50 protein-coding genes and 1 tRNA gene (1 of these 51 running past the window's edge) are annotated in these 57,671 nt (G+C 61.4%); 39 read left to right on the top strand and 12 right to left on the bottom strand.

What is annotated here, in order from left to right:
• On the bottom strand, window positions 1-492 hold the beginning of the coding sequence (locus tag DU490_RS01365) for a heavy metal sensor histidine kinase (RefSeq protein ID WP_114572550.1). It extends 894 nt beyond the left edge of the window; only the first 492 of its 1,386 coding nucleotides appear in the window; the start codon lies at window positions 490-492; the stop codon falls past the left edge of the window.
• Window positions 489-1,169, bottom strand: a complete 681-nt coding sequence (locus DU490_RS01360) for a heavy metal response regulator transcription factor (RefSeq protein ID WP_114572549.1) — start codon at window positions 1,167-1,169, stop codon at window positions 489-491. Before DU490_RS01360 ends, DU490_RS01365 begins: the two co-directional genes overlap by 4 nt.
• A gap of 150 nt (window positions 1,170-1,319) precedes the next feature.
• On the opposite strand from DU490_RS01360, the gene DU490_RS01355 reads away from it, so the two are divergent.
• From DU490_RS01355 to DU490_RS01340, 4 genes are read left to right on the top strand one after another with little or no spacing between them, the layout of a single operon-like run.
• Window positions 1,320-2,594, top strand: a complete 1,275-nt coding sequence (locus DU490_RS01355) for a TolC family protein (RefSeq protein ID WP_147270435.1) — start codon at window positions 1,320-1,322, stop codon at window positions 2,592-2,594.
• Entirely contained in the window at window positions 2,591-4,054 is a 1,464-nt protein-coding gene (locus DU490_RS01350; RefSeq protein ID WP_114572547.1) for an efflux RND transporter periplasmic adaptor subunit, read from the top strand. The genes DU490_RS01355 and DU490_RS01350 overlap by 4 nt, the downstream gene beginning before the upstream one ends.
• An 11-nt stretch (window positions 4,055-4,065) precedes the next feature.
• On the top strand, window positions 4,066-7,212 hold the full coding sequence (locus tag DU490_RS01345; RefSeq protein WP_114572546.1) for an efflux RND transporter permease subunit: 3,147 nt from the start codon (window positions 4,066-4,068) through the stop codon (window positions 7,210-7,212).
• A gap of 1 nt (window position 7,213) precedes the next feature.
• A complete protein-coding gene (locus DU490_RS01340) occupies window positions 7,214-7,579 on the top strand; it encodes a copper-binding protein (protein WP_114572545.1) in 366 nt (121 codons plus the stop codon).
• Window positions 7,580-7,754: 175 nt separating this feature from the next.
• Here the strand turns inward: DU490_RS01340 and DU490_RS01335 are convergent, their stop codons facing one another.
• Window positions 7,755-8,636 (bottom strand): YicC/YloC family endoribonuclease, encoded by an 882-nt coding sequence (locus DU490_RS01335; RefSeq protein WP_114572544.1) that lies wholly within the window; start codon window positions 8,634-8,636, stop codon window positions 7,755-7,757.
• A gap of 144 nt (window positions 8,637-8,780) precedes the next feature.
• Between DU490_RS01335 and rph the strand changes: the two genes are divergently transcribed.
• Entirely contained in the window at window positions 8,781-9,518 is a 738-nt protein-coding gene (gene rph, locus DU490_RS01330; protein WP_114572543.1) for a ribonuclease PH, read from the top strand.
• A gap of 282 nt (window positions 9,519-9,800) precedes the next feature.
• Here the strand turns inward: rph and DU490_RS01325 are convergent, their stop codons facing one another.
• Window positions 9,801-10,568 carry an exodeoxyribonuclease III gene (locus DU490_RS01325; protein ID WP_114572542.1) on the bottom strand — a complete coding sequence of 256 codons (768 nt, stop codon included), beginning with the start codon at window positions 10,566-10,568 and terminating at the stop codon, window positions 9,801-9,803.
• A gap of 144 nt (window positions 10,569-10,712) precedes the next feature.
• Between DU490_RS01325 and pyrE the strand changes: the two genes are divergently transcribed.
• The 4 genes from pyrE (at window position 10,713) to rep (ending at window position 14,632) form a co-directional block, all read left to right on the top strand.
• Window positions 10,713-11,384 carry an orotate phosphoribosyltransferase gene (pyrE, locus tag DU490_RS01320; protein ID WP_114572663.1) on the top strand — a complete coding sequence of 224 codons (672 nt, stop codon included), beginning with the start codon at window positions 10,713-10,715 and terminating at the stop codon, window positions 11,382-11,384.
• Between the two features lie 56 nt (window positions 11,385-11,440).
• Window positions 11,441-12,010 (top strand): YfaZ family outer membrane protein, encoded by a 570-nt coding sequence (locus DU490_RS01315; RefSeq protein WP_114572541.1) that lies wholly within the window; start codon window positions 11,441-11,443, stop codon window positions 12,008-12,010.
• A 69-nt stretch (window positions 12,011-12,079) separates the two neighbouring features.
• Window positions 12,080-12,562 (top strand): tRNA (uridine(34)/cytosine(34)/5-carboxymethylaminomethyluridine(34)-2'-O)-methyltransferase TrmL, encoded by a 483-nt coding sequence (trmL, locus tag DU490_RS01310; RefSeq protein WP_114572662.1) that lies wholly within the window; start codon window positions 12,080-12,082, stop codon window positions 12,560-12,562.
• Between the two features lie 3 nt (window positions 12,563-12,565).
• A complete protein-coding gene (gene rep / locus DU490_RS01305) occupies window positions 12,566-14,632 on the top strand; it encodes a DNA helicase Rep (RefSeq protein ID WP_114572540.1) in 2,067 nt (688 codons plus the stop codon).
• A gap of 74 nt (window positions 14,633-14,706) precedes the next feature.
• On the opposite strand, the gene DU490_RS01300 is transcribed toward rep, so the two are convergent.
• Window positions 14,707-15,555 (bottom strand): cytochrome c5 family protein, encoded by an 849-nt coding sequence (locus DU490_RS01300; RefSeq protein WP_114572539.1) that lies wholly within the window; start codon window positions 15,553-15,555, stop codon window positions 14,707-14,709.
• A gap of 293 nt (window positions 15,556-15,848) precedes the next feature.
• Between DU490_RS01300 and lhgO the strand changes: the two genes are divergently transcribed.
• The 4 genes from lhgO to DU490_RS01275 all read left to right on the top strand — a co-directional run bounded on the left by lhgO (window position 15,849) and on the right by DU490_RS01275 (window position 21,092).
• Entirely contained in the window at window positions 15,849-17,048 is a 1,200-nt protein-coding gene (lhgO, locus tag DU490_RS01295) for an L-2-hydroxyglutarate oxidase (RefSeq protein WP_114572538.1), read from the top strand.
• A 287-nt stretch (window positions 17,049-17,335) separates the two neighbouring features.
• A tRNA-Arg gene (locus DU490_RS01290) sits at window positions 17,336-17,412 on the top strand.
• A gap of 1,277 nt (window positions 17,413-18,689) precedes the next feature.
• Window positions 18,690-19,457 (top strand): Crp/Fnr family transcriptional regulator, encoded by a 768-nt coding sequence (locus DU490_RS01280; protein ID WP_114572536.1) that lies wholly within the window; start codon window positions 18,690-18,692, stop codon window positions 19,455-19,457.
• A gap of 426 nt (window positions 19,458-19,883) precedes the next feature.
• Complete coding sequence (locus DU490_RS01275; protein WP_114572535.1) at window positions 19,884-21,092, top strand: M24 family metallopeptidase; 1,209 nt, start codon at window positions 19,884-19,886, stop codon at window positions 21,090-21,092.
• Here DU490_RS01275 and DU490_RS01270 read toward each other — a convergent pair.
• Entirely contained in the window at window positions 21,085-21,987 is a 903-nt protein-coding gene (locus DU490_RS01270) for a LysR family transcriptional regulator (RefSeq protein ID WP_114572534.1), read from the bottom strand. The two genes, DU490_RS01275 and DU490_RS01270, sit on opposite strands and share 8 nt — an antisense overlap.
• A gap of 269 nt (window positions 21,988-22,256) precedes the next feature.
• On the opposite strand from DU490_RS01270, the gene DU490_RS01265 reads away from it, so the two are divergent.
• From DU490_RS01265 to purU, 8 genes are all read left to right on the top strand, one after another.
• Entirely contained in the window at window positions 22,257-23,705 is a 1,449-nt protein-coding gene (locus DU490_RS01265; RefSeq protein ID WP_114572533.1) for a sodium:solute symporter, read from the top strand.
• 227 nt (window positions 23,706-23,932) lie between these two features.
• Window positions 23,933-25,027: a GlxA family transcriptional regulator gene (locus DU490_RS01260; protein WP_258801099.1), complete on the top strand. Its 1,095-nt coding sequence runs from the start codon at window positions 23,933-23,935 to the stop codon at window positions 25,025-25,027.
• 288 nt (window positions 25,028-25,315) lie between these two features.
• Window positions 25,316-26,617, top strand: coding sequence for a serine hydroxymethyltransferase (glyA, locus tag DU490_RS01255; protein ID WP_114572532.1), 1,302 nt, complete (start codon window positions 25,316-25,318; stop codon window positions 26,615-26,617).
• A gap of 51 nt (window positions 26,618-26,668) precedes the next feature.
• Complete coding sequence (locus tag DU490_RS01250) at window positions 26,669-27,919, top strand: sarcosine oxidase subunit beta family protein (RefSeq protein ID WP_114572531.1); 1,251 nt, start codon at window positions 26,669-26,671, stop codon at window positions 27,917-27,919.
• 180 nt (window positions 27,920-28,099) lie between these two features.
• The gene (locus DU490_RS01245) at window positions 28,100-28,459 is read left to right on the top strand and encodes a sarcosine oxidase subunit delta (protein WP_114572530.1); all 360 of its coding nucleotides are present in this window, start codon (window positions 28,100-28,102) and stop codon (window positions 28,457-28,459) included.
• Entirely contained in the window at window positions 28,456-31,530 is a 3,075-nt protein-coding gene (locus tag DU490_RS01240; RefSeq protein ID WP_114572529.1) for a sarcosine oxidase subunit alpha family protein, read from the top strand. Before DU490_RS01245 ends, DU490_RS01240 begins: the two co-directional genes overlap by 4 nt.
• A complete protein-coding gene (locus DU490_RS01235) occupies window positions 31,523-32,191 on the top strand; it encodes a sarcosine oxidase subunit gamma (protein ID WP_114572528.1) in 669 nt (222 codons plus the stop codon). The genes DU490_RS01240 and DU490_RS01235 overlap by 8 nt, the downstream gene beginning before the upstream one ends.
• A 46-nt stretch (window positions 32,192-32,237) precedes the next feature.
• On the top strand, window positions 32,238-33,104 hold the full coding sequence (purU, locus tag DU490_RS01230) for a formyltetrahydrofolate deformylase (RefSeq protein WP_114572527.1): 867 nt from the start codon (window positions 32,238-32,240) through the stop codon (window positions 33,102-33,104).
• A 105-nt stretch (window positions 33,105-33,209) separates the two neighbouring features.
• Here the strand turns inward: purU and DU490_RS01225 are convergent, their stop codons facing one another.
• On the bottom strand, window positions 33,210-35,774 hold the full coding sequence (locus tag DU490_RS01225) for a heavy metal translocating P-type ATPase (protein WP_258801097.1): 2,565 nt from the start codon (window positions 35,772-35,774) through the stop codon (window positions 33,210-33,212).
• Window positions 35,775-35,915: 141 nt separating this feature from the next.
• Between DU490_RS01225 and cueR the strand changes: the two genes are divergently transcribed.
• The 3 genes from cueR (at window position 35,916) to DU490_RS01210 (ending at window position 39,466) form a co-directional block, all read left to right on the top strand.
• Window positions 35,916-36,356, top strand: a complete 441-nt coding sequence (cueR, locus tag DU490_RS01220) for a Cu(I)-responsive transcriptional regulator (RefSeq protein ID WP_114572526.1) — start codon at window positions 35,916-35,918, stop codon at window positions 36,354-36,356.
• Window positions 36,357-36,535: 179 nt separating this feature from the next.
• Window positions 36,536-37,204, top strand: coding sequence for a L,D-transpeptidase (locus tag DU490_RS01215; protein ID WP_114572525.1), 669 nt, complete (start codon window positions 36,536-36,538; stop codon window positions 37,202-37,204).
• Between the two features lie 45 nt (window positions 37,205-37,249).
• On the top strand, window positions 37,250-39,466 hold the full coding sequence (locus DU490_RS01210; protein WP_114572524.1) for a S8 family serine peptidase: 2,217 nt from the start codon (window positions 37,250-37,252) through the stop codon (window positions 39,464-39,466).
• A 13-nt stretch (window positions 39,467-39,479) separates the two neighbouring features.
• On the opposite strand, the gene DU490_RS01205 is transcribed toward DU490_RS01210, so the two are convergent.
• Window positions 39,480-39,797 (bottom strand): hypothetical protein, encoded by a 318-nt coding sequence (locus DU490_RS01205; RefSeq protein ID WP_114572523.1) that lies wholly within the window; start codon window positions 39,795-39,797, stop codon window positions 39,480-39,482.
• A gap of 671 nt (window positions 39,798-40,468) precedes the next feature.
• Between DU490_RS01205 and DU490_RS01200 the strand changes: the two genes are divergently transcribed.
• From DU490_RS01200 to DU490_RS01160, 9 genes are all read left to right on the top strand, one after another.
• Window positions 40,469-41,635 carry a ChaN family lipoprotein gene (locus tag DU490_RS01200; protein WP_258801096.1) on the top strand — a complete coding sequence of 389 codons (1,167 nt, stop codon included), beginning with the start codon at window positions 40,469-40,471 and terminating at the stop codon, window positions 41,633-41,635.
• A gap of 4 nt (window positions 41,636-41,639) precedes the next feature.
• A complete protein-coding gene (locus tag DU490_RS01195) occupies window positions 41,640-42,044 on the top strand; it encodes a hypothetical protein (protein WP_114572521.1) in 405 nt (134 codons plus the stop codon).
• A gap of 126 nt (window positions 42,045-42,170) precedes the next feature.
• Window positions 42,171-42,575, top strand: a complete 405-nt coding sequence (locus DU490_RS01190; RefSeq protein ID WP_114572520.1) for a ribonucleotide reductase subunit alpha — start codon at window positions 42,171-42,173, stop codon at window positions 42,573-42,575.
• Window positions 42,576-42,700: 125 nt separating this feature from the next.
• Window positions 42,701-43,264 (top strand): alkyl hydroperoxide reductase subunit C, encoded by a 564-nt coding sequence (gene ahpC / locus DU490_RS01185; RefSeq protein WP_114572519.1) that lies wholly within the window; start codon window positions 42,701-42,703, stop codon window positions 43,262-43,264.
• A 312-nt stretch (window positions 43,265-43,576) separates the two neighbouring features.
• Complete coding sequence (gene ahpF, locus DU490_RS01180) at window positions 43,577-45,133, top strand: alkyl hydroperoxide reductase subunit F (protein ID WP_114572518.1); 1,557 nt, start codon at window positions 43,577-43,579, stop codon at window positions 45,131-45,133.
• Between the two features lie 298 nt (window positions 45,134-45,431).
• Window positions 45,432-46,460, top strand: a complete 1,029-nt coding sequence (locus tag DU490_RS01175; RefSeq protein ID WP_114572517.1) for an amino acid ABC transporter substrate-binding protein — start codon at window positions 45,432-45,434, stop codon at window positions 46,458-46,460.
• Between the two features lie 107 nt (window positions 46,461-46,567).
• Complete coding sequence (locus tag DU490_RS01170; RefSeq protein WP_114572516.1) at window positions 46,568-47,758, top strand: amino acid ABC transporter permease; 1,191 nt, start codon at window positions 46,568-46,570, stop codon at window positions 47,756-47,758.
• A 9-nt stretch (window positions 47,759-47,767) separates the two neighbouring features.
• Window positions 47,768-48,868 (top strand): amino acid ABC transporter permease, encoded by a 1,101-nt coding sequence (locus DU490_RS01165; protein ID WP_114572515.1) that lies wholly within the window; start codon window positions 47,768-47,770, stop codon window positions 48,866-48,868.
• A gap of 51 nt (window positions 48,869-48,919) precedes the next feature.
• Entirely contained in the window at window positions 48,920-49,648 is a 729-nt protein-coding gene (locus DU490_RS01160; RefSeq protein ID WP_114572659.1) for an amino acid ABC transporter ATP-binding protein, read from the top strand.
• Between the two features lie 94 nt (window positions 49,649-49,742).
• On the opposite strand, the gene DU490_RS01155 is transcribed toward DU490_RS01160, so the two are convergent.
• Window positions 49,743-50,174, bottom strand: coding sequence for a hypothetical protein (locus DU490_RS01155; protein WP_114572658.1), 432 nt, complete (start codon window positions 50,172-50,174; stop codon window positions 49,743-49,745).
• A gap of 131 nt (window positions 50,175-50,305) precedes the next feature.
• Window positions 50,306-50,896, bottom strand: coding sequence for a histidine phosphatase family protein (locus DU490_RS01150; RefSeq protein WP_114572514.1), 591 nt, complete (start codon window positions 50,894-50,896; stop codon window positions 50,306-50,308).
• 162 nt (window positions 50,897-51,058) lie between these two features.
• On the opposite strand from DU490_RS01150, the gene phnD reads away from it, so the two are divergent.
• The 5 genes from phnD (at window position 51,059) to DU490_RS01125 (ending at window position 55,112) form a co-directional block, all read left to right on the top strand.
• Window positions 51,059-52,060, top strand: coding sequence for a phosphate/phosphite/phosphonate ABC transporter substrate-binding protein (phnD, locus tag DU490_RS01145; protein WP_114572513.1), 1,002 nt, complete (start codon window positions 51,059-51,061; stop codon window positions 52,058-52,060).
• An 89-nt stretch (window positions 52,061-52,149) separates the two neighbouring features.
• The gene (phnC, locus tag DU490_RS01140) at window positions 52,150-52,968 is read left to right on the top strand and encodes a phosphonate ABC transporter ATP-binding protein (RefSeq protein WP_114572512.1); all 819 of its coding nucleotides are present in this window, start codon (window positions 52,150-52,152) and stop codon (window positions 52,966-52,968) included.
• A complete protein-coding gene (gene phnE / locus DU490_RS01135; protein WP_114572511.1) occupies window positions 52,955-53,773 on the top strand; it encodes a phosphonate ABC transporter, permease protein PhnE in 819 nt (272 codons plus the stop codon). Before phnC ends, phnE (DU490_RS01135) begins: the two co-directional genes overlap by 14 nt.
• Window positions 53,767-54,576, top strand: coding sequence for a phosphonate ABC transporter, permease protein PhnE (gene phnE, locus DU490_RS01130; protein WP_114572510.1), 810 nt, complete (start codon window positions 53,767-53,769; stop codon window positions 54,574-54,576). Before phnE (DU490_RS01135) ends, phnE (DU490_RS01130) begins: the two co-directional genes overlap by 7 nt.
• Before the next feature lie 107 nt (window positions 54,577-54,683).
• Window positions 54,684-55,112 (top strand): host attachment protein, encoded by a 429-nt coding sequence (locus DU490_RS01125; RefSeq protein ID WP_114572509.1) that lies wholly within the window; start codon window positions 54,684-54,686, stop codon window positions 55,110-55,112.
• 230 nt (window positions 55,113-55,342) lie between these two features.
• Here DU490_RS01125 and DU490_RS01120 read toward each other — a convergent pair whose 3' ends face one another.
• Complete coding sequence (locus tag DU490_RS01120; protein ID WP_114572508.1) at window positions 55,343-56,269, bottom strand: LysR family transcriptional regulator; 927 nt, start codon at window positions 56,267-56,269, stop codon at window positions 55,343-55,345.
• A 146-nt stretch (window positions 56,270-56,415) separates the two neighbouring features.
• On the opposite strand from DU490_RS01120, the gene DU490_RS01115 reads away from it, so the two are divergent.
• Window positions 56,416-57,192, top strand: coding sequence for a ferredoxin--NADP reductase (locus DU490_RS01115; protein WP_114572507.1), 777 nt, complete (start codon window positions 56,416-56,418; stop codon window positions 57,190-57,192).
• A gap of 351 nt (window positions 57,193-57,543) precedes the next feature.
• On the opposite strand, the gene DU490_RS01110 is transcribed toward DU490_RS01115, so the two are convergent.
• On the bottom strand, window positions 57,544-57,671 hold a 128-nt coding region (locus tag DU490_RS01110; protein WP_309485726.1), incomplete at its 5' end, for a P-II family nitrogen regulator.

Here is a 57,671-nt window from a genome sequence, read left to right as displayed (position 1 = left end):
ATGGCGGCGGATGACGCTGAGAAAATGAGCGTGGTGGCTGATATCAAGGCCAATCAATACGTTAAGATACAGCGGCTTGGGCAGAGGGAGCACCTTCTGCGCCTCGCGACCGATGAAGATGCGCCCTTCATGCTGCCAGCGGGGCTGGGGAGTGGCCACGTCGCCCTGTTTAACGGGTGCGAGCCGCTCGGCCTGAAAATCGTATAGCACCTGATCGTTTTCGTCACGGATAGAGAGGGCCAGGGTGTCATGACTGGTCAATATTGCGTCGAGCTGCATTAACAGAGCGTCGAAGGCCGCGGAGGTGTGCGCTTGCCCCAGTAGGTTGTCGATCATGGCCATCTTGGCACCCAACTCTTGGCTATCGATTTCATCGAAGTGGGTGCTTACCAGGCGTCCCAATACGAGCCCAAGCACCAGCAGCAGGCCAGCGGCAAGCAGGGCAAAACACAGGGCCAGACGGATGGTGAGGGAGAGAGGCTGCTGTCTCATTTGCCGGCCCGGGGCTCCAACACGTAGCCCATGCCTCGTACGGTGCGAATGAGCTTGAGGGGAAAGGGACCATCCACCTTGGCGCGAAGGCGCCTGACTGCAACATCGATCACGTTGGTATCGCTGTCGAAGTTCATGTCCCAGACCTGCGAGGCGATCAAGGAGCGGGGTAGAACCTCCCCTTGCCGCCGAATCAGCAATTCGAGCAGTGCGAACTCCTTGGCGGTCAGGTCAATGCGTTCACCAGCTCGGAAAACACGGCGCTTGAGCAGATCGAGCTCCAGGTCGGCGGCCCGGAACACCTCGGGCTCGCGTGCCTTCCCCCGTCTCAACAAGGAACGGATCCGAGCCAGCAGCTCGGAAAAGGCAAAAGGTTTCACCAGGTAGTCGTCTGCTCCAAGCTCCAGCCCCTGCACGCGATCGTCGATCTCGTCTCTAGCGGTAAGGAAAAGCACAGGCAGGTCCTGCCCGGATCGCCTGATCATCTTCAGAATGTTCCAGCCATCCATTCCCGGCAGCATGACATCGAGGACCAGTAGGTCGTAATCCTCATTTTGGGCCAGATGCAGGCCTTCCAATCCATCACGGACAAGATCGACGATAAAGCCGGCTTCCCGAAGGCCTTGGGACAGGTAGTCGCCTGTCTTGGGCTCATCTTCAACGATCAGTATCTTCACGACGCCTCCGTTCGCTTGCCTCGCATGAAGATGACAAATTTGTCATTTTGGGGTCACCTTTCTGACTGCTTCCCTTGGTTAATATGAGCGCTTGCGGGTTAAACAGGAGGAGGATGGCCGTGAGTCAGTCTATCACTTCTGCTATTGGTCATGGCATTCAGCTGGTTCGGAGGGAAGTCGATGGGCTCTCTATTAGCACGAAAGTTGGCTGTGCTGTCACTGAGTACAGGAATCTTGTTTTCATTCTCGGTGCTGGCGAAGCCCATCCTATCACTCAATGAAGCTGAGCATCTTGCAGGTATCGAAGACCCCACGACGCTGCGCTATCAAGAGCTGGCACAAGCACGCCGGGAGGCCGCCATTTCGGCAAGTCAGCTCCCTGACCCCATGCTGATTGTCGAAGTCATGGATGTTGCCCGCGATGGTTTTACGGTCGAAGACGACAGCATGACTCAGTTACGTCTGGGTATTCGTCAGACCTTCCCCAGGGGTGATAGTCGCCGCTTGGCAAGCGAGCGGGAATCGGCCATGGCACAGGCGGAAGAGGCGCGTAGCAGCAATGCAGAGCGCGCTGCCATGCGCGCCGTTCGCCGCGCTTATTTATCTCTTTATAACCAGCGCGCCGTACTTGAGGTGCTTAAGCAAAGCCAGCCATTGTTCGAGGATCTGCGTGAAATCACCGAGCGTGAATTCGCTTCCGGTGTCGCCGACCAGCAGGATCTCTTGCGTGCCGAGCTTGAACTTGACCGACTGCATGATCGCTTGCTGAGCACGCAGGCTCAGGAATCAGCGGCGTTGGCTCAGCTTTCTCGGTGGGTCGGCCTGGAAGCCGTGGCAAGACCCCTGCCGTCGAACTTTCCGGAGCTTGCCGAACCGACGGGCACGTTACTAGCCCACCCCCTGTTGGCGGCGGAGCAGGCGATTGTCGATGCCGGAGCCCATGGTATCGAGCTGTCGCGGCAGGGCTACAAGCCGCAATGGTCAGTCGAGCTCACCTATGGCACACCGACGGAAAGAGGCATGGGCATGCCTGACCGTATGTCGGCCATGGTCATGGTCGATCTGCCGCTCTTCACTCGCCAGCGCCAGGATCGTGACCTGTCGGCCAGCGTACACCAGCGCGAGGCGGCTCAATATGCGTGGCATGAGCAGGTACGGGACATGCAGCGTCAACTCGAAGAAACGCAGGCCAGGTGGCGACAGCTGACCGAGCGTGAACGCGGTTTCGTGGAGCGACTCATTCCCCAGGCCAAGGCGAATGCCGAGGCGGCCGAGCATGGCTACAGAAACCGAACGGTCGATTTTACTGCCTACGTACGCGCTCGACTCATTGAGTTGGACACGCAGATCGATGCGATAGGCATCGCCACGGAACGACGTCTTGAGCAGGTGGATCTGCTCTACCTGTTGGGAGAGGACGCATGAGAGTGCTGGTAGCAATTGCCATTCTGGGAGTGGGGGCCGCATTGGGCGGCGCTGCGGTGAATTACTGGCCGGATTCACATGCCCATGTTGCTGCGGCAGCTGAAACGGCGAGTGGCGAGCGAGACATTCTTTACTACCGGCATCCTCACAACCCCTCCGTCACGTCTCCCGAGCCACGCAAGGATGAGATGGGCATGGATTTCATCCCGATCTATGCGGGCGGTGGTGATGCTGCGGCTCCCGGCACGGTGAGCATCAGCCCGGTGGTGCAGCAGAACATGAACGTGCGCATCGGCTCGGTGGTGCGTGGCGATCTGGCCCGCCTGGTCGAAACGGTGGGCTTCGTCGATTACGACGAGTCGAGCCTGAGCCACGTACACCTGCGCACCCAAGGATGGATCGAAGACCTCACGGTTCGAACCACCGGTGAGCGGGTCGAGGAGGGGCAGCTGCTGTTCCGCCTCTACTCACCTGAACTCGTCAACGCGCAGGAAGAGCTGCTGCATATCGTGCGGCGTGGCGGCAGTGCCGCGCCGGCACGAGAGCGTCTGAGGGCGCTGGGTGTCAGTGCTGCCGAGATCGCCGAGGTCGAGAGGGCCGGCGAGCCGCGCCGGCTGGTGTCGATACGGGCACGGCAGGGCGGTGTCGTGGAGTCGCTGAATGTCCGTGAAGGCATGTATGTCACGCCGGGCACCGAGGTCATGACCATTGCCGATCTGTCACGGGTATGGGTGATGGCCGATCTGTTCGAGCATCAGGTCGATGCCGTGACACGAGACGATGCCGCTCACGTGAAATTGCCTTTCCGCCCCGGCGAACGTCTGGAGGGAAAGGTCGATTATATCTACCCGAGCTTGAACAGCCCGACCCGTACCGTGCGAGTGCGGTTGGCCTTCGACAATCCCGGCGAACGGCTGAAGCCGGGTATGTACGCGGATGTTCATCTGGCGTCGCGGCCTTTGCAAGGCGTGCTGCATCTGCCCGCCGAGGCGGTGATCCGCACCGGCAGACAGGATCGCGTGATCCTGGCGCTGGGAGAGGGGCGCTTCCAGGCTCGCGAGGTGCAGGTGGGTAGCCGCGCCAATGGTGACCTGGAAATCATCGATGGTCTGCAGGAAGGGGAGCGAGTCGTCCTCTCTGGTCACTTCCTGCTCGACTCCGAGGCGTCAGCCAGTGCCGAGCTTGGCCGCATGCTCGAGGCCGCGGAAGAGGAAGTGGGCGATGAGGTCTGGGCGGAGGGGCGTCTTCTCTCTATCGACCTAAAGGCACGAATGGTGAATGTCGATCATGAGCCAATACCCGTGTTGGGGTGGCCCGCCATGGTCATGGACTTCGCCGTGGCTGACGACCTTGAGCTTGATGGCTTGCGCGAAGACATGGCGATGCGCTTCCGCATGCACGAGCGTGAAGAGTTCGTGTACGAAATCACCGCTATCGAGCCGGCGGCTCACGACCACTGAGGAGAGGTTGCATGATCGAAAGGATCATTTCGTGGTCGTTGCACAATCGCCTGCTGGTGCTCTTGGTGACCGCCATCTTCGTCGTCTGGGGGCTGTTCACGGGCCGACAGATGCCACTGGACGCTATACCCGACCTCTCCGACGTTCAAGTGATCGTCCATACCAGTTTTCCTGGCCAGGCGCCTCAGGTCGTCGAAGATCAGGTCACCTACCCCTTGTCGACGGCCATGCTGGCGGTGCCCAAGGCGAGGGACGTGCGGGGTTTCTCCATGTTCGGGGATTCCTACGTCTACGTGCTGTTCGAGGACGGCACCGACCCCTACTGGGCCCGCTCCCGGGTATTGGAATATTTGAGCCAGGTGGCGCCGCGCATGCCGGAAGGCGCCCAACCTGCGCTGGGGCCCGATGCCACGGGGGTGGGCTGGGTCTACCAATATGCGCTGGTAGACCGCAGCGGGGAGCTCGACCTGGCGGACCTGCGCTCGCTGCAGGATTGGTTCCTCAAGTATGAGCTGCAGTCGGTGACAGGGGTTTCCGAGGTCGCAACCGTGGGCGGCATGGTCAAGCAGTACCAGGTGGTGCTGGACCCGAACCGTGCGCGTGCCTATGGCCTGACCCTGTCGGGCATTCGCATGGCCATTTCCGATGCAAACCGTGAGGCAGGTGGTTCCGTGATCGAGATGGGCGAAGCGGAATACATGGTTCGCTCGCGAGGTTATCTCACCGGCATTGAAGACCTGCGACTGGTGCCCGTTGGCCTGGGTGACGATGGCACCCCAGTGTTGCTAGAGGATGTCGCCGAGATTCGCATCGGACCCGCTGCCCGCCGCGGCATCGCGGAGCTGGATGGAGAGGGCGAGGTGGTGGGTGCCCTGGTGGTCATGCGTCATGGCGAGAATGCCCTTGCCACCATTGATCGCGTCAAGGCGCGCCTCGACGAGTTGCGCCCGAGCCTGCCCGAAGGGGTGGAGATCGTGGAAACCTATGATCGCTCGGTGCTGATCCAGGAGTCTGTCGACAACCTAACGATCAAGTTGTTGCAGGAATTCTTGATCATCGCGCTGGTTTGCGTGGTGTTCCTGCTCCACCTGCGCTCGGCGCTGGTCGCCATAATCGCCTTGCCCATTGGGATCCTGGCGGCGCTGATGATCATGCAGGCCAAGGGCATCAACGCCAATATCATGTCGCTCGGCGGCATCGCCGTGACGATCGGTGCCATGGTGGATGCTGCCATCGTCATGGTGGAGAACCTGCACAAGCGGCTGGAGAAAGCACCGCCGGGAGAAGATCGCTGGCATACCGTGGCCGAGGCGGCCAAGGAAACCGGACGGCCGATCTTCTTTGCGCTGATGATCATCGTGGTCAGCTTCCTGCCCCTGTTTACCCTGCAGGGCCAGGAAGGGCGCATGTTTTCACCGCTCGCCTTTACCGGCACCTACGCCATGGCGGCGGCGGCAGGTCTGGGCATCACCCTGGTACCTGTGCTGATGGGCTACCTGGTGCGTGGACGCATACGACCCGAGTCGGCTCACCCGCTCAGCCGCATGCTGATTGCCATCTATCGGCCGGGACTGAGCGCCTTGCTGCGCTATCCCTGGATCACCATTGCAGCTGCCGTGCTGCTCGCTGCCAGCGTGGCCTATCCGGCGAGCAAGCTTGGCAGCGAATTCATGCCCCAACTGGACGAAGGCGATCTCATGTACATGCCGTCGCTGGAGCCGGGGGTCTCCATCGGCAAGGTGCGTGAATTCATGCAGCAGACCAATCGCCTGATCATGTCCGTGCCGGAAGTGGAACGTGTCTTTGGCAAGGCAGGACGCGCCGATACTGCCACCGACCCGGCGCCCATCGGCATGCTGGAGACCGTCATTCGCTTCAAGCCCCGTGATCAGTGGCGTGAAGGCATGACCAAGACCGATATCATCCGCGAGCTCGATGAGGCGGTCAGCTTTCCTGGTGTGGCCAACGTCTGGGTGCCGCCGATCAAGACACGTATCGACATGCTGTCGACGGGTATCCGTTCGCCCGTTGGCATCAAGGTGGCTGGCTCCGACCTGGGGGAAATCGAGCGCATCGGGCGCGAGATCGAGCGAGTCCTGCAGGATGTGCCGGGCACGGCGTCAGCCTATGCCGACCGTACCGCTGCCGGTCGCTATATTGAAGTGGATATCGACCGGCGTGCCGCGGCACGGCATGGCGTCAACGTCAGCGATTTGCAGGCCGTGATCCAGACGGCTGTGGGGGGAATGAATGTCAGTGAAACGGTAGAAGGCCTCGAGCGCTACCCGATCAACCTGCGTTACCCCCAGGACTGGCGCGACTCTCTCGAGCGGCTGCGGGATCTGCCGGTGATCACTGCCGCCGGCGCCTACCTCCCCTTGCAGGCACTGGCGCAGGTGAATATCACCGATGGCCCAGCAATGATCCGTACGGAGAATGCGCGCCTCAACGGCTGGGTGGTGGTCGATATTCGCGGGAGGGATATCGGTTCTTACGTGGCCGAAGCGCGTGAGCGAGTCATGGAGGAGGTTGCATTGCCCGCCGGCTATTCCGTCACCTGGTCGGGTCAGTACGAATACATGGAGCGGGCCAAGGAGCGGCTGCAGTGGGTCGTGCCGGTGACTATCGTGCTTATCTTCCTGCTGCTCTACCTGTGCTTCCGCAACGGCCCGGAGACGCTGATGTTGATGGGCTCACTGCCGTTCGCCGCGGTCGGTGGCGTCTGGCTGCTTCACTGGCTGGCCTATGACGTTTCGGTGGCAGTGGCGGCAGGCTTCATCCTGCTGATTGGCCTGGCGGCTGAGTTTGCCGTGGTCATGCTGATGTATGTCAAAAGCGCGGTGGAGCAGCGTCAGCCCCGCACCCAGGGCGAGCTGCGTGAGGCAATCATCGAAGGCGCCGTAATGCGCGTAAGGCCCAAGGCCATGACCTCACTCACGGTGGTGCTGGGGCTGAGCCCGCTGCTGATGGATTCAGGTCCAGGATCGGAAGCGATGCAGCGCATCGCCACCCCAATGGTCGGTGGCATGATCACTGCCCCGCTGGTCTCGTTACTGCTCATTCCGGTTCTGTACTGGCTCTGGCAGCGTCGGCAACTTCCCGCGACAGTCTCGTCGGAGGCTGTACTGAGTAACACCAACCTCGAAGGAAACCAGTAAAATGAAACATATCGTACTTCAGATGGCCGTAGTGGCGAGCTTCCTCATCACCGGGCCGGCCCTGGCGAATAGCGATCATGGACATGGTAAGCATGCGAACCATGGTGCCACGGACACGCATCAAGAGATGCGCACAGCGGAAGGCGTCGGTACCGTGCAGTCGATAGCAGAGGATGGCAGCAGTGTGGTGTTGGCACACGAGCCAATTGCTGAATTGCGTTGGCCGGCGATGACCATGCAAATAGCCCTGGCCGATCCGGTGCTTGCCGACGGGCTTGAGGTGGACAGTGAAGTGAGCTTTGTACTTCGCCAGATCGGTGCCACCGACTATGAGATCAGCGCCATCGCGCCGGCAAATACCCCCTAAACCTGCCCCTCCTCAACGTCGTGGGTTACGTTGAGGAGGGGCACGGTCACCTAACACAGAGCCACTATTGAGGGAGGCGGGTCGGGTGACTCTGATACGAGGCTGCGTCCCTGTGGTGCATGGCCTCGAGCATTGAACTCAGTGGCTTATAGACTTTCATGGGCGGATGTGAGCTTTACTCGATATTCTGGATCTGTTCGCGCATCTGTTCGATCAGCACTTTCAACTCCACCGCGCAGCGGGTGGTGTTGGCGACCACGGACTTCGACGACAGGGTGTTGGCTTCGCGGTTGAGCTCCTGCATCAGGAAGTCCAGTCGGCGCCCCATGGGGCCCTTCTGCCCCAGTTGGCGCTCCACTTCGCTGACGTGTGTCGCCAGGCGGTCGAGTTCCTCATCGACGTCGGCCTTCTGGGCCAGCAGGACCAGCTCGGCCTCGAGGCGCTGGGGGTCGAGTTCCGCCTTGACCGAATCGAGGCGCTCCAGCAGCTGGGTACGCTGGCGCTCCAGTATCGTCGGCATCAGCCGGCGCACCTCGGCTACCTGCTCGCCCACGCCGACCAGTCGCTCGCGGATCAGGGCGGCGAGTTTCTCGCCCTCCCGGGCTCGTGACTCGATCAGTTCGTCGAGAGCCGCCTGAAATAGCGCGCTCGCCTCGGCCTTTATCGCGTCCAGGTCCATGCCCTGGGATTCGAGCACGCCGGGGTGGTCGAGCAGCGCCAGGGCATCCGGCATCGGCGCCTGGGGCAGGGCTTCACGCACTTCGCCGAGGGCGTCGGCAAGGGCGCTGAGGCGTGAGCGATTGACCGCCAGGGCTTCACTCACGCTGGTTGGATCGAAGCGCAGGTTGCACTCAACCTTGCCGCGGGCCAGCCGGGTGCGCAGCATTTCGCGGAAGGCGGGCTCCAGATCGCGCAGCGCCTCGGGCAGCCGGAAATGGGGCTCCAGGTAACGCTGATTCACCGAGCGCAGCTCCAGCTGCAGGCTGCCCCACTCGTCTTCTCGGCTCTGACGGGCAAAAGCGGTCATGCTGTGAACTCTGTTGCTGCTGTCAGCCATAGCGACTCCCCGATACAGCGAGCTGCGGCCTTTCGGCCACAGCGGGTGAAATGTCTGGCAAGGAGTGTACCCGATTCGGCGCGCTGACCGTGTAGAATGGCCGCTTTTCCGATGTCACTATCAACCCAAATATTGAGAGGTAACATGGCTTCTGACCCCAAGCGCTCCAGTGGACGACGGCCCGACCAGCCTCGCGAGATCCGGCTCACCCGTGACTACACGCGCCATGCCGAGGGTTCCGTGCTGGTGGAGTTCGGCGACACCAAGGTGCTGTGCAACGCCAGCGTGGAGGCCGGCGTACCGCGCTGGCTGCGCGGCAAGAGCCAGGGTTGGGTGACCGCGGAATACGGCATGCTGCCGCGTGCCACCCATACCCGCAGCGGGCGTGAGGCGGCGCGGGGCAAGCAGGGGGGGCGGACGCTGGAGATCCAGCGCCTGATCGGACGCTCGCTGCGCGCCTCGGTGAACCTCAAGAAGCTGGGCGAATTCACCATCACCGTGGACTGCGATGTCATTCAGGCCGACGGCGGTACCCGCACCGCCTCGATCACCGGTGGCTGTGTGGCGCTGATCGATGCGATCCGTTTCCTGCAGCGCGAGAAGAAGATCAAGGGCGACCCCTTCGAGCAGCTGGTCAGCTCGGTGTCGGTGGGTATCGTCAAGGGCGTGCCGGTGGTCGATCTGGACTACCCCGAAGATAGTGGCGCCGATACCGACATGAACGTGGTAATGGCCCAGAAAGGCGGGTTGATCGAAGTGCAGGGCACCGCCGAGGCGGGCACCTTCTCCCGCGCCGAGCTCGACGCCATGCTCGACCTGGCCGAGCAGGCCGGTGCCGATCTCTTCGCCCACCAGCAGGAAGCGCTGGGCATTCGACGCTGAGGTAAACCCTAGGTGAGGGGGGACTCTGATTTATGTAGCGAGCGATGAGAGGCTGGTCGCCGCCGGAGCGCAGCTCCCGGAATGTAGCCTGCTACATGAGGAGAGCGAGCACCGCCGGCGGCCAGGATGGCTAGGTTCGTTCCCGACGAACCAACGCACTTCCCACATCCATGTGGGTCGTCGAGCGCAGCAATAAATCAAAGTTTCCCCAAAGCATTGCGCCGGCCACATAGGCCGGCGCAATGCGTTCCGGGCAGGCCCGGCCGCGACGTAAGGGAAGCGTCAGAGCGCCAGGTCGTACTCGACAAACAACGGGGCGAACTCGCTGAAGGTGGCATCGTAGTCGACCCAGGCGTCGGTTACGTGGCGGCGCAGGTTGGGGCCGACGATCTGGTAGTCGATACGCCAGCCTTCCTGGCGCGAGCGCGGCTCGTCCTGGTCGAGCTTGGGCCACCAGGTGTATTCGCCGGCGTCGCGGTTGATCTCGCGGAAGGTATCGATGAAACCAGTGGGGCCGAACACCTGATCCATCCAGGCGCGCTCCTCGGGCTTGAAGCCTGGCGTGGTCTGGTTATCCGCCCAGTTTTCCAGGTCGATGGTCTTGTGGGCGATATGCCAGGTGCCGCAGATGATGTACTCGCGGCGCTTGCGAGCCATCTTCGACAGGTATTCCTGATACTGAGCCATGAAGGCCTGCTTGGCGGCATAGTCGCTGCCGTCGGGCATCAGGAAGCTGACGATGCTGAAGCGGTCGTAGTCGGCTTGCAGGAAGCGGGCTTCATGATCGCACTGGGGAAAGCCCAGCCCATACATGATCGCCTTGGGGATCTTGCGGCAGTAGATACCCACGCCGGAGAAGCCGTCCTGTTCGGCATCCAGGAAGTAGCCTTCATAGCCTTCCGGGTAGAGAATACTGTCGTCCAGCTCGAAGCTCTTGGCCTTGAGGTTCTGGACACAGATGACATCGGCATCCTGTTCGGCCAGCCAGTCGAGGAAACCTCGTCCGACGGCTTCTCGGATACCATTGACATTGATGGTGGCAATTTTCATACATGGTCCCTTTGACGTCGCGCGTGTATGATACCCGACGTTTCGACGTTTGGGTAAATGGCCCGCAGTGATAATCGTGATAGGGCGCAGATTTCCATGGATTTCGGGCCTGTAGAGAGTGAGGGAAGCGCCGTGTCGGCCAGCATGCAAGCCTACCAGCGACATTTTATCGAATTTGCCATTGAACAGGGCGTTCTGAAGTTCGGTGAATTCACGCTCAAGTCGGGCCGTGTCAGCCCCTATTTTTTCAATGCCGGCCTGTTTCGCAGCGGCCGCGCCCTCGCCCGCCTGGGTCGTTTCTATGCCAGTGCCATCGCGGCCAGCAAGTTGCCGGTGGACGTGCTTTTCGGTCCCGCATACAAGGGCATTCCCCTCGCCGCCACGACCGCGGTGGCTCTGGCCGATCATCATGACCGTGACCTGCCATTCGCCTTCAATCGTAAGGAGGCCAAGGATCACGGCGAAGGTGGTAATATCGTCGGTGCTGAGCTGACGGGGCGTATCCTGATCATCGATGATGTTATCACCGCAGGCACCGCCATTCGTGAAGTCATGACCCTGATCGATGCCGCTGGCGCTGAGGCGGTTGGGGTGGTGATCGCACTGGATCGCCAAGAGCGCGGTGGCGACGAAACTGAAGGAAAGAGTCGAAGCGCCATCCAGGAAGTCGAGGCACGTTACAGCATGCCGGTCATCAGCATCGTGACGCTGGACATGGTACTCGCCTATCTGGAAGAGCAGGGCGGCGAGGCATTCAGGCGTCACGCCAAGGCTATCCGCGGCTACCGTGCCCGCTATGGTGTCGCCGTCGATTAGTCGTTGTCGATGAGATATAGGGACGCGTATTTGCGTTGATCATTAAGGAGCCTTCGATGAAGACCCTCACTAGACAGTTTGCCCTTGCCACCTTTGCTGGTTTCCTACTGGCAACCACCGGGGCACACGCCGCTTCCGGCAGCCTGGACTTGAACCTGAGCCCGGATGCGGTGCAGTTCGAGGCCAACGGCGAGCTGACACAGGGTGTCGCTCTGGGGGGTGGCGTGCTTCACAGCGACTATCGTGACGATGCGACGATCTATCATGTCCAACTGCTGGGCGTACAGCGCAATCGCGACCGGGATATCGGCATCGGGGCTCGCTGGACCCAATACGATACCGATCATGGCAAGGGCGGCGGTTTGGGCCTGGGTGGTTACGGCTATGTCTTCCTGCCGCAGATGCCCGATATTTCGGTGGGGGGCTACGGCTTCTACACGCCCAGTGTGGTGACCAGCAGTGACCTGGACGACGGTTACGAGGTGGGTGTTCGTGCCCGTTACGCCTTCTCTCCCAGTGTGGATGGCTACGTGGGCCTGCGTCAGGCGGCAGCCGACTTCGACAATGGCCGCGGCTCCCGCACCCTGGACCGGGGAGCACAGGTGGGTGTGCGCCTGATCTTCTGACCCCGGCAACTTTCCTTGTATCGGCGGGCCCCTGCGGGGGCCCGCATGCGTTTCACCTGGCAGGCTGTCATGCTCGATGTCGTGCTATATGAACCTGAAATACCGCCCAATACCGGCAACCTGATTCGTCTGTGTGCCAATACCGGCTTTCGCTTGCATCTCATCGAGCCGCTGGGCTTCGTGCTTGACAACAAGCGCCTGCGGCGCGCCGGACTCGACTACCATGAGTGGGCCGCGGTCAAGGTTCACCGCGACTGGTCGGCCTTCCTCGACACGGTGGCACCCAAGCGGGTGTTCGCCGTTTCGACCCGGGGCCGCACTGGCTACCATCAGCCGGTCTACCGTGAGGGCGATGCACTGCTATTCGGTCCCGAGACCCGCGGCCTGCCACAGGCAATGCTCGATGCTCTGCCCGAGGCCCAGCGCCTGCGTATCCCCATGCTGCCCGACAGCCGCAGCCTCAATCTTTCCAACGCCTGTGCGGTGATCGTCTTCGAGGCCTGGCGTCAGCTGGGCTATCGGGGGGCGCTTGATATCACCGGCAAGGAGTGAATCATGTCGATCAAGCAGCGCCTGGCCAAGCTCAACCCCCGCCAGCAGGAAGCGGTGCGCTATATCGACGGCCCATGCCTGGTGCTGGCCGGCGCCGGTTCCGGCAAGACCAGCGTGATCACCACCAAGATTGCCTACCTGGTCCAGGAGTGCGGCATGAGCGCGCGGCGCATCGCCGCGGTGACCTTCACCAACAAGGCCGCCCGAGAGATGAAGGAGCGCGTGGGACAGATGCTCAAGGGCAAGGAGGGCCACGGCCTGACGGTCTCGACCTTCCACACCCTGGGGCTAAACATCATCCGCGGTGAACTCAAGGCGCTGGGCTACAAGCCGGGCTTCTCGCTGTTCGACCCCGAGGACGCCAAGGCGCTGCTGCGCGACCTGATGAACAAGGACGCCCAGGTCGACGCCGATCAGATCAACCAGGTCCAGCATCAGATTTCCGCGTGGAAGAACGACCTGATCCTGCCCGGCCAAGCGCTTTCCCATGCCGCCGACGAGAACGAGCAGTATGCCGCCAGGGTCTACGAAGCCTACGTGCGTCACCTCAAGGCGTATAACGCGGTGGACTTCGACGACCTGATCCTGCTGCCGGTGGTATTGCTGCGCGATAATCCCGAGGTGCTTGCTCGCTGGCGGCGCAAGATCCACTACATGTTGGTGGACGAGTATCAGGACACCAATGTCTCGCAGTACCTGCTGGTCAAGCTGCTGATGGAGGAGCGCAAGACCTTTACCGTGGTGGGTGACGACGACCAGTCGATCTACGCCTGGCGCGGCGCCCGACCGGAGAACCTGGTGACCCTGGGCGAGGACTTTCCGCGCCTCAACGTCATCAAGCTGGAGCAGAACTACCGCTCCACCGGTACCATCCTGCGGGCCGCCAACACCTTGATCGCCAACAATCCCCACGTCTACGAGAAGACCCTGTGGTCGGAGATGGGCGACGGGGCGGCGATTCGCGTGGTGGTCAATCGCCACGAGGAAGCCGAGTCCGAGCGGGTGGCCAGCGAGATACTCACCCGGCGTATCAAGGAGCGGGCGGAGTGGCGCGACTTCGCGGTGCTCTATCGGGGCAACTTCCAGGCGCGGCTGCTCGAGCTCAAGCTGCAGCACTACCAGATTCCCTACAAGCTCTCCGGCGGCACCTCCTTCTTCTCGCGCAACGAGATCAAGGACGCCATGGCTTATTTGCGCCTGCTGATCAATCCGGCCGACGACAACGCTTTCCTGCGTATCGTCAACGTGCCGCGCCGGGAGATCGGCCCCGGCACCCTGGAGAAGCTGGCCAACTATGCCACCCAGCGCGGTGCCTCGCTGTTCGCTGCCTGCCACGAGCTGGGCCTGGAGCAGCAGCTACCGGCCCGTGCGGTGGAGCGATTGGGGCGCTTCACCCACTTCATCGATGGGGTGCGCCGCCGAATGGATGGCGGGGATGCGATTCCCGCCATCCGCGGCATGCTGCACGAGATGGACTACGAGGCGTGGCTCTACCAGAACGCCAGCGCCCCGACCATCGCCGAGAAGCGCATGGGCAATGTCTGGATCCTCATCGACCAACTGGAGAAGTCGATGCGAACGGACCCTGAAGACATCACCCCGGAAGAGAGCACCGCCAGCGAGGAAACCGAGACAGACACGGTGGAAGCCGCCATCTCCCGGCTGGTACTGCGCGATATCCTCGAGCAGCAAGCCGAGGAGGATGACACCGACCGGGTCCAGCTGCTGACCATGCACGCCTCCAAGGGGCTGGAGTTTCCTCACGTCTACCTGATGGGGCTCGAGGAGGAGCTGCTGCCCCACCGTAATGCCATCGAGGCGGGTACCGTGGAGGAGGAGCGCCGCCTGGCCTATGTGGGTATCACCCGGGCGCGGCGCACCCTGACCCTGACCCTGGCCCGCCAGCGCAAGGCCTTCGGCGAGTTGATGGACTGTGCCCCCAGCCGGTTTCTCGACGAGCTGCCTGCGGAGGATCTGGACTGGGAAGGCCAGCCCGACCGGGAAGACCCGGAGAAGAAGCAGGCGCGGGGCAAGGACGCCATCGCCGGACTGCGCTCGCTGTTAGGCTGAGTTGAGTCGAGGGAAATGCAAACGGGGCGCCAGTGGCGCCCCGTTCATATCACTGCTTACTGCGACTCCTTGGATCAGCGAGTCGGCTCGACCAGATAGTCAGTGGCGGCACGGACCTCGTCATCGGAGAGGTTGGCTTGGCCTCCCTTGGGCGGCATGGCGCCGATGCCGTTGATGGCGTGGTCATAGAGGGTATCCATGCCCTGCTCCATGCGCTCGCCCCAATGACCTTCATTGCCGCGAATCGGCGCACCGGCGGCACCAGTCATGTGACATGCCATGCAGGCCTGGTTGTAGATGGCTTCGCCATCGATGCCGGCATGGGCGGGCTCCTCATCGGCAGGTGCCGCTTCTTCCGTAGCAGCTTCTTCAATGGCCTCGTCTTCAATCGCTTCTTCGGCTGCAACGGCTGCGGCTTCCTCTTCCACCGCACCCTCTTCGGTCACGGCTTCTTCGTCTGCTGCAGCATCCTCGGCAACGTCCGGTACATCCATCACCGGCTCGAGCAGGTAGGCCGTGGACGCGGCGACTTCCTCGTCGGAGAGGTTGGGGTTGCCGCCGCGGGCCGGCATGGCATTGAAGCCGTTGATGGAGTGGTCCAGCAGGGTATCCCAGCCCTTGTCGATGCGGTCGGCCCAGCCGTCCTCGTCGCCGCGGACCGGCGCCCCGGCCGCCCCGGTTTCGTGACAGGCCATGCACACGCGGTTGTAGATGGCACCACCATCGATACCGTTTGCGGGTGCGTCCGCTTCCGCTTCACGGGCGGCAGCGGTGCCGCAATCCTCACCCTGCAGGCAGAGGTTGCCGGCCGGCTTCAGGCGTTCGGCAATGGCGTCCCTGTCCACTTCGGCGTGGACGGACGAGGCGCCCGCGGTCAGGCCCAGGGTGGCCAGACACCCCATGATCAACTTGCTGGATTTCACTCTCACCACCTCCCGACGGTCCTGTAATCGTTATCAGCTCGTGGCGACGTTGGCACACGAAAGCCGTGGACACCATGAAACGCACAATGCAGCGTAGTATACCGATAACCCAAACCGCTGGAAAACGCTGTTGTCCATGTCTTTGGCATGTAGAGACGAGCCACCTTCCTACTGCGGCTGCCGCAGAGGGTCGCCCGGACGCTTAATCGGTACAGTTCTATGGCCGCTGGGGCCTGCGACAGGGTATCGTTGGAATCCTATCCTGATATGACTCGCTGACGACAGGGGCGCGCGTGTACGACTTCATTATCATCGGCGGCGGCATCCTCGGCCTTTCCACTGCCATGCAGCTGATCGAACGCTTTCCGGAGAAGAAGATCGCGTTGCTGGAAAAGGAGGAGGGGCCCGCCAAGCACCAGACCGGTCATAACAGCGGCGTGATCCACGCGGGTGTCTACTACGCCCCCGGCAGCCTCAAAGCGCGCTTCTGCCTGGAGGGTAACCTTGCCACTCGCGAATTCTGCGAGCGTCACGCCATCGACTACGCGATCTGCGGCAAGGTGCTGGTGGCGACCAATGCCCAGGAGATGCAGCGCATGGAAGCGCTGTGGGAGCGCACCGCGGCCAATGGGCTGGAGCGGGAGTGGCTCTCGGCCGAGGCGCTCAAGGAGCGCGAGCCTAATATCACTGGCATCGGCGGAATCTTCGTGCCTTCCAGCGGCATCGTCAACTACGCGCGAGTCGCCGAGGCGATGGCGGCCGAATTCGAACGCCACGGTGGCCAGATCCGCTATGGCCATGAGGTGACCGGCATTGCCGAGCGCACCGGCGAGGTGATCGTTACCACGGCGCAAGGGGAGTTCAACAGCCGCTATTTGGTGAGTTGCTCAGGTTTGATGGCCGATCGGGTCGTTCGCCTGCTGGGCCGCAACCCGGGCTTCACCATCTGCCCGTTTCGCGGGGAGTACTATCGGCTGCCCGACCGGCACAGCGGTATCGTCAACCATCTCATCTATCCCATCCCCGATCCCTCCATGCCCTTCCTGGGGGTACATCTCACCCGGATGATCGATGGCTCGGTGACGGTGGGGCCCAATGCGGTGCTGGCACTGAAGCGGGAAGGCTACCGCAAGGGCGATATCTCGCTGCCCGACATGGCGCGCATGTTCACCAATCCCGGGGTGCTCAGGGTGCTGGGCCGCAACCTCAAGCCGGGCCTGGTGGAGATGAAGAACTCCCTGTTCAAGAAGGGTTATCTCGCGGAGGTGCGCAAGTACTGCCCCAGCCTGACCCTGGACGACCTCGAGCCCTGGCCCGCCGGCGTGCGTGCCCAGGCCGTCTCGCAGGACGGCCGGCTTATCGACGACTTTCTGTTCGTGAACACCCGTCGTACCGTAAATGTCTGCAATGCCCCTTCGCCGGCAGCCACTTCTGCCATCCCCATCGGCCGCCATATCCTGGAAAAGGTCAGCGAGATGGTGGAGTCTACATAAGATTCACGCCGGTCCTGCTGTCGCCGAGAGCGATTTCGCAGGCTCGGCAACAGCACGAAGCGGGGCGTGGCAAGCCCTTCTGCCGATCGACGCCGGGGCGCGCACGGCTGGCAGCGCCGCCGTGCTCGAGTACCAGCTGGAAGTTGCGACGCATTTCGGCGAGGAAACTGTTGGGGTGCGTGAGCGGTACCGTAGCTTCCGGGGCGAAGATTAGTGGCGATGCAGGACGACCAGGCTGGACAGTCCAGGCGCTGACGGTTACGATGTTGCCGCTTCATAGCAAGCAAGCGCCCATAGCTCAGCTGGATAGAGTACTGCCCTCCGAAGGCAGGGGTCGTAGGTTCGAATCCTACTGGGCGCGCCAAGAATACGAGTAAAAACGGTTACTTAGCCCATCGTGGCGGTGGCCTTTTTTTGTTGTCTTCCAGTTTGAGGCGTCCTTGATGCCGTCGATGGCCTAGCGCACCCGCTGGGGCGCCGGCGAGTTCGGAGCCTTGGGCCCGGCCGCATTGTGGGGCTGCATCAATGAACGGTAGTCAAGCGGGGGTTCACTGTGCTTGCCGCCGGGGCTAGAAGTCAGTATCGATTGGGTTAAGGGGGCTTGTTCGGCCAAGCTAACCTGGGGTCGATCACTGAATTCGGCCAGCTTGGGTTTCCCCGGCTTCTTGAGGTGCCAAGATGCTATCGGCTTACCTCTAGCAGCCCCTGGGCTAAGCGCCACCGCGCATAATGCCAGACCCACGGAAGCAAGCAAGATTCGCACGCTAGTCGAATCCTGGGTGGTGACAGCCAAGAGCAAGGCTATCGTTCCAAGCGCTAGGGCAAAGATGAATTTCATAATACTTCCTGATTACACATATTAGTCAGCTATCACGCGGCACGGGATTATATCGATACTCCATTTTTGAGTCCGATATTTCATGGTAACAACACCTCTCTATTGGCAGAAAAATTTTCTAGCACATAAGATGTGTTGTTTATCAATGGCTTGACAGATCTATCAATCAGTCGAAATAGGCAGCAATTGCGTCCATGTAAGACAGTTGAATCCGCGCCCGTTCCCCCCAGCACTCCAAGGCTTCAGCATCTAATGAATTTGATTTAACTTGCTCGAATGAATTAGATTTAAGTTTCGTGGTTTTCATGGACATTACTCATTAAGATGGTTGATTGTCACGCCTTTAGCGCAGCGCAACGTCCTGTTCAGGCACTTCCTTTGCCACGCTCACCCTGAGGATGAACCTTATGGCGCTCACTCACTGTGCGCTGGCGAACGCAGCGTTTGGAATCGCCAGAAGCGCAGGTTGCGGCTGGGTGCTCAAAGCCCTTCGACATGGTGCATGCCAAAGGTTGAAAATTTTCAACGGTCGACAGCCGCCAACTCAGACTCCAGTTCTGTATCAGCCGCACAGGCAGGGCATCGCGGATTCCTGCTCATGCCTTGGGCGCCTTTCCGGTGGCGTGGCACAAGTCCACCTCGGTCGGCTACAGGGGCGGAAATTAATGCGATGTTTGCCTTATGCACATAGCAATTGTGTGTTCCTGCGCTAACGTACATAGCAAGTGTTTTGATTCCGGCGCGCGTGTGTGTGGTTGCCCCCGCGCTTGGTGAACTTGTCAGCTAGAGGAGTGTTGTCAACCATGGGTCCACAATCCGATCCGCGTCAGAATGCCATGCTGGCAGCCTTACCGATGGATGAATACAAGCGCCTGGAGCCTCTCCTCGAGCCGGTCGAGTTGAGGCTGGGGGCTTCGCTCGCCGAGTCGGGAGAGACGATGCGTTATGTCTATTTTCCGACGGATTCCATCGTATCGCTACTGTGCGTCATGGAAGATGGTGATTCGACAGAAATTGCCGTTGTCGGTACCGAGGGTGTCGTCGGCATCTCGCTGTTCATGGGCGGCGAAACCACACCGAGCCGTGCCATCGTGCAGAGTGCGGGCAGCGCCTATCGCCTCAAGGGGCCGCTGGTGAAGACCGAGTTCTATCGTGCGGGTCCTCTGCAGGACCTGCTGCTGCGTTACACCCAGGCACTGATCACCCAGATGGCGCAGACCGCGGTATGCAACCGGCATCACACCCTTGATCAGCAGCTGTGTCGCTGGCTGCTGCTGAGCCTGGATCGCTTGCCGACCAACGAACTGCTAATGACCCAGGAACTGATCGCCAACATGCTTGGCGTGCGTCGAGAGGGCGTCACCGAGTCAGCCGGTAAGCTGCAGAAGGCCGGCCTAATTTCCTACCATCGCGGGCGCATCACTATTCTGGACAGGCCCGGCCTGGAAGCGCGAGTCTGTGAGTGCTATGCGATCGTCAAGAAGGAGTACGATCGCCTGCTGTCCTATCGTCGCCCACCCCGGGATAAGGGGATCGATGCCTCTACTCCCCCCAGAGCATCATCGAAGTAGGATCACGATGACATCGGCTGGCGTGCCCTGGGTATGGTGATAACGTTTGAAGAGGGCTTCGGACAACGGGGGCACGATGTGCCGCCGCTCAGCCGCCGCCAGTAAGCCTTCTGGGCGCTCCAAGAATTCGAGGGCTCACGACAATTGTCGTGGGCCCTTTCTGCTATCTAGCGCATCCCTTCTGGCACCTGTCCCGGTAATTTAGCCCATTTACCTGTTTGGTTAACCCCCTCAGGTGGCGCTTCGGCACCGTAAACGCCATCAATGTCTCTCCAACGCTATGAAAATCCTGAGTATTGCCGTGGCCAATGGGCCGATTTGCACTAGTCATTGGTGTTGCCTCCTGCCGCTGGCCATATTCGTCCGTACAGCAGGTCGACCCAAACCCCGCGACGCAGGTCGCTTGAAGACGAAGGAGACAACAAGATGCAACTTCCATCGCTGATCGAGATTCCCAACGGGGGAAAGGTCGTGCCGACGTTCTCGGACGCCGAGATGCAAGGAAGGCTGGCGCGTCTCAGGAAGACAATGGCGGCGAACGGGATCGATGCCGTGGTGATGATGTCCTATCACAACATCAACTACTTCAGCGATTTCGTCTATTGCAAGTTTGGCCGTGACTATGGCCTTGTCGTCACTCAAGACCGATTCACGACTGTGACCGCCAATATCGACGGCGGTCAGCCCTGGCGGCGCAATCGCCTGGGCGACAATATCGTCTATACCGACTGGCAGAAGGACAACTTCTTCAAGGCAGTCAAGCAGCTCTGCGAGGGCCGTCGCCGGGTTGGCGTCGAGTTCGATCACCTGACGCTGCAGAATCAGCAGAAGCTGTTGACGGCACTGGGCGACGTGGAGCTGGTGGATATCGGCGTGCCGAGCATGCAGATGCGCATGATCAAGTCCCCGGAGGAGATCGCGCTGATTCGCCAGGGTGCGCGGATTGCCGACGTGGGTGGGGTAGCCGTGCGGGATGCCATTGCGGCCGGGGTGCCGGAATACGAAATCGCACTGGCGGGCCAGCGTGCCATGGTGCGTGAGATCGCCAAGACCTACCCCCACAGCGAGCTGATGGATACCTGGGTCTGGTTCCAGTCGGGTATCAACACCGACGGCGCCCACAACCCGGTGACCAGCCGTCGCGTCCTGCCCGGCGATATCCTGAGCCTGAACACCTTCCCGATGATCTCAGGCTACTACACCGCCCTGGAGAGGACCCTGTTCTGCGAGCACGCCTCCGACGAGCACCTGCGGCTGTGGGAGGCGAATTGCGAAGTTCACCGGCGGGGCCAGGAGCTGATCAAGCCTGGTGTACGCTGCTGCGATATTGCGCACGAACTCAACGATATCTTCGCCAAGCATGATCTGCTCAAGTACCGCACTTTCGGCTACGGGCACTCCTTCGGCACCTTGAGCCACTACTACGGTCGCGAAGCGGGCCTGGAGCTGCGCGAAGACATCGAGACGGTGCTCGAGCCCAACATGGTGGTCTCCATGGAGCCGATGATCATGGTTCCGGAAGGCAACCCAGGTGCCGGCGGCTATCGAGAGCACGACATCCTGGTGGTCAACGAGCACGGGGCCGAGAACATTACCGGCTTCCCGTACGGCCCGAACCACAACATCGTCAAGTAGGCGTTATCTGTCCGCGTGATCCAAGCACGGGATGAGGAGCAAGATTGGCAAGCCCGACGCGTAAGAAGTCGAGTACGTGGCGGGTTGCCACGCTCAACTCACGCTCCCGGTAGTAGAGGCCAATACTGACCGAGCCGAGGCTCGGCAGTTGCTTTGTCTCGATTGCTGTGGGCAGGTGGGGCGGTACAACCGATGAAGCCATCGCCGTCAGACCAAGGCCTTCCTCTACGGCCGACATTATTCCTAGCAGGCTGGGGGTGGTATAGGCGATGCGATATTGTCTACCGGCCCTCTCTAAGGAACTCTCCAGCATTGCCCGATAGATACAGCCCTGCGGGTAGGTGACCAGGGGGATCAGATCTAATTCAGCAAGATTTCCAGGGCTCATTACCCATGTCAGTTGGTCTAGGCGATAGTCTCGTTTATCCCTGTCTTCTTGGGCTCTTTCAGGTTCCATGACAAGGCAGATGTCATAGACGTGCTTTTGGTATTTTTGATAGATGCTCTTGCTAATATCACAGTCCACTTCGACCATGATGTCGGGATAGGTTCGTGACAGGTTACGCAATGCCTTTGGCAGAAAAGCTAGCTCGAAATCATTGGGTATCCCTAGGCGAACTCGCCCCGAGACATTGGCTCCTCCCAAGCGTGAAACGGTCGTATCATTAATCTCAAGGATTTGCCTGGCAGCGTGGTAAAGATATTCTCCATCCTCCGTCAGTTCTAGGCTCGTTCCTCTTACGAATATCTGGGTTTCGATCAGCGATTCCAGCTTTTTAATCTGTAGACTGATAGCCGGTTGAGAGCGGCCAAGGAGTTCCCCTGCACTGGTGAAGCCACCCAATTCTTTGATGGTGACGAAAGTGCGCAGCAAGTCTGTCGGTATATTCTTCATATCGTGGCACTATCATTGGAATTTATGGGAGGATTTGAGAAACAAATTGGCTGATTTTATAAGCATAAAATACCTTAGATTTACTAGGAAAGAAAACAAAATAGGAAGACCAATCCTTTCAATAAATAACAAGAGGGTGAGTGAATGAATTCCTGGGTATTGAGTACTTTCGCAGTGCTTACTTGCTACATGCTAGTCCATGCTGGGGCAGCCTATCTCCGAAGGGAGCTTAAAAACAAATCCATTAACAGCTCAATGAGGAGATAGTTATGGATGCCTACAAATTGTTCAACTGGGGGCTATTAATTCTGACCTTCGGCTTGCTGATCTACCTCGGCTATCTCTCGTCACGCTACATGAACAAGAGCGATGAAGGGGGCTTTCTGGTGGCGGGCCGCTCACTGGGGGCGTTCGTGGCGGCAGGTACCATAGTCGCCACCGGCTTCAGCGGCTGGGGCTTCATGGGATCTCCCGGCGTGACCTATCAGTTCGGCGCCATCGAAGTGCTGGGCAATTTCTTCTTCGCGCCGGCGATGATGATCGCTGTCCTTTACTTCGCACGCTTCCTGCAGCGCCGGGCCATCGAGATGGGTAGCAACACTATTCCCGAGTATATCGCACAGATCCATGGCAGCGGTGTCATGGGGCGGGTGCTGCAGGGTTTGGCCGCTTTTATCACTATTTTGCTGCTGATGGTCTTCCTGGTCAGTCAGATCAAGGCCGTCGGCCTGCTCGGTGCCAGCTGGCTGGGGATCGAGCTCAACCAGAGCGCCTTCTTGATGGTTTCGGTGATTATCGTCTACACCATGCTCGGCGGCCTGGCCGCTGTCGCCTGGACCGATACGGTCATGGTGTGCGGTATGGCCCTGGCAGCGATCATCATTCTAGTGCAGATCCTCACCTCGGTGGACCTGGGCACCTGGGAGGCTTCGCTGAACGCCATCGACCCGGAGCTACTTAACCCAACCACCGGGGCGCACTACGGCGACTCCATCGGCACCGTCTTCCTGGTGCTGCCCTATGCCTTCCTGTTTGCCGCTGTGCTGCCCTACATGGCTATTCGTTTCCTGGCCATGAAGCCCGACGTCAAGCTGCACAAGGTGGGGGTCTACGTAGCCATCCTCGGGGCGTTGCTGAGTCTGATTCCCATAGTAGGCCTGTACGTGCGCATGCACGTGCCGGACCTGGCCGACCCCGACATGGCCATGCCGGTCTACCTGGAGCAGTTCATGCACCCGGCCCTCCAGGGAGTGATCACGCTGTTCATCATCTTCGCCATGAAGTCCACCGCCAACTCACTGCTTCACACGGTGGCTTCGGCGACCTCCCATGACCTGCGCCTGTCGCTGTTCGGCTCGGTCTCCAGCGAGCGCCTGGCTCTGCTGATCAACCGTGCCGCGGTGGTGGTGCTTGGAGTAGTAGCCCTGATGATGATGCTCTACGCCCCGCCGTTCATGCTCTCCTGGCTGGGAATCCTCGGCTCCGGCACCCTGCTGGCCAGCATGATCGGCCCTGTGTTCATTTCCACCTTCTGGCAGGGCAGCGCCTGGGGGGCTCTCACCGCCATGCTGGCGGGCTTCTTCACCAGCGGCTACATGATGCTCTTCGCCGATGTGGGATGGCTGATCGGACCGCTGACCGGCTGTGTCGTTTCATCGACCTTCTACATTGTCATTTCCCTGATGACAGGAAGGCATAGCTATCGGCAGGCGACCTAGGGTAGCCACTATCTTGATGGAGGCCACGCCCGAAGGAATAATGGAGCGTGGCCTCTGTCTTTCGGGTGCAATCTCGCTTGAATTCAGGAATGTCACACTGCGTTACCAACTGCTTTGGTGGCAGTCCCCATGCATCGGAGAGGGTTGCGACAGCAGGCCGACAAGCCGGTGGCTCCCTTGGAGCGCATATTGGTTGCCCGCCGTGGTGAATGCGTTAGAGTCGTGAAATGAACGACATCAAAGGCTCTACCCACGCTGCAGGCCGAACCAACAAGAGTGCCGCCTTGATCGATATGGCATCAGGTGCGTCGCTCTCTGTCGGTTTCGTCCTGCTGCACCGCTTCACCCTGTTCCCCTTTGCGGCTTTTGTCGACTGCCTGCGCCTGGCGGCCGACGAGGGCGATCGCAGCCGCCAGCTGCGCTGTCACTGGACCTTCATGACCAGCGCCGGGCAGGAGGCTGTTTCCAGCTGCGGTGCCGCGGTCTCACCCTGCCGGACGTTCCGGGATCCCGATGAATTCGACTACATCGTGGTGATCGGCGGCGTCCAGGACCAGCAGGACCGGGTCGATACCACGGCGCTGGCCTACCTGCGCCAGGCGGCGGCTGCCCAGGTGCCGCTGGTCGGACTGTGTACCGGGGTCTTCGCCCTTATCCAGGCGGGGCTGATGAAGGAGCGGCGCTGCTGTGTCAGCTGGTATCACCATCACGACATGGTTCAGCGCTTTCCCACCATCGAGCCGGTGGCCGACCGGCTTTTTATCGATGATGGTGACCGCATCACCTGCGCGGGGGGCGCGGCGGCGGCGGACCTGGCTGCCTACCTGGTCGAGCGCCATCTGGGGAAAGCGTGGGCCATGAAGAGTCTGCATATCATGCAGCTCGATGAAGCGCGTAGCGGGGTTCATCCGCAGCCGCAGCCGGTGGTCTTCGGCAAGATCGAGGATCGCCTGGTGCGTCGCTCCATAGCTATGCTCGAACAGCATCTGGGTGAGGCGATCTCCATGGAAGTGCTCGCCGAGCGCGTCGGCACCTCGCGTCGAAATCTGGAGCGTCGCTTCCGCGAGGTGCTGGGCGTCGGCCCCCAGAAGTTCGCTCGAGACCTGCGTCTGCGCTACGGACTCTGGCTGCTGCACTACACTGGCAAGAGCATCACCGAGATCGGCGAGCGCTGCGGTTTCGCCGATACGCCGCACTTTTCCCGTCACTTCCGTAGCGCCTTCGGCATGACGCCATCACAGATGCGCAAGCGTGCCAGCGAGCCCGGCGGCGAAAAAGTCGACCCCTTTTTCCTGCATGTCGAGGGCCGCCCGGCGCTCTAGGCCGCCTTGTCCCTTCTCCCGCCTCACGCGGCGTCAAGCCAACGGCTTCAAGCGGTTACCAGCGCGGCGATCCGGCCATGGCTGCGCTCCGGATCGGCTTGCGCGTTCAGGGAGTCTGTCGCATTTATTCAATCTTTCTCTCCGTTGCAGGCCTTTAATCGCAGCATGAGCCGGATAGCCTTCGCGCTGATTATCTGCGCATAAGGATTTCAAATTTTTCATGTAGGCAGGTTGCCGATAGATTCGAAGACACACCCTGCTCAGTACCGATAACAACAGGAGTCAGTTATGAACCAGGTTGGCCTCACCGCATTCGATCCCCAGATCGCCGCCGCCATCGCCGACGAGGTTGAGCGCCAGGAAGCGCACGTCGAGCTGATCGCTTCCGAGAACTACGCCAGTCGTGCGGTGATGGAGGCCCAGGGCACCCAGCTGACCAACAAATACGCGGAGGGCTATCCGGGCAAGCGTTACTACGGTGGCTGCGAACACGTCGACGTGGTCGAGAAGCTCGCCATCGAGCGCGCCTGCGACCTCTTCGGTGCCGACTATGCCAACGTCCAGCCCCACTCCGGGGCCCAGGCCAATGCCGCGGCGTTCATGGCCCTGGTGAAGCCGGGCGATACGGTACTCGGCATGAGCCTGGCCCACGGCGGCCACCTGACCCACGGGGCGGCACCCAACTTCTCCGGCAAGCACTACCACGCCGTGCAGTACGGCCTGAACCCGGAGACCGGCGAGATCGACTACGAGGAGGTCGAACGCCTGGCTCGCAGCCACAAGCCGAAGATGATCATTGCCGGATTCTCGGCCTACGCCCGGGTAGTCGACTGGCGCCGCTTCCGTGCCATCGCCGACGAAGTGGGCGCCTGGCTGCTGGTGGACATGGCCCATGTGGCAGGGCTCGTGGCGGCCGGTCTCTACCCGAGCCCGCTGCCCCATGCCCACGTGGTGACGACCACCACTCACAAGACACTGCGTGGCCCGCGCGGTGGCCTGATCCTCTCCGCCCATGGCGATGCGGACCTCTACAAGAAGCTCAACGGCGCGGTCTTCCCGGGCCAGCAGGGCGGTCCGCTGATGCATGTGATCGCGGCCAAGGCGGTGGCGTTCAAGGAGGCCATGAACCAGGACTTCGTACGCTACCAGCAGCGGGTGATCGACAACGCCCGGGCCATGGCCGGAGTCTTCGTCGAGCGCAGCTATGACGTGGTCTCCGGCGGCACCGACGACCACCTGTTCCTGGTCTCGCTGATCAAGCAGGGCGTCACCGGCAAGGATGCCGACGCGGCGCTGGGCCGTGCCCATATCACGGCCAACAAGAACGCCGTGCCCAACGATCCCGAGAGCCCCTTCGTCACGTCGGGTTTGCGTATCGGCACCCCGGCGATCACCACGCGCGGTTTCAATGAGAGCGACAGCGTCAATCTGGCCAGCTGGATCTGCGACATCCTCGACGTGCTGGCCGAGCGCGGCAATACCGACGCCGTGGAAGCCGAGGTTCGCGAGAAGGTCGCCGAGCTCTGCGAGCGGCACCCGGTCTACGGTGCCGCCGCCCCGGCAGCGACGCACGACACCGCCACCGCCTGAACCCGTTTGGGTCGGTCCCGCCCAGCGGGGCCGGTCGAGGAGAGAGAGAGTATGCAACGCTATTCAGGATTCGGGCTGGCCAAGCACGCCCTTAGCCACCACGAGAACTGGGAGCGCCAGTGGCGCAACCCCACGCCGAAGAAGCAGTACGACGTGATCATCGTCGGTGGCGGCGGTCATGGCCTGGCCACCGCCTACTACCTGGCCAAGGAGCACGGTATCACCAACGTTGCCGTGGTCGAGAAGGGCTGGCTGGGTGGCGGCAACACCGCCCGCAACACCACCATCGTGCGTTCCAACTATCTGTGGGATGAGTCGGCGGCGCTCTACGAGCACGCGATGAAGTTGTGGGAAGGCCTCTCCCAGGACATCAACTACAACGTGATGTTCTCCCAGCGCGGCGTCATGAATCTGGGCCATACCCTGCAGGACATGCGTGACATCCAGCGCCGGGTCAATGCCAACCGGCTCAACGGTATCGACGGCGAGGTGCTCACCCCCGAGCAGATCCAGAAGATCGTGCCGATCATGGACTGCTCGAAGAAAGCCCGCTACCCGATCCTCGGCGCCTCCTGGCAGCCCCGAGCCGGCGTGGCACGCCACGATGCCGTGGCCTGGGGCTATGCCCGTGCCGCCGATGCGCTCGGCGTGGACCTGCTTCAGAACACCGAGGTCACCGGCTTCAAGATCCGCGACGGTCGCGTCTTTGGCGTGCATACCAACCGTGGCGATATCGAGGCCAAGACCGTTGGCTGCGTGGCGGCGGGCAACTCCGGCGTGCTGGCCAAGATGGCCGGTTTCCGGCTGCCGCTGGAGTCCCATCCGCTGCAGGCGCTGGTCTCCGAGCCGCTCAAGCCGGTGCTGGACACGGTGGTGATGTCCAACCACGTGCATGGCTATATCAGCCAGACCGACAAGGGCGACCTGGTGATCGGCGCCGGCATCGATGGCTACAACGGCTATGGTCAGCGCGGCAGTTTCCCCACGGTGGAGCACACCCTGCAGGCCATCGTCGAGATGTTCCCGATGTTCTCGCGGGTGCGCATGAACCGTCAGTGGGGCGGCATCGTCGACACCTGTCCCGATGCCTGTCCGATCCTGTCGAAGACGCCAGTCAAGGGCCTGTTCTTCAACTGCGGCTGGGGCACCGGCGGCTTCAAGGCCACCCCGGGCTCGGGTCACGTATTCGCCTGGACCCTGGCCAAGGGGCAGACGCATCCGCTCGCCGCTCCCTTCTCCATCGACCGTTTCCATACCGGGGCTCTTGTCGATGAGCACGGCGCCGCTGGCGTGGCGCATTGAGAGCTCAGTGAGGATAGGCGCTTCGAGATGAGCGCCGGGGACAAGGCGAAGCGAGGGTCTTTTGCCATGGATGGCAAAAGTAGCGCCCAGGGATGGGTTCACAGCGCCCTCGAGCAGGCTTGTCGCCGGAAGAGCTCATCGTATGCCGGATTGTGAAAGTCTCTCCAAGGGAGAATCACCATGTTTCATATCTACTGCCCCTACTGCGAGGAACTCCGTGAAGAAGAGGAGTTTCACCCCAAGGGCCAGGCCCATATCGCCCGTCCCACGGATCCGGATACCTGCAGCGACGAGGCGTGGGGCGACTACCTGTTCTTCCGCGACAATCCGCGCGGTATCCACCATGAGCTTTGGGTCCACGCCGTCGGCTGCCGCAAGTTCTTCAACATCACGCGCAACACCGTGAGCTACGAGATCCTCGAGACCTACAAGATCGGCGAGGAGCCCCGCTTCACCGCCGAGCATCCCGCAGGGAAGCCCACCGAACAAGCGGCCGCCGAGGCGGAAGCGGTTGCGCGTCAGGAAGGAGTCAAGGCATGAACCAGTCAGTGAAACAGCCAAATCGTCTCGGTGAAGGTGGGCGCATCGATCGTGCCCGCACGTTGAGCTTTACCTTCAACGGCAAGCGCTACACTGGGCATGCCGGCGACACCCTGGCCTCGGCCCTGTTGGCCAATGGCGTGGATATCGTCAACCGCAGCTTCAAGTACTCGCGCCCGCGCGGCATTGTTGCCGCCGGCCCTGAGGAGCCCAATGCGCTGGTTCAGCTGGGCAGCACCGAGGCGGCCCAGGTGCCCAATGTGCGGGCCACCCAGCAGGCGCTGTTCGACGGGCTCACCGCACAGAGCACCAACGGCTGGCCCAACGTTCAGCGCGATGTCATGGGCCTGGTGGGCAAGCTGGGCGGGCGTTTCATGCCCCCGGGCTTCTACTACAAGACCTTCATGGCCCCGGCCTCCATGTGGATGACCTATGAGAAGGTCATCCGCATGGGTGCGGGTCTCGGGCGCAGCCCCATGGTGCCGGACCCCGATGTCTACGATCATCTGAACCAGCACTGCGACCTGCTGGTGGTCGGCGCCGGCCCGGCCGGCCTGGCGGCTGCGCTCACCGCGGCGCGAAGCGGGGCCCGGGTGATCCTCTGCGACGAGCAGGAGGAGATGGGCGGCTCGCTGCTCGACAGCCGCGAGCGGCTGAATAACCAGCCTGCTGCCCAGTGGGCGGAGCAGGTGCTGGCCGAGCTCGCTGAGTGTGACAACGTCACCTTGCTGGCTCGCACAACCGCCAACGGCTACCACGATCACCACTTCGTGACGCTCCACGAGCGGCGCACCGAGCATCTCGGCGAGACCGCGCCGGTGGTCGATGGCTATTGTCCCTCCCGTTCGCGGATGCATCGCGTGCGCGCCGGCCAGGTGCTGCTGGCCACCGGCGCCCACGAGCGCCCGCTGGTCTACGCGGGCAACGACGTGCCGGGCAACCTGGTCGCCGGGGCCGTCTCCACCTATATCCGCCGCTATGGCGTGGTGCCGGGCACCAAGCTGGTGCTCTCCACCAGCAACGATCACGCCTATCGCGTCGCTCTGGACTGGCATGACCTTGGAAAAGCGTCCGGCCGCGAGGTGGTGGCCATCGTCGACGCGCGCCAGGCGCCGGACGGCGAGCTGGTGGAGCAGGCCCGCGCCCGCGGCATCCGCATCATCACAGGCAGTGCCGTGCTCGAGGCCAAGGGTGACAAACGCGTGAGCGGCGCCCGGGTGGCCACCATCGACGCCGAGGCGTTCAAGGTCACCGGCCAGGCCGAGACCCTGGCCTGCGACACTATCGCCAGCTCCGGCGGCTACAGTCCGGTGATCCACCTGGCCTCCCACACCGGCGCGCGGCCAACCTGGAGCGATGAGGTCCTGGGCTTCGTGCCCGGCCTGGTGAAGGGTGTGCACGCCGCCGGCAGTGCCCGTGGCATCCATGACCTGGCAGAAGGGCTGGCCGACGGCGTCGCCATGGCCGCACGTGCCCTCGAGGCGCTCGGCCGGACGGCCGGCAGCATCGAGCTGCCCCAGGTCGACGCCCTCCGCGAAGGTGCCGCCTGTGCGCTCTACCAGGTGCCTCATGAGAAGCAAACCCTGCGCGCGCCGAAGCAGTTCGTCGACCTGCAGAACGATGTCACCGCGGCGGCCATCGAGCTTGCCACCCGCGAGGGCTTCGAGTCCATCGAGCACGTCAAGCGCTACACCGCCATGGGATTCGGCACCGACCAGGGCAAGCTTGGCAACATCAACGGCATGGCCATTGCCGCCCGCTGCCTGAACAAGACGATCCCCGAGGTGGGTACCACGGTGTTCCGGCCCAACTACACGCCGGTGACCTTCGGCGCCATTGCCGGCCGCCACTGCCGAGAGCTGTTCGACCCCGAGCGCTACACCGCTCTGCACCAGTGGCACGTGGAGCAGGGCGCCGAGTTCGAGGACGTCGGCCAGTGGAAGCGTCCCTGGTACTTTCCACAAGTACGCGCCGAAGCCGCCAACGGCGAACGCGAGAGCATGGCGGAAGCGGTGGCTCGCGAGTGCCTGGCGGTGCGGGAAAAGGTCGGCATCCTCGACGCCTCGACCCTGGGCAAGATCGATATCCAGGGACCCGATGCCCGCGAGTTCCTCAACCGCATCTACACCAACAAATGGGCCAAGCTTGAGGTCGGACGCGCCCGCTACGGCCTGATGTGCCGGGACGATGGCATGCTGATGGACGACGGCACCACCAGCTGCCTGGGCGAGAATCACTTCCTGATGACCACCACCACCGGTGGCGCTGCCGGGGTCATGGAGTGGCTGGAGCTTTGGCACCAGACCGAGTGGCCGGAGCTTCAGGTGTATTTCACCTCGGTGACCGACCACTGGGCGACCATGACGGTGACCGGGCCCGAGGCGCGCAAGCTGCTGGCCGAGATCACCGACATCGATCTCGACCGTGAGCGATTCAAGTTCATGGACTGGCGCGAGGGCAAGGTCGCCGACGTGCCGGCACGGGTGTTCCGCATCTCCTTCACCGGCGAGCTCGCCTACGAGATCAACGTCCAGGCCAACTACGCCAGGCACGTCTGGAAGACGCTGTTCGAGCACGGCGACAAGTACGGCCTGACGCCCTATGGGACGGAGACGATGCATGTGTTGAGGGCGGAAAAGGGCTTTATCATCGTCGGCCAGGACAGCGACGGCTCGGTCACCCCCGAGGACCTGGGCATGCAGTGGGCCGTCGGCTACGACAAGCCGTACTCCTGGGTGGGCAAGCGCGCGCTGTCGCGCTCCGATACCCGCCGCACGGAGCGCAAGCAGCTGGTGGGCCTGAAGCCCAAGGACCCGAAGGTGGTTCTGGAAGAGGGCGCGCAGATCGTCTTCGATCCCGACCATGCCATCCCGATGCCTATGGTGGGCCACGTGACGTCGAGCTACTACAGCCCGACCCTCGAAAGCGGCTTCGCCCTGGCGGTGGTCAAGGGTGGCCATCGGCGAATGGGTGAAATCGTCTACCTGCCCTCGGCCGACGGCAAGACCCACGCCGCGGAAATCGTCGGACCGATCTTCTACGACTCCAAGGGAGAGCGCCAGCATGTCTGATCACACTTTGACCTGCGCCAACGTCTACGACGCACGCCCCGCGACCGAGGTCCCAGCGGAATCTCCGCTGGCCTGGTCCTATCAGAACACTGGCCGCCCGAGCGTCAGTGAGAAAAGCCGTGTGGTGCTGCGCGAGCGGGCCATGCTGGGCCACCTGATACTGCGCGGCGGTGCCATCGTGCTCGATGACGCCGTACGCCAGGTGCTCGGCCTCCAGCTACCGGGGCGTCCCAATGCGCTCAGCCATGACGAGAGCGGCGAGCGCTCGATCCAGTGGCTCTCGCCCGACGAGTGGCTCTTGATCGTGCCCGGCGGCGAGGAGTTTGAACTCGAGCAGCGTCTGCGCGATGCCCTGGGTGACGCCCGCGATACCGCTGTCAAAAACTATGCCATCGTCAACGTCGGTGGCGGCCAGACCCTGGTCGAGCTCGAGGGTGAGTGCGTCCGCGAGCTGCTGATGAAGTCGACGCCCTACGACGTCCACCCCGACGCCTTCCCGGTGGGCAAGGGCGTGACCACGGTGTTTGCCAAGAGCAACCTGATCCTGCGCCGACCGACGGAGGATCGCTGGGAGCTGGTACTGCGCCGCAGCTTCGCCGACTACCTCTATCGTTGGCTGCTGGACGCCGGCGCGGAGTACGCCATCGGCGTCGAGGCCTGAGATGCCGGGGCCGGTGCGACACCGGCCCCATTCGGAGAGACGGAATATGCAAGACAAGAACAATCGCTGGATCCTGACGGCCCAGTGCCCGAGTCGACTCGGTACGGTGGACGTGGTGACGCGGTTTCTCAAGGAGCAGCGCTGCTACATCACCGAGCAGCAGTCCTTCGACGATCACCTGAGCGATCACTTCTTTATCCGCACGGAATTCAGACCGTTAGCAGAGGGGTTTGGTGCAGAGGCGTTCCAGGCTGGTTTCGCCGAGCGTGCCGCCGAGTTCGAGATGACCTTCGAGCTGACCGCCCCGGGCACGCGAATGCCGGTGGTGATCATGGTCTCCAAGGCCGATCACTGCCTCAACGACCTGCTCTATCGCTATCGCACCGGCCAGTTGCCGATCGATATTCGCTCCATCGTCTCGAATCACCCCGACCTGGCGTCGCTGGCGGAGTGGCACGGGATTCCCTACCGCCACTTCCCGATCACGCCGGAAACCAAGCCCGAGCAGGAGGCGCAGGTGCGGGAGGAGATCGAGGCGAGCGGCGCGGAACTGGTGATCCTGGCCCGCTACATGCAGGTGCTCTCCAGCGAGATGTGCGGAAGGCTCTCCGGCCGGGCAATCAACATCCACCATTCGCTGCTGCCCGGCTTCAAGGGCGCGCGCCCTTACCACCAAGCCTACGAGAAGGGGGTGAAACTGGTCGGCGCCACCGCCCACTACATCAACGATAACCTGGACGAAGGGCCGATCATCACTCAGGGGGTGGAGCCGGTCGGCCACGCCGATTATCCGGAAGACCTGGTGGCCAAGGGGCGCGACATCGAGTGCCTGACCCTTGCTCGGGCGGTGGCCCTGCACGTGGAGCGGCGCGTCTTCCTGCATGCCAACCGCACCGTGGTCTTCGACCGGTAGCTGTCCCAGGGGGTATCAGATCAGCCAAGGCCACTCACGCACAGGTACTCGATGTGCACGCAATCCGGCCCATCCGCCCCCGCCATGCCCGGGGGCGGATGGGTTTCAGGCAGCCTGCGGAACCGGCTGCTCGGGTGCTTTGGCCTCATCCGCTTCGATGGTGAGCGGTGGCCGGAATCCCTTGAGCCGCAGGGCATTGGTGAGCACGCAGATGCTCGAGGCGGCCATGGCCACGGCGGCGAAGACCGGCGAGAGCAGGATGCCGAAGGCGGGATAGAGCACGCCGGCGGCCACCGGAATCAGCAGCGTGTTGTACGCAAAGGCCCAGAACAGGTTCTGCTTGATATTGCGGATGGTGGCACGGGACAGCGCAATGGCATTGGGCACGTTGCGCAGGTCGCCGGACATCAGCACCACCTCGGCGGACTCGATGGCGATATCGGTGCCGGTGCCGATGGCGATCCCCACGTTTGCCTGGGCCAGTGCTGGGGCGTCATTGATGCCGTCGCCGACGAAGGCCACCACGCCACCTTCGGCCTGCAGGCTTTTCACCGCATCCACCTTGCCGCCGGGCAGCACTTCGGCCACCACCTTGTCGATGCCGAGGCGGCGGGCGATGGCCTCGGCAGTGCGTCGATTGTCGCCGGTGATCATGGCCACCTGCAGGCCTGCGGCGTATAGGGCTTGAATGGCCGTCGGCGTGGAAGCCTTGATCGGATCGGCAACGGCAATGATCGCCGCCAGGCGGCCGTCGATGGCAGCATACAGCGGGCTCTTGCCCTCGTCGGCGAGCCGGTGAGCGGCACTGGCGAAGATCTCCACGTCCAGCCCCAGCTTGCGCATGTAGCGGTCAGCACCCACCTCGACACGGCGGCCATTGACCTCTGCTGCGACACCGTAGCCGGGGTCGGCCTCGAAATGTTGACCGGAATCGAGCACCATCCCGCGCGCCTTGGCCGCATTGACGATGGCCTCGGCGATGGGATGCTCCGACTGACGCTCCACGGAGGCCACCAGTTGCAGCACCTCGGCCTCATCGAAATCACCGGCCACCACCAGGTCGGTGAGCTCCGGCCGGCCCTTGGTCAGGGTCCCGGTCTTGTCCAGGGCGATGACCGTAGCATCACGCAGCGACTGCAGGGCTTCGCCTTTGCGAAACAGCACGCCCATTCTCGCGGCCTTGCCGGTTCCGACCATGATGGAGGTGGGAGTGGCCAGGCCCATGGCGCAGGGGCAGGCGATGATCAGCACTGCCACACCATTGACCAGGGCGAAGGTCAGCGCGGGACCCGGGCCGAAGATCAACCACACGGCGATGGTCGCCAGGGCCACCGCGATCACCGCCGGCACGAAGTAGTTGGTGACCTTGTCCACCAGGGCCTGGATGGGCAGCTTCGAGCCCTGGGCCTGCTCGACCATGTGCACGATCTGAGCCAGCAGGGTATCGGCACCGACCTTGGTGGCCCGGAAGGTGAAGCTGCCCACCTTGTTGATGGTGCCGCCTACCACCTCGGCACCGGCTTCCTTACGCACCGGCACGGGTTCGCCGGTGATCATGGACTCATCCACGAAAGAGCTGCCGTCGGTGACCTGGCCATCCACCGGGATCTTCTCGCCGGGCCGTACCAGCACCATGTCGTCTCGACGCACCTCCTCTATGGCGATCTCCATTTCCTCGCCATCACGGACAACCCGGGCCGTCTTGGCCTGAAGCTTCATCAGTGCCTTGATCGCCTCACTGGTCCGGCCCTTGGCAATGGCTTCGAAATAGCGGCCGACGAGTATCAGTGTGATGATCACCGCCGAGGCTTCGAAGTAGACGTTCACCGTGCCGGCCGGCAGTACCTGGGGCAGGAAAGTGGCGACGACCGAATAGCCCCAGGCGGCAGAGGTGCCCAGCATCACCAGGGAGTTCATGTCCGGGCCGCCGCGAATCAGCGCCGGCCAGCCCTTCTTGTAGAAGCGCAGGCCGGGGCCGAACTGCACCACCGAAGCCAGTACGAAGAAGAGAAAGTAGAGGTTTTGCTGGCCCACGTTCATCTGCAGCCAGTGATGCATCATGGGGATGAAGTGTGAGCCCATGTCCAGCACGAAAATGGGCAGGGTGAGCACGCCCGCCACTGTCACGGCACGCTTCAGCTCGCCGATCTCCTGGTCCTGTGCTTCGCGCTCACGGTCACTGCGATCCTGCGTATCACCCACCGCCTCGGCATCAAAACCTGCATCCTCAATGGCCTTGGCCAGGACGTCCGGGGTCGCGGTATCAGCGACGATGCGAACGGTTGCCGTCGATGTGACGAGGTTGACGTTGGCATCGAGTACACCGGGTACGCCGGCGAGCTTGCGCTCCACTCGACCAACGCAGGAGGCGCAGCTCATGCCTTTGACCGCCAGCTCGATGGTGTCGGTTATCGCAGGATAGCCGGCGGCACTGACCGCCCGGGCGACACCGGCGATATCCGCTTGGCTATTGGCAAAGCTCACCTGAGCCCGCCGGGTGGCCAGGTTGACGGAAACATCCTCGACGCCCGCTACGTCGAGTATGGCCTTCTCGACCCGGCCCACGCAGGAACCACAGTTCATGCCTTCGATGCCAAGGGAGTAGGAGACATGGGTGTCAGGAACGTTTTGGGTGGTCGACCCTGTCGGGCTGACTGGGTTGCGCTGCATGATCTGACTTCCTCTCATGTGCCGCAGTTGTTAGTGTGGCAACCATAAACCTTCCCACCGTTGTAAGGTCAAGGCATGATGTGAGCAACAATGGTGTAACGCCATAGTGCCGGCTTGATATAGAAAAGCGAGAGGTAGCGGATGAATATCGGAGAAGCGGCAAAAGCCTCAGGCATCTCGGGCAAGATGATTCGCTATTATGAGAGCATTGGCCTTATTCCCTCGGTTGGCAGGACCGAAGCCGGCTATCGAAGCTTCAGCGACAAGGACATTCATGCACTACGCTTTATCGCGCGGGCGCGAAGCCTTGGGTTTTCCGTGGAGCAGATGTCAAACCTGCTCGCCCTGTGGCGGGATGACAAACGCGCCAGTTCGGACGTGAAGGCCGTCGCTTACGCTCATATTGAAGAGTTGGACAGCAAGATCGGGAAGCTGATCGCCATGCGCCAGACCCTGCAGCACCTGGCCGAACATTGCCAGGGCGACCATCGCCCGAGCTGCCCGATACTCGGGGACCTGGCCGGAACGGCTGATCCAGGCGAGATCGCTTCCTCTTCGGCGCACCCGCCGCTGACGTGTTAAAGAGGTCCAGGCACGGAGACCAGAGTCATGGCGTTTTCAATAATCCTTGTTTTAGTGAATCCTCATGGTTATTTGAAGTGTCACTCAGGCTTGAAGTAAATCAAGACGCTATGCATTAAAGATGGGTAGAATCCCCTGTCGAGAACTAAAAAACGATACCGCTCTGGGCAGGGGGGAGAATGAACAAGACGATACATTGGTTGGCCGCTTGCGTTGCGGCACTGGCCATGATGGGTAGTGGTGCGGCACAAGCCAATTTCGACTCATCCACGACACAGGAAAATGGTGTGGATCCGGTCTTTTCCCAAGCCGGGTTCCTCCACTCACTCGATGCCTTGGCGATGCCGGCCGGCCTGGCGTCGGATGAGATCTGGGTGAACGTGGACCTGAAGAGCCGCCTGGTGACCGTCTATCGTGGCGAGTACGTGATGAAGCGAATCGAACACCTGGCCTATGGGGCAGGAGGTGCGGCTCCGCTGCGGGCAAAGGGGAGCTCCATGACACCGCTGGGCGAGTTCCGCGTGGACCGGATCAACCGCGCTTCCCGTTTCGAGCTCTTCTTTGGTATCGACTATCCCAATGCCGAGGTGGCCTCCGAAGCACTGCGGATCGGCAAGATAACGCCAGAGGAGTACCACTATATCGAGACCTACCGGGCACGCACTGGCAGGCCGCCGCACACCACTGCTCTCGGCGGCCTGATCGGCTTGCATGGCTTGGGCAGCGGCGATCCTGATGTGCACCGTAGCTTCGACTGGACCGAGGGATGCGTGGCCGTTGACAACTACCAGATTCGTGCACTGGACCCTTGGCTCAACATCGGTACCCGGGTCGTGATCCGGGGTTAGTTCGACTGAAGCAAGGAGGATCCGCAGCGCTCGCTGCGACGACCCATGTTAATTTACCGTTTCGTAAGTACCCTCATTCTGCCTGCTGCCATTCTGACCCTGACCGCCTGCGGCGGTGGTGGTGGTGGTGGTGGCACCAAGCCGACCAATGACAAGGGTACTCACGAACCCGAGTTGAATCCCAGTCTCCTGCCTCGTGACGAGGGCTCTGTCCTTGTCGGCGTTGCCGATACCGGCTTTCGCATTACTCATGAAACGCTGGCCCCTGCGCTCTACGCAACCGTCAACCTGGTGGACGGCAGCGATGACGTCAGTGGTGACGAGGACCACGGTACGGCAGTGGCGTCTTTGACCACCCTGGGCTCGAGTGAGCCACAGCTTTACCTCGCCAAGGTGAGCAGCCCTGACTTTCCGGGCCGGGCCACCGTCAGCGTGCTGGACTACAGCGTCGGTTACCTGGCTGACGAAGGTGCCCGGGTGATCAATCACAGTTGGGGCGGGCGCTACCATGCACCTGCCGAGTCCTCCTCTTATCTGGGCGTATCATCGCTGGATTCACTTCAGCGCATCGTGACCAGCAATGACGGCCTCGGCTCGATCTATGTTGTCTCGGCGGGGAACGATGGCGAGACACTGACGTCGTCCAACCCGATACATCAGTACGAGGACATCTATGCTCGGATGCTCATCGTGGGTGGCTCAACACTCAACGAGGATGGCGAAATCGTGCTCAAGGAGCAGAGCAATCACCCTGGGGCAGACGCCGACTGGCAGGCGCGCTTTCTGACGGCCCCGTGGGCAACAACCGCAGCCACCGCCAAGCATGATGCCAGTTACGCTACCTGGGGGGGGACGTCGATAGCGGCGCCACAGGTAGCCCAGTATGCCGCTGCCATGATCGAACTCTGGCCCCATCTGGATGCAGCCACGGTATCGAAGCGACTACTGGAGACGGCCGATCAAAGCTCGCCCCTTTATGGCGATACCAGCTGTGGAAGTGACGGCAGCGTGGACTGCGGCTTCTACTATCTGGGTCAGGGTGAAGCGGACATAGGGGTTGCACTGGAGCCGGATGGTTCACTGGCGCTGGCGGCAGGCACCTATATCGACGGTGACTCCCACTCGCCAGGCGAGAGTTTCGCACAGCTTTCCGCTGCCTATGGCGATAGTCTTGCTCAGAGTGGCGTACTGAAGGGCGTGGCAGCATTCGACGACCTTGGGCGGGACTATCGTATCGACCTGTCACAGCACAGCGGCTACCGCGAACAGCGCCGGAAGGTGTTGCGCACGAACCTGGAGCGTATTTCGGCTTCCTCACCGCAGCAGCGCCAGGAGATCGAAAGCAACATGGGTATGTTTCGGTTCACTTCGCGTGTCAACGGCCATGGTGAGACCCTATCGAGCCGCTTGGATGGCAGCCTGGGCAAGAGCGACTGGACGCTTTTCCAGTTCGGCGGCAACGAAGTGGACCCGCTGAGTGCGTACGGAGAGTCGGGGTTCATGCCGCTGCTTTCGTTCCAGGCTGGCTCCGAGTTGACCGGCCCCCTGGAAACCGTCATGGGACTGCGCACCGAATATCCTCTGATCGGTGGTCTGGATCTCGTGGCCAAGCACTGGTCTGGCGACGCGGTCAAGGGAAGGCGGCATCTGGGTGGGGCCTACCAGGCAGCGCGGACGGATTTCGGGCTGCGCATGAGCGCCTCGGATCGCTTCGGGATCACCGCTACCATGGGCTCCCTCGAGGAGTCGCATGGGCTACTTGGCGGTCAGGGAAGTGGCGCGCTTTCGCTGGGCGAGCGTAACCGCACCGCCTTCAGCGGTCTCGCCATCGATGCCAACCTGGGTGGGCAGTGGCAGGCGTTTGCCCACTATGAGCGTGGCCAGGGTGAGGTGCAGGGCAGTAGTGGCTTCATCCAGCACATCGACAAGATACGAACCGATGAGCTTGGCATGGGCGTGCAATGGTCAGGGTCGCGCCACAGCGCTGCGCTGGCATATCGTCAGCCGATGCGGATCAGCGACGCGACGGTGACGCTATCGGTGCCGGTGGGTCGCACACTGGATGGACGGGTGATACATGAAGAGCGCACGGCTGACCTGGCCCCCTCCGGGCGACAGCAGGATATCGAATTGGGTTACCGTTTCCAGGCAAGTAAGCGCGGTGTCCTGCAGCTCAACTTGAGCCACACGCTGGAGCCGGGGCATGATCGCGCCGCCCGCTCGGATAGCGCGGCAGTCATCAACTATCAGGTCGCTTTCTGAGCCGTTAGAAAGGTTACAGGCGCCGAATCTCGATAAGATGGCCGATGATCGGATAGCCGGCTTTCTTGGCTGCCTTTTCGGCTTCTAGCTGTGCCTCTAGCTTGGAAATGCTGCTGGAATGGTGTTCGAAGACGCTGTCCTGTTCGAGTGCCCTGGTGCGTACGGCGAGCCTGACCAAATGGCCGGTTTTGTAGGAGCTGGCCGATTGCCCCGGCGACTTCGCACCCCTGTCGGGCATGGGGCGCGGCCCCTTTTTTTCTTCTTTGGGATTTTGAAAGGCGCTGATTTGACGGCGCATGGATTCTTCGAATTCCTGTAGCTCTGTCTTCATTGGCTCTCTATTATATGTCGGTAAAGATGTGTCGTTAAAATAGTCAGGGTTAAGGGCGCGCTGAGTACGAGTTCCGATACGCGATTAGTGCCAGCCAAATCGTCAGGGAAAATCAGTCATGTGCGATTACCCCAGGTGCCAATTGAATTTTCTTGATAGCGGCTGCGCGCCCGTTACCATATCTTGAATCACCAGAATCTTGATGACCAAGGTTCTGGTGATTTCGTTCAGGACCCGTCGTTTCGCTGATTTTGCCTTGTCTGGACATCGCTCACCGACTTTTCAGACAGTGCCTGGTCTGCTGTGGCAAGTTACACCAGAACGAGCACCAATCTTTGAAGTTCGCTCGAAGAGCTCATCTATTCAATAACCCAGGTTATGAACGGAGTGCCTTGAGTGGCGAACAGGCCAGACCAATTCGTAAGTCTGCCGATGACTGGCCTTCAGGGGCTCGTTGCTCTTCTAGAGGATATCCAAACCTCGGTTCCCGAACAACCATGAAAGGAGGGAAGCTGGAGCATTTCGTGGTGGTGCCGGCATTTGCGGCGCCCCTGGTGTAGATGGAATTGGACAGTGAAGCCAGGGGGAGTCCTCAGCCGGAGTACGAGATGGCTGCCAAGACGTGACGTATGCGCCATGATGGGGGAAGTCAAACCGTCATGGAGTTTTCGATGCCATTACCGTTCGCTTTCCGCAGAGGGCTCTCGATGCTCGCCTGCCTGGCAGGGGCGTTTGCGCTCAGCGCGGTTCCCGCCCAAGCCGCCACCTGTCCCGCTCCAGGGCAGTGGCTCGAACCCGGGGGGCAGCAGTTGGCGCCGGATGCCCTCTTTGCCGAGCTGGCTGAGCGCGATGTGGTGCTGCTCGGTGAGCGGCACGACAATGCGGATCATCATCGCTGGCAGCTGCATACCCTGGCGGGCCTGCATTCTCTACGGCCCGATATGGTAATCGCCTTGGAGATGTTGCCAAGGGAGGCGCAGCCGGTACTCGATGCCTGGGTAGCGGGCGATCTCGGCGAGCAGGCATTCGTCGACGAGAGCCACTGGCACACTGCCTGGGGCTTCGATCCGGCGCTCTATTTTCCCATCCTGCACTTTGCCCGGCTTCATCGCGTGCCGCTCAAGGCGGTCAACGTGACCCCGGAGCTGCGTGGCCGGCTGGTCGAGGAGGGTTGGGAGGCGGTACCGGAAGCAGAGCGCCTTGGCATCACTGCACCGGTAGAGCCACTCGCAGCCTATCGCGAACGGCTGGCGGAGGTGTATGCGCAGCATCCGTCTCGTGGCGACGAGGAAGAGCTCGAGCGATTCATCCAGGCGCAGCTGGTATGGGATCGGGCCATGGCTTTTGGCCTGGCGGAAGTCGCAAAGAAGGCGGCCCTGGTCGTCGGCCTGATCGGCCAGGGGCATCTGCAATACGAGCATGGCGTGCCGCATCAGCTCATGGACCTGGGCGTCGACAGCCAGGCGACGCTGTTGCCCTGGTCAGTGAGCGGAGACGAGTGCCAGACACCGCAGGAAGGTTTGGCCCGTGCGGTCTTTGCCCTCGATGACAGCGGGTCTGAGGCAGTCTCCCCCATGCAGTTGGGCGTCTATGTCTCGTCGCATGAAGCGGGTGTCGAAATACACTCCATCCTTGAAGGCTCCGTGGCCGAACAGGCGGGGCTCGAGGCGGGTGACATCATCCTGCGAGCCGCGGGAGAGCCCCTGTCACGTCCTACCGACCTGTCCGGCCTGGTGCGCCAGCAGCGGCCGGGTACCCTGTTGCCACTGGACATTCGTCGTAATGGCGATGAGCGGGAGGTGCTGGCTCGCTTTCCAGCGCGGTCACATGATGAGTAAAGTAATGCCGGGTCGTATGTGGCTGGCCGGTGTGGTGACGACACTGCTGGTGGCCTTGTCACCGTCACTGCCGGTCCATGGCCTGGAACCGTCGCTGGATGGCGTGGCGCCGCTACTGGTACTCGGCAGCGACGATGAAGTTGCCATCTGGCTGGCTGAACAGGCTCTCGATGGGCCGCCTTCGGCCATGACAGTACGGGGCGAGGGGCGGATGTGGATGCTGCCGGAAAGCCGGGTCGCGGTCGTGAGCGCCTCTGAACCTGGCCAGCTGCAGCGGCTGGTGGCATTGCTGAAACATCATCAGCACCGTAGCTATCTGCTACAGGACGCCGAGGGGGATACCCTCGATGCCGGTGTATGGCCGCTGGACGAGGCGAGTCTACGCGTCGATTTCGCGCCCTCCCGCTGATGCCGAGCGGACGGGCAGCGCCATGCCGAATGCGCTATCGTATCGGGTGCGCCTTGCCCCTGGCCGGCGCCTGTTTCATTATCGGCATCGCCAATGCGATGTTGCGACCAGTCTTGGAGGAGTATCTTGGCCATTTCCCGTTTTGCCGATCTTCTGGAGGAGGCGAATCAGCAGCCGGAACCGCAGCGGCTGCTGTTCGTCTTCACCCGTGCCGAGCTGCCGGACAATGCCTCCGTCGAGCAGCGCCAACGCTTCGAGCAGGGGGAAGGCGGGGTCTTGACGCCGGCGTTGTGCGTCGACAAGTCGCCCGAGGAGCTCAGCGACATGGAGGCGTTGGTGGCGGAGTCGCGCAACACCGGTATCGAGTGGGATATCGTGTTCGTGGCGGCGCTCTCTGGTAACGGACAGCAGCCACCATCCAGCGCTGATACCGAACATCATCTTCAGCGGATGGTCGAATCGCTCAAGATGGGCAATATCGACAGCTTTCTGGCCCTCGACCGCCAGGGAGAGGCAGTGTCGTTTCAATAAGTTACTCGTCGTCCATAGGCGGAATTTATCACCGCCATGTCTTCATTCAATTTAGCCTATCGTGGTTCAGCGGTTATCATCTGTTTCGTATTCGGATCATCAACCACGACAAGGAGCACTACTGAATGTCCCTGATCAACAGCGAAGTCAAGCCGTTCAAAGCCACTGCCTTCCACAATGGCGAGTTCATTGACGTCACCGAAGAGAGCCTGAAGGGCAAGTGGAACATTTTCTTCTTCTATCCGGCCGACTTCACCTTCGTATGCCCCACCGAACTCGGTGACCTGGCGGACAACTACGAAGAATTCAAGAAGCTGGGTGTCGAGGTATATGGTGTTTCCACCGATACCCACTTTACCCACAAGGCGTGGCACGACAGCTCCGAGACGATCAACAAGATCCAGTACCCGATGCTGGCCGACCCGACCCTGACCATCTCACGCAACTTCGAGGTGCTGATCGAGGAAGCCGGTCTGGCCGAGCGTGGTACCTTCGTGATCGATCCGGAAGGCAAGATCCAGATCGTCGAGATCAATGCCGGCAACATCGGCCGAAATGCCGAAGAACTGCTGCGCAAAGTGAAGGCTGCCCAGTACGTGGCCGCCAACCCGAACGAAGTCTGCCCCGCCAAGTGGAAGGAAGGCGAAGAGACCCTGTCGCCTTCCCTGGACCTGGTCGGCAAGATCTAAGGAAACGCTGATTCATTGCTGCGCTCGATATCTTGGCCGCCGGCGGTGCTCGAAATCCTCACCTAGTACCGCATAGGCTTCGGTTTCTGTGCTCCGGCGGCGGCCAACCTCTCTTCGCTCGCTACATGAATCAACAATTCCCTGAGCAACATCGTGGCGAGGCCGTTCCCCGGTTTCGCCCGTCCTTAACCCGGGTGTGCCCCGCCCGGGCGATTCAAGACCAAGACCCTGGCCCGACGTGCGCTGGCCCCTGGCCTCGCAGGGCGTCGAGTCATGCCTGTTCCATGAGCCAGACACAAGGAATCCGCTGTCATGTTGGACGACACTCTGAAAAGCCAGTTGCAGTCGTACTTGCAAAAGGTCACTCAACCGTTCGAGATCGTCGCATCCCTCGATGACGGCGACAAATCTAGGGAATTGTTCAAGCTGCTGGAGCAGATCGCCGGCTTGAGCGACAAGATCACCCTGAGTAGCGATGGGCACGATGAGCGCGCCCCGTCGTTTGCACTGAACCGCCCCGGGGAGGATACCGGCCTGGTATTCGCCGGGATCCCCATGGGCCACGAGTTCACCTCGCTGGTACTCGCGTTGCTTCAGGTCGGCGGGCACCCGCCCAAGGTATCCGACGAGGTGATCGAGCAGATCAAGAGCCTCGACGACGAGCTGAACTTCGAAACCTATTACTCGCTCTCCTGCCAGAACTGCCCCGACGTGGTTCAGGCGCTCAATCTGATGGCGGTACTCAATCCGAACGTGCGTCATGTGGCCATCGACGGCGCGCTGTTCCAGGACGAGGTGGAGAAGCGTGAGGTGATGTCGGTACCGAACATTTACCTCAACGGCAAACCCTTCGATCAGGGGCGCATGAGCCTCGAACAGATCCTGGCCAAGGTCGATACCGGCGCCGCCAAGCGCGAGGCTGCCAAGCTCAATGAGAAGGAAGCCTACGAGGTACTGATGATCGGCGGCGGCCCGGCCGGTGCCGCAGCGGCCATCTATGCTGCTCGCAAGGGTATCCGTACGGGGGTTGCCACAGAGCGCTTCGGCGGTCAGGTTCTCGATACCATGGCCATCGAGAACTTCATCTCAGTTGCGCAGACCAATGGTCCCAAGCTGGCCGCTGCACTGGAAGAGCACGTCAAGCAGTACGATGTGGATATCATGCCACTGCAGCGTGCCGTCAAGCTGGTACCGGCCACTGAGCCCGGCGGTGAGCATGCGGTGCAGTTCGAATCGGGCGCCTCGCTCAAGAGCCGCTCCCTGATCCTGGCCACTGGTGCCCGCTGGCGTGAAATGGGCGTGCCTGGCGAAGACGAATACCGCAACAGGGGTGTGGCCTATTGCCCCCACTGCGATGGTCCGCTGTTCAAGGGCAAGCGCGTAGCGGTGATCGGGGGCGGCAACTCTGGCGTCGAGGCGGCCATCGACCTGGCAGGCCTGGTCGAGCATGTCACCCTGATCGAGTTCATGGACGAGTTGCGTGCCGATGCCGTGCTGCAGAAGAAGCTCGCCAGCCTGGCCAATGTGAAGGTGATCAAGGGAGCCAGGACCACCGAAGTCAAAGGTGACGGCCAGCGGGTCAACGGTCTCGTCTACGAGGAGCGGTCGAGCGGTGAGCTGCGCAGGCTCGACCTGGAAGGGGTTTTCGTACAGATCGGGCTGGTGCCCAACACCGAGTGGCTGACCGACTCGTCGATCGAGCTTTCCCCGCGGGGCGAGATCATCGTCGACGATCACGGCATGACCTCGGTGCCGGGTATCTTCGCTGCCGGCGATGTCACCACTGTACCCTACAAGCAGATCGTCATCGCCATGGGCGAAGGTTCCAAGGCAGCACTGGGTGCCTTCGACTACTTGATTCGCCTTTGATGGCTCGCCTTGCTGAGCCGATCGGCATGAGGTGACCTCAATCGCCCCGCAGGCCCAGTCTGCGGGGCGATTGCGTGTGCGGTTAGATAAATACATGCACGACCTTAGTGCAGTGTGGGGCGGTCAATGCCATGGCTGACCCTCGACGGGGCGAGTAACTGGTCATATTCACTGCCCTGGAAGCGTTGAATAAACGGTATGCCTGCAACGATGCGTTTGTGGAATGATCTTTGCTATGGTCTTTGCACATGCTTCAGGCATGGACCTCACATTCCTTTTACCAAGCGAGATCTCTTATATGTTGAACAACAAGAACAAGTGGCTACTGCTGACTTCCGCAGCGGCTTTGACACTGGGCGCGGCAGCTACGGCATCTGCCGATACACTTGAGAATACGCTTGAACGCGGTGCCGTTCAGTGCGGCGTGAGTGACGGCCTACCTGGCTTCTCCGCACCGGACGACCAGGGCGAGTGGCAGGGGCTTGACGTCGACGTCTGTCGTGCCGTGGCCGCTGCTGTCTTCGGTGACGCCGAGGCGGTGCGCTATATCTCGCTGAATGCCGTCGAGCGTTTTACTGCGCTGCAGTCCGGTGAAGTGGACGTACTCTCACGCAACACTACCTGGACTACCACCCGCGATACCACCCTGGGCCTGAATTTCGCCGGCGTGAACTTCTACGACGGTATCGGCTTCATGATCAATCGCGACCTGGGTGTCTCCAGCTCAATGGAGCTCGACGGTGCGGCGGTCTGTGTTCAGTCCGGCACCACCACCGAGCTGAACGTGGCCGACTACTTCCGTGCCAACGACATGCAGTTCGACCCCATTGTTTTCGATACCTCTGAGCAGACCGTGGGTGGCTATGAGGCCGGCCGCTGCGACGTGCTGACCTCCGACACCTCGCAGCTGGCGGCACTGCGCATCCAGCTCTCCGATCCCGACGGTTCGGTGATCCTGCCGGAAGTCATCTCCAAGGAGCCGCTGGGCCCAGTCGTGCGCCAGGGTGACGACCAGTGGTTCAATGTCGTCAAGTGGTCGCTGTTCGCCATGCTCAATGCCGAGGAAATGGGCATTACCAGCGACAACGTCGACGAGATGCTCGGCACCGAGGATCCGGATATCGCCCGCCTGCTGGGCGTGGATGGCAACTATGGCCAGGGCATGGGCCTGAGCGCCGATTGGGCCTATCACATCATCAGCCAGGTGGGTAACTACGGCGAAAGCTACGAGCGCAATGTGGGCATGGACTCCCCGCTGCAGATCGAGCGCGGCATCAACGCCCTGTGGACTCAGGGTGGCATTCAGTACGCACCGCCGATCCGCTGATCAAACCGTCCGGGGCGTCACCGCCTCGTGTCTTGTTATGCCCCGGCCTGGCTATCCCGGGCCGGGGCTTGATACCTGCTTGACGGATCCAGGCGGAGAGTCCCTTCATGTCCGTTCGACCCCAGGCCCATCCAGTGGGCCCAAAACCGCCTTTCTGGCGTGATCGCGCCAAGCGCGCATTGATCTTCCAGGTATTGCTGATTGCTGCAGTGGTCGCCTTCCTGCTTTATATCGTCGGCAATACCCAAGCCAACCTGGCCGCTCGTGGTATCACGACCGGCTTCGGTTTCCTGAACAATACGGCCGGCTTCGGCATCGTCCAGAGCCTGATCGATTACTCCTCCCAGAGCACGTATGGCCGCACCTTCGTGGTCGGGCTGCTCAATACCCTGCTGGTTTCGGCGCTAGGGGTGCTGGCGGCGACGATCATCGGTTTTACCGTGGGCATCGCCCGGCTTTCACCCAACTGGCTGATCGCCCGCCTGGCCAATGCCTATATCGAGATTTTCCGCAATATACCGCTGCTGCTACAGATTTTCTTCTGGTACTTCGCCGTGTTACGGACCTTGCCGAGTGCCCGCGACAGCTTGTCGCTGGGCGAAGTGCTCTTCCTCAACGTACGCGGACTCTACCTGCCCGAGCCGCTGTTCGAATCGGGCTTCGGACTGATTCCCCTGACCCTGGGTATAGCCGTGGCGGCCAGCATCGCCTTGGTGGTCTGGAACAAGCGTCGCCACGAGGCTACGGGCAGGCGTTTTCCCGCGGGCTGGATTTCGCTGGGGCTGATTCTTGGCCTGCCGCTGCTGGTACTCGTCGCCACCGGCGTACCGGTGACCTGGGATGTGCCGCAATTGACCGGCTTCAACTTCCGCGGTGGCATCACGATCATCCCCGAATTTCTGGCGCTGTGGCTGGCACTGTCAATTTATACCGCCTCGTTCATTGCCGAGATCGTTCGCTCGGGCATCCAGGCGATCTCCCATGGCCAGACCGAGGCCGCCCAGGCGCTAAGCCTGCCGCGCAATCTGGTATTGCGCCTGGTGGTGGTGCCCCAGGCCATGCGGGTCATCATTCCGCCGCTGACCAGTCAGTACCTCAACCTGATCAAGAATTCCTCGCTTGCCACCGCCATCGGCTATCCGGATCTGGTCTCGGTGTTCGCCGGGACCACGCTCAACCAGACGGGACAAGCGATCGAGGTGATAGCCATGACCATGGCGGTCTACCTGACCATCAGCTTGTTGGTGTCGATGTTCATGAACTGGTTCAACGCCCGCGTGGCGCTGGTGGAACGCTAGGAGAGCGCCATGACAATTCAAACAAAGATGATCGGGGAGCGCCCCGCACCCAAGAACACCGTTGGCCCGGTGGCCTGGCTGCGTGACAACCTTTTCAGCGGTCCGGTGAATACGATATTCACCCTGCTGGGGCTCTACCTGCTTTACATCCTGTTGACGCCGACGATTCAGTGGGCCTTCATCAATGCCGACTGGATCGGCACCAGCCGTGAAGACTGCTCCCGGGAGGGCGCCTGCTGGGTGTTCGTCAACGCCCGTCTCGGCCAGTTCATCTATGGGCTTTATCCGGGCAGTGAGATCTGGCGGGTCAATTTGACCTTCGCTGTCTTCGCCGGGCTGATCGCCTGGCTGGCGATACCGCGGCTGCCCTACAAGCGCTGGGTAGCACTGGTGACGCTGGTGGGCTTCCCGCTATTGGCCTACTTCCTGCTTTACGGTGGGCATTTCGGTCTGCGCGTGGTGGAGACCCACCGCTGGGGGGGGCTGATGCTGACCCTGGTGCTGGCGGTTGTGGGCATGGTGGGCGCCCTGCCCATCGGCATCATGCTGGCACTGGGCAGGCGCTCGCAGATGCCCATCGTCAAGAGCTTTTGTGTGGTGTTCATCGAGTTCTGGCGCGGCGTACCGCTGATCACGGTGCTGTTTATGGCCTCGGTGATGCTGCCGCTGTTCATGCCCACCGGGGTCAGCGTCGACCGTCTGATCCGCGCCTTCATCGGTATCACTCTGTTCCAGAGTGCTTACATGGCCGAGGTGATCCGGGGTGGCCTGCAGGCGATCCCACGGGGTCAGGAAGAGGCTGCGGCGGCTCTGGGTATGGGCTATTGGAAGCGCATGGGCCTGATCGTGCTGCCCCAGGCTTTGAAGATGATGATCCCGGGTATCGTCAATACCTTCATCTCGCTGTTCAAGGACACCACCCTGGTCATGATCATCGGGCTCTTTGACCTGCTGGGTATCGTCCAGGCGGCCCTGTCCGACTCCCGCTGGCTGGGCTTTGCCCTGGAGGGGTATGTCTTTGCCGCCTTCATGTTCTGGGTCTTCTGTTTCAGCATGTCGCGCTACAGCCAGTATCTCGAGCGGAAGCTTCACACCGGCCATAAAAGATAAGGAACGAAAACAATGAATGATCAGGCAACCCAGGCCGGCACCGAGACACCCATGGTCGAGATGCGCGGCGTCAATAAGTGGTACGGCGATTTTCACGTGCTCCGCGATATCGACTTCGAGGTAAAGCGTGGCGAGCGTATCGTCATCTGCGGCCCCTCGGGTTCGGGCAAATCGACGCTGATTCGCTGCATCAATCATCTGGAAGAGCATCAGCAGGGCGAGATTGTGGTCGGGGGTGTTCCGCTGACCCAGGATATCAAGCGTATCGAGCAGATCCGTCGCAGCGTGGGCATGGTGTTCCAGCACTTCAATCTCTTTCCCCACCTGACTGTGCTCGAGAACTGTTGTCTCGCACCCATGTGGGTGCAGAAGCAGCCGCGCCGCGAGGCCGAGGCGCTAGCCATGCGCTATCTCGAGCGGGTGCAGATCGCCGAGCAGGCACGCAAGTATCCGGGGCAGCTCTCGGGTGGCCAGCAGCAGCGGGTCGCCATTGCCCGCTCGCTATGCATGCATCCCGAAGTGATGCTGTTTGACGAGCCGACCTCTGCGCTCGACCCGGAAATGATCAAGGAGGTACTCGACGTCATGGTCGAGTTGGCCAACGAGGGTATGACCATGCTCTGTGTTACCCACGAAATGGGCTTCGCCAAGACCGTGGCCGACCGGGTAATCTTCATGGATCAGGGACAGATCATCGAGGAGAACGCGCCGGAGCCCTTCTTCAATAACCCCCAGTCCGAGCGTACCCAGCTGTTTCTCAGCCAGATACTCGGCCATTGAGTGATACCGTCTCGGCGCCTGCGGCGCGGGCCCTGCTGATCTGCTTCTCGGCAATGAGAGCCACTTCATGGGAGGACCCTGGCCTGGGGCTGTATCAACTGGCAGTACGTGGTGGCTTTAAAGGTGCTGCGGGGCGGGTGACCCGGGCGCTGCCTAACACGCTGGCTTCTGTCTCCAGGTGGCGTGCCTCGCTGGTCCAGGCGGCATCCTCGGCATGTACCGCAGGCCGACGCTCGAAGGAGCGCGTCATGACGTCGCCTGGCGCGAAGCCCGGCCGGCCGTTGAGATGATGGGGTAGCAGCCATAGCTCTGCGAGCAGGCGCAACGTCATGGCCCCCAGCAGCCAGAGTCCACTACCGAGTGCCAGGGCCGGCCAGGCCGTTACCCAGTCGGTTGACGCCAGCCCCGGGATGCGTGGCATCAACCAGAGTGCAGCGGTGGTCAACAGACCCAACTGGAGTAGCAGATGGCAGAAAATCAGCGTGCCGCGTGAGAGTGGACGTCGGGGAAACAGGAATTGTTGCATCGTGGGGTCCTTGCGTAGAGTGCACATCGCGGCACGATGAATCTCACCGGCCTCCATGCCCGGCTATGCAGAATGCTACCTCAGATGCTGGCCAGGTGCAGCCGTTGTTGACAGCTATCGTCACGCTCGGCTCACGGCAGCACGGTCAAACTGGCGGGAGCCAGCGGCTTGCGATCCCGGTGCCGGCTTAGCGGCCTGCCCTCCAGGCACGCCAGAAGTATCTGTAGCGGATCGCCATGGCTGACCAGAAGCACCGTTTCCCCGTCCAAAGCCTGCTCCAGCGACTCGATCACTTCCAGCATCCTGTCAGCCACGCTGGCCACGCTCTCTACCCCGTGCTCGATATGCTCCGCGTTGCGTGCGTCCAGCGTCCAGACCTGGGGGTATCGATCATCCCCCCGGCCTTCGAAGTCGCCGAAGTTCCTTTCCCTAAGGCGGGTCTCGCGCTGCAGCGGCAGCCCGAAATGGGTTGCCACCAGAGCGGCGGTCTCGGTGGTGCGCAGAAAGTCCGAATGGTAAATCCGCGTAGGTGTTGGCCAGCTCCAGTCGGCGAGCAGTGTGTCCAGTTGGGAGACACCCCAGGGGGAGAGACCGAAGGCCGTCAGGCCGCATTCAGGTGTGCTGACAATCAGCCCCGTGGCATTGGCCTGGCTATGGCCGTGCCGCATCAGGAGGTATTGGTTGCGCCGCGGTGCCGCGGCGTTGAGGAATCTGTTTGACATGCTGGCGTCATACTACCTAGATTAATCTGTAGTTTCGATAATGATCATCACGTACGGCAATATGTTCGATTTCGATCAACCAAATGAGCGACCTACAAGACCTCTTGCATCGGAAGGTCTCTCGAACGTCTCAATAACAACGCACGCAAAGTGAGTCACGCCATGAAAGCATACAGCATCACCAATAAGCACCCCCTGGCCACGCTTGCCCTCTCTTCTCTGCTGCCCCTGGCCATGCTCATGTCGGCCCAGGCACATGCCGACTGCCCGCGTGGCGACCTGGACGATCTCTACTGTGATGAAGAGGGCAACATGGTCGCCGACCGGCCAGTTGACGAGTCTCAGTTGGCCAATCCCGATACGCTGATCTTTGCCTATACCCCGGTGGAAGACCCGGCTATCTACTCCGATATCTGGCAGCCGTTCATCGATCATCTGGAAGAGGTGACCGAGCGCAACGTGCGATTCTTCGCCGTGCAGTCCAACTCCGCACAGGTCGAGGCCATGCGCAGCGGGCGGCTGCATATCGCCGGTTTCTCTACCGGACCGACGCCCTTTGCGGTGAACCTGGCCGGTGCGGTGCCGTTCGCCCTGATGGGCTCCGATGACGGCCAGTTCGGCTATACCCTGCAGGTCTATACCCACGTCGATTCCGGTATCGATGACATGGAGGACCTCAAGGGCAAGCGGGTGGCGCACACCTCCCCTACCTCCAACTCCGGCAACCTGGCACCCCGTGCGTTGTTCCCGGACCTTGGTATCGTGCCCGACGAGGATTACCAAGTGGTCTATTCTGGTAGCCATGACCAGTCGATGCTCGGCGTGGTGGCCCGCGACTATGACGCCGCCCCGGTGGCATCCGAGGTGGTCGAGCGGATGGCCGCCCGCGGCCTCTACGATGAGGAAGACGTCAAGATCATCTACGAGTCGGACCGTTTCCCGACCACCTCCTACAACTATGCCCACAACCTGCATCCCGACCTCGTCGAGAAGATCGAGGAAGCCTTCTTCTCCTTTGATTTCGTCGGCACTGCGTTGGGCGAGGAGTTTGAGGGCGTGGAAAAGTTCATCCCCATCAACTACGAGGAGCACTGGCAGGTGATCCGCACCATCCAGCAGGCCAACAACGTTCGCTATACCCGCGAAGACCTGGATCAGGAATAGCCAGACAGTCCTTCGGGTTTCCTGTTCGAGAAGGTGTGAGCCCCCGGCCGCTGCCCGGGGGCCGGTTTTCTGCATAGCGAGGTGGATGGATGCTGGAAATCTCCAAGCTGGTCAAGCGCTACGGCAATGACGAACCTGTGCTGCAAGAGCTGGATCTCGTGGTGAAGGGCAGCAGTGTGGTCTCCATCGTTGGCGCATCGGGGGCGGGAAAGAGCACCATGCTGCGCTGTATCAATCGACTGGTTGAGCCGACCTCGGGCTCGATCCGGCTAAACGGCAATGAACTGGTCAAGCTGAGAGGGGCAGCGCTCCGTCGGGCCCGGCGCAAGATCGGCATGGTCTTCCAGGGTTTCAACCTGATCGACCGCCTGACCGTGATGGAGAACGTGCTGGCGGGCCGGCTCGGCTACGTCAGCCTCTACCAGGCCATCTCGAGGCGTTACCCTCGGGAGGATATCGAACGTGCCTTCACGCTCATGGAGCGGGTAGGCATCGCCCACTACGCTAACAAGCGAGCCGACGAGCTTTCCGGTGGCGAACGTCAGCGGGTCGGCGTCGTGCGGGCGCTGATGCAGGAGCCCGAGATCCTGCTGGCTGATGAGCCGACGGCATCGCTCGACCCGCGGACCTCCGAGCAGATCATGAAGCTGCTGCAGAGCCTAGCAAGTGAGCTATCGTTGCCGGTGCTGATCAATATCCACAATGTCGCACAGGCCAAGACCTACACCGAGCGCATCGTCGGCCTGCGCCATGGCAAGATGATCTTTGACGGTGCGCCTAGCGATTTCAACAAAGATGCCCTGGACGCCATCTATGGCGGCATCGAGGCACACGACGAGGAGATCACCGAGCAGCCCGGCGCTAGCCCGAAACAGGGTGAAAAGGGGGTCTCCAATGACCAGATCTGACATCCCCGGCACGCACCCGGGGCCCAGGACCTGGCGCAAGCCGCCGTTCATCGCCAGCCCATTACTGCGCTACGGCCTGTGGCTGATGGTGGTGATCTATCTAATCTGGGCCTTTGCCACCCTGCCGTTCAACTGGGACCGTATCGCCGATGGGCTACCGCGGGCGGCACGTATCTTCGGCGGGGGTTTTCCACCGAGCTTCGAGCGCGGTGGCCTGCTGCTCACCGGGTTCAAGGAGAGTTTCCAGATTGCCATCCTGGCAACCCTGCTGGGTGTCATGCTGTCGATCCCCTTTGCGGTCATGGCGGCTAAGAACGTCGTACCCAAGCCCATCTACTATTTCGGGCGCTCGGTGATCATCGTGTCTCGCAGTTTCCACCCGGTGATCGTGGCCATTCTTTTCGTGGCGGCAGTGGGCTTTGGCCCGCTGGCCGGTATCCTGACTCTGACCGTCTACTCGATCGGTTTTGTCGGCAAGCTGTTGGCCGAGGAGATCGAAGAAATCGACTGGGGTCAGGTCGAGGCGATGAAGGCCACCGGAGCGGGCTATTTCTCAATCCTCGTCTACGCGGTCTTCCCTCAGATCCTGCCACGCCAGGTGGGTCTCTCGATGTATCAGCTCGACAGCAACCTGCGTGCCTCTGCGGTAGTGGGGATCGTTGGTGCTGGGGGAATCGGCGGTACCCTGATGAACGCCTTCGGGCGCTACGATTACGACTTCGCCTTCGCGATTCTGTTGATCATCATCGCGGTGATCCTGGTCAGTGAAGGCATCAGCGGCTGGGTGAGGAAAAAAATATGGTAGATCAAGCCTCCGCCCTCGCTGATCGTGTCTGGCAGCGCTATGAGCGCAAGGAGCGACTGATCCGCTACGCCGTCCTGCTGGTGACCATGATGGTGGTCTACTGGGCGGTTCGCGATATCGATATTTTCTGGCCCTGGGTGTGGGATGCACCAAACCAGATTTCGAGCCTGGGTGCGCGCATGTGGCCCCCGGACCCCCGCGGCCTGGGCAGTATCGTCAATGCGCTGATCGAGACGGTACATATCGCCACGCTGGCGACGATGCTGACGATTTTCATCGCCTTGCCGGTTTCCTACATCGCCGCCCAGAACACCACCCCCAACCGCGCCTGCCTATGGTTAGGGCGATTCATCCTGGTCTCCAGCCGTTCGGTGAATACCATCATCTGGGCTCTGCTGTTCGTAGCGATCTTCGGCCCCGGTGTGCTGGCGGGGATACTGGCGATCATGTTTCGTTCAATCGGTTTCATCGGCAAGCTGATGGGCGAGGCGATCGAGGAAATCGACCGGCGCCCGGTGGAGGCCATGGAGGCCACCGGTGCCTCCAAGCTCAAGGTGATTGCCTATGCCGTCGTGCCCCAGGTGATGCCGGCCTTCTTCGCCATTGTCATCCTGCGCTGGGACATCAACATCCGCGAGTCTACGGTGCTGGGGCTGGTGGGTGCTGGTGGCATCGGCGTGATCCTGCAGGGAGCGATCGACACCTTCGCCTGGCCCACCGTGGCGACCATCCTGATCGCCATCATTGTGCTGGTGCTGATCGGTGAAGCCATCACCAGCGTTCTGCGGCGCAAGGTCATCTAGGTGCTGCCCCTGATGGTTTGACCCGGGGGGGCCACCTTGCCATGTTGAAGAGGAGGGGAGCATGCCCCACGGTGGGCGCTCTCGTAAACTCGTATCAAGGAGAGGCTATGACAACGTATATCGTGGTGGCCGATGCAGCACGGGCTCGCGTCTTCACGCGTGACGCCCTCAAACTGGAGGAGAAGGAAAGCCTCGTGCATCCGGCAGGTAGGCTGCATGAGGGAGATCTGGTGACGGATGGTGGCGCCGATGTGCAGGAATCCAGAGGGCCCGGCTCACGCTCCTCTTATCGTGAAGGTGTCGCTTCCGAGCACGAAGACCAACTCTTTGCCAAGCAGGTGGCTGAGCGGATCTACCGGGCCCGAGTCGAGAATCTCATGGACAGGCTGATTCTCGTTGCTCCTCCCAAGTTTCTCGGTCTACTGCGTGATGAGTTGGATGCCCCCACTCGTAAGCTGATAATTCATACCCTTGCCAAGGACCTTAGTAAGTCTGGATTGGAGAACATTCAGCAAGCGGTCAGCGACATGCGCTGACGTCTCCCGTCTTCTTCCGTCAGCGAGAGCGCCTATGCATCTCAAGTCCATTCGTCAACCGCTCGCTGCTCGATGCCTTCATCGGCTGGGAGCCGGGTGTCTTCGGTTGTGACGCCCTGTACGCGACCTGGGAAGCCAATGCCCTATCGATGGCGGTTGCTGAGGTGACGGGGCAGACCGGTTTGCCGGTGTGATCGGGGGCTTCAAGCTGCGCCAGTGACGGGGAGCGTTCAGGGTACCGAAGGCAGATCGATCTCATCGCTTCGCTGAATCCCTTCCGTCATCTGGCGACACAGCCGCAGGAATTCGCGCATCCCGGTGGCAAGATACTTGTGGCGATGCCAGATAAAGGCGAACTGCCGGCTCAGGTCCAGATCCGGCGTGGGAATCGGCACCAGGCTGCCGCGGCGAAAGGCGTCACGCAGCGCCAGTTTCGAGATACAGCCGATCCCCAGTCCCGACTCCACCGCTCGCTTGATCCCCTCGGTATGTTCCAGCTCCAGCAGGATATTGAAGCGCCCGCGGCGGTGGCGGGTAGCCTGCTCCAGGGTGAGACGCGTGCCTGAGCCCTGCTCGCGCATGATCCAGTCGGCCCGCAGCAGCTTGTCCATGTCCACCTCACCGATATGAGCTAGTGGGTGACGCGGCGAGCAGAATACCGCCAGTTCATCCTCCACCCAGGGTTGCATCACCACGTCCTCATGCTGGCAATCGCCCTCGATCAGTCCCAGATCAAGTTCGTGATGCACGATGCGCTCGATAATGGCACTGGTATTGCGCACCTGGAGTCGTACCCGGCTGTCAGGATGGCGCTGCATGAAATCGCTGATCAACAGCGTGGCAAGATAGTTGCCGATCGTTAGCGTCGCCCCTACGTCCAGCGAACCGATACCTCGCTGGCCGCGCAGCAGTTCTTCGATTTCCTCGGCCCGGTCGAGCAGGGCCACCGCTTTGGGCAAGAGCTGGAAGCCCAATGCATTGAGTTTCAGGCGCTTGCCGATACGGTCGAGCAGTTGGCAATCGAATTGCCGCTCGAGTTCCGAGAGAGCGGTGCTGGCCGCCGACTGCGACAGCGAGAGTACCCGGGCGGCGTGGGACACGCTCTCGTGTTGCGCGACGGCAACGAACACTTCCAGTTGGCGTAGGGTATAGCGCATGACAGGGCTCCAGGCAGCAATATATCCATATTATAGATAAGCTTTATCCAAACTACCCATTTAACAGATATGAAGCGAACGCTTAGAATTACCATCATTGCTTTAACGGCGACGTTATTCGCCAATGGAATATCAAGGAGCCAGTCGTGAGCAAGTTTGCCCTGGAAGATGTCCTCAGCGTCCACCACTGGAACGACACCCTGTTCAGTTTCCGAACCACTCGTGAGCGCAGCCTTCGCTTCAAGAACGGTCAGTTCGTGATGATTGGCCTGGAAGTGAATGGCAAGCCGCTGATGCGTGCCTACTCCATCGCCAGCCCCAACTACGAGGATCACCTCGAATTCTTCAGCATCAAGGTGCCGGATGGCCCGCTGACATCGCGGCTGCAACATCTCAAGGTGGGCGATCAGATCATGGTCAGCCGCAAGCCGACCGGTACGCTGGTGACCGATGACCTGCTTCCGGGCCGCAATCTCTATCTGCTCTCCACCGGCACCGGCCTGGCGCCATTCATGAGCCTGATTCAGGACCCCGAGGCCTACGAGCGCTATGAGAAGATCGTGCTGGTGCACGGGGTGCGCAGCGTCAGTGAACTGGCCTATGCCGACTTCATCCAGAAGCAGCTGCCGGCCCACGAGTACCTGAGCGACGAGATAAGCGAGAAACTGGTCTACTACCCCACCGTGACTCGTGAGGAATTTCACACCATGGGGCGGTTAACCGATCATATCCGCAGCGGCAAGCTGGCCGAGGATACCGGTCTGCCCCAGTTGGACCCGAAGCAGGATCGCGCCATGATCTGTGGCAGCCCGGCCATGCTCGACGAGACCAGCGCTTTGCTCGACGACCTGGGGTTCAAGATCTCGCCACGCATGGGCGAGCCCGGTGACTACGTGATCGAGCGGGCCTTCGTCGAGAAGTAAATTCCGCCGCTGACGGAGAAACCACCTGTGCAGGCAGGTGGTTTTTTTCTGGTTCGGCGCATTTTGGCGTGAACCTGCTCTGCATAGGCTGCATTGCGGAAGGGGGCTCGACGACAGTGACGCAGGCGCTCCTTGTTGGAGCGCTGGTTCCCATCGCGACTGGCGCCGATAGGCGCCCGGCGGAGGCTGCCGCGCTGGCAATAACCGCGACCATCGGTAACGCCGCCGGGAGTCCTTCGGCCTCCAGTCGTGATCTGAAGATACTCCTACAGCGCGGCCATGACTTCCCTTGCCATTTCACGCCAAAGTGTGAAGATCTTTTTTTGGTTCGGCGCCGCCTATTTTCTCTTACTACACTGCATCCTTGCCGGTTTCGCCGGTGCGGATGCGAATCACCTGTTCCAGTGGCGTGATGAAGATCTTGCCGTCACCGATCTTGCTGAATGTGTAGGCGCGACCTGGGTCTATACGGCATCCTT

The sequence above is a fragment of the Halomonas sp. DQ26W genome, from assembly GCF_003339685.1.
Taxonomy (GTDB): Bacteria; Pseudomonadota; Gammaproteobacteria; order Pseudomonadales; family Halomonadaceae; genus Halomonas.
Note: the sequence above shows the minus strand (reverse complement) of the source record. Positions and strands in the feature narration are given on the sequence as shown.

Excerpts from the sequence above, each read along its gene's own strand:
- DU490_RS01165 (WP_114572515.1), top strand. The coding sequence starts at position 47,768 with ATGACAATTCAAACAAAGATGATCGGGGAGCGCCCCGCACCCAAGAAC.
- DU490_RS01275 (WP_114572535.1), top strand. The coding sequence starts at position 19,884 with ATGCAACTTCCATCGCTGATCGAGATTCCCAACGGGGGAAAGGTCGTG.
- DU490_RS01210 (WP_114572524.1), top strand. The coding sequence starts at position 37,250 with ATGTTAATTTACCGTTTCGTAAGTACCCTCATTCTGCCTGCTGCCATT.
- trmL (WP_114572662.1), top strand. The coding sequence starts at position 12,080 with ATGCTCGATGTCGTGCTATATGAACCTGAAATACCGCCCAATACCGGC.
- DU490_RS01270 (WP_114572534.1), bottom strand. The coding sequence starts at position 21,987 with ATGAAGAATATACCGACAGACTTGCTGCGCACTTTCGTCACCATCAAA.
- DU490_RS01170 (WP_114572516.1), top strand. The coding sequence starts at position 46,568 with ATGTCCGTTCGACCCCAGGCCCATCCAGTGGGCCCAAAACCGCCTTTC.
- pyrE (WP_114572663.1), top strand. The coding sequence starts at position 10,713 with ATGCAAGCCTACCAGCGACATTTTATCGAATTTGCCATTGAACAGGGC.
- DU490_RS01245 (WP_114572530.1), top strand. The coding sequence starts at position 28,100 with ATGTTTCATATCTACTGCCCCTACTGCGAGGAACTCCGTGAAGAAGAG.
- DU490_RS01200 (WP_258801096.1), top strand. The coding sequence starts at position 40,469 with ATGCCATTACCGTTCGCTTTCCGCAGAGGGCTCTCGATGCTCGCCTGC.
- DU490_RS01120 (WP_114572508.1), bottom strand. The coding sequence starts at position 56,269 with ATGCGCTATACCCTACGCCAACTGGAAGTGTTCGTTGCCGTCGCGCAA.
- DU490_RS01280 (WP_114572536.1), top strand. The coding sequence starts at position 18,690 with ATGGGTCCACAATCCGATCCGCGTCAGAATGCCATGCTGGCAGCCTTA.
- DU490_RS01250 (WP_114572531.1), top strand. The coding sequence starts at position 26,669 with ATGCAACGCTATTCAGGATTCGGGCTGGCCAAGCACGCCCTTAGCCAC.
- phnD (WP_114572513.1), top strand. The coding sequence starts at position 51,059 with ATGAAAGCATACAGCATCACCAATAAGCACCCCCTGGCCACGCTTGCC.
- DU490_RS01175 (WP_114572517.1), top strand. The coding sequence starts at position 45,432 with ATGTTGAACAACAAGAACAAGTGGCTACTGCTGACTTCCGCAGCGGCT.
- DU490_RS01340 (WP_114572545.1), top strand. The coding sequence starts at position 7,214 with ATGAAACATATCGTACTTCAGATGGCCGTAGTGGCGAGCTTCCTCATC.
- phnE (WP_114572510.1), top strand. The coding sequence starts at position 53,767 with ATGGTAGATCAAGCCTCCGCCCTCGCTGATCGTGTCTGGCAGCGCTAT.
- DU490_RS01335 (WP_114572544.1), bottom strand. The coding sequence starts at position 8,636 with ATGGCTGACAGCAGCAACAGAGTTCACAGCATGACCGCTTTTGCCCGT.
- DU490_RS01215 (WP_114572525.1), top strand. The coding sequence starts at position 36,536 with ATGAACAAGACGATACATTGGTTGGCCGCTTGCGTTGCGGCACTGGCC.
- ahpF (WP_114572518.1), top strand. The coding sequence starts at position 43,577 with ATGTTGGACGACACTCTGAAAAGCCAGTTGCAGTCGTACTTGCAAAAG.
- DU490_RS01195 (WP_114572521.1), top strand. The coding sequence starts at position 41,640 with ATGCCGGGTCGTATGTGGCTGGCCGGTGTGGTGACGACACTGCTGGTG.
- cueR (WP_114572526.1), top strand. The coding sequence starts at position 35,916 with ATGAATATCGGAGAAGCGGCAAAAGCCTCAGGCATCTCGGGCAAGATG.
- DU490_RS01265 (WP_114572533.1), top strand. The coding sequence starts at position 22,257 with ATGGATGCCTACAAATTGTTCAACTGGGGGCTATTAATTCTGACCTTC.
- DU490_RS01345 (WP_114572546.1), top strand. The coding sequence starts at position 4,066 with ATGATCGAAAGGATCATTTCGTGGTCGTTGCACAATCGCCTGCTGGTG.
- DU490_RS01325 (WP_114572542.1), bottom strand. The coding sequence starts at position 10,568 with ATGAAAATTGCCACCATCAATGTCAATGGTATCCGAGAAGCCGTCGGA.
- DU490_RS01160 (WP_114572659.1), top strand. The coding sequence starts at position 48,920 with ATGGTCGAGATGCGCGGCGTCAATAAGTGGTACGGCGATTTTCACGTG.
- phnE (WP_114572511.1), top strand. The coding sequence starts at position 52,955 with ATGACCAGATCTGACATCCCCGGCACGCACCCGGGGCCCAGGACCTGG.
- DU490_RS01240 (WP_114572529.1), top strand. The coding sequence starts at position 28,456 with ATGAACCAGTCAGTGAAACAGCCAAATCGTCTCGGTGAAGGTGGGCGC.
- DU490_RS01350 (WP_114572547.1), top strand. The coding sequence starts at position 2,591 with ATGAGAGTGCTGGTAGCAATTGCCATTCTGGGAGTGGGGGCCGCATTG.
- rph (WP_114572543.1), top strand. The coding sequence starts at position 8,781 with ATGGCTTCTGACCCCAAGCGCTCCAGTGGACGACGGCCCGACCAGCCT.
- phnC (WP_114572512.1), top strand. The coding sequence starts at position 52,150 with ATGCTGGAAATCTCCAAGCTGGTCAAGCGCTACGGCAATGACGAACCT.
- DU490_RS01125 (WP_114572509.1), top strand. The coding sequence starts at position 54,684 with ATGACAACGTATATCGTGGTGGCCGATGCAGCACGGGCTCGCGTCTTC.
- DU490_RS01355 (WP_147270435.1), top strand. The coding sequence starts at position 1,320 with ATGGCATTCAGCTGGTTCGGAGGGAAGTCGATGGGCTCTCTATTAGCA.
- DU490_RS01225 (WP_258801097.1), bottom strand. The coding sequence starts at position 35,774 with ATGCAGCGCAACCCAGTCAGCCCGACAGGGTCGACCACCCAAAACGTT.
- DU490_RS01315 (WP_114572541.1), top strand. The coding sequence starts at position 11,441 with ATGAAGACCCTCACTAGACAGTTTGCCCTTGCCACCTTTGCTGGTTTC.
- ahpC (WP_114572519.1), top strand. The coding sequence starts at position 42,701 with ATGTCCCTGATCAACAGCGAAGTCAAGCCGTTCAAAGCCACTGCCTTC.
- DU490_RS01205 (WP_114572523.1), bottom strand. The coding sequence starts at position 39,797 with ATGAAGACAGAGCTACAGGAATTCGAAGAATCCATGCGCCGTCAAATC.
- DU490_RS01235 (WP_114572528.1), top strand. The coding sequence starts at position 31,523 with ATGTCTGATCACACTTTGACCTGCGCCAACGTCTACGACGCACGCCCC.
- DU490_RS01260 (WP_258801099.1), top strand. The coding sequence starts at position 23,933 with ATGAACGACATCAAAGGCTCTACCCACGCTGCAGGCCGAACCAACAAG.
- rep (WP_114572540.1), top strand. The coding sequence starts at position 12,566 with ATGTCGATCAAGCAGCGCCTGGCCAAGCTCAACCCCCGCCAGCAGGAA.
- DU490_RS01150 (WP_114572514.1), bottom strand. The coding sequence starts at position 50,896 with ATGTCAAACAGATTCCTCAACGCCGCGGCACCGCGGCGCAACCAATAC.
- glyA (WP_114572532.1), top strand. The coding sequence starts at position 25,316 with ATGAACCAGGTTGGCCTCACCGCATTCGATCCCCAGATCGCCGCCGCC.
- purU (WP_114572527.1), top strand. The coding sequence starts at position 32,238 with ATGCAAGACAAGAACAATCGCTGGATCCTGACGGCCCAGTGCCCGAGT.
- DU490_RS01155 (WP_114572658.1), bottom strand. The coding sequence starts at position 50,174 with ATGCAACAATTCCTGTTTCCCCGACGTCCACTCTCACGCGGCACGCTG.